The 50947-nt window shown below is 39.1% G+C and carries 47 protein-coding genes; 26 read left to right on the top strand and 21 right to left on the bottom strand.

Going from position 1 to position 50947, the window contains the following annotated elements:
- From AC106S_RS20755 to amaB, 11 genes are all read right to left on the bottom strand, one after another.
- Positions 1-1226 (bottom strand): T9SS type A sorting domain-containing protein (locus AC106S_RS20755; protein ID WP_482441624.1); only part of this gene is annotated, 1226 nt, incomplete at its 3' end.
- A 264-nt stretch (positions 1227-1490) separates the two neighbouring features.
- Positions 1491-1970: a MarR family winged helix-turn-helix transcriptional regulator gene (locus AC106S_RS20750; protein WP_482441623.1), complete on the bottom strand. Its 480-nt coding sequence runs from the start codon at positions 1968-1970 to the stop codon at positions 1491-1493.
- Positions 1967-2461, bottom strand: coding sequence for a GNAT family N-acetyltransferase (locus AC106S_RS20745; protein ID WP_482441622.1), 495 nt, complete (start codon positions 2459-2461; stop codon positions 1967-1969). Before AC106S_RS20745 ends, AC106S_RS20750 begins: the two co-directional genes overlap by 4 nt.
- A gap of 325 nt (positions 2462-2786) precedes the next feature.
- Positions 2787-4202, bottom strand: coding sequence for a TolC family protein (locus AC106S_RS20740; protein ID WP_482441621.1), 1416 nt, complete (start codon positions 4200-4202; stop codon positions 2787-2789).
- A gap of 85 nt (positions 4203-4287) precedes the next feature.
- Positions 4288-7434 (bottom strand): efflux RND transporter permease subunit, encoded by a 3147-nt coding sequence (locus AC106S_RS20735; RefSeq protein ID WP_482441619.1) that lies wholly within the window; start codon positions 7432-7434, stop codon positions 4288-4290.
- Positions 7434-8618, bottom strand: coding sequence for an efflux RND transporter periplasmic adaptor subunit (locus AC106S_RS20730; protein WP_482441618.1), 1185 nt, complete (start codon positions 8616-8618; stop codon positions 7434-7436). Before AC106S_RS20730 ends, AC106S_RS20735 begins: the two co-directional genes overlap by 1 nt.
- A 1-nt stretch (position 8619) precedes the next feature.
- Positions 8620-9075 carry a transcriptional regulator gene (locus tag AC106S_RS20725; RefSeq protein WP_482441617.1) on the bottom strand — a complete coding sequence of 152 codons (456 nt, stop codon included), beginning with the start codon at positions 9073-9075 and terminating at the stop codon, positions 8620-8622.
- 116 nt (positions 9076-9191) lie between these two features.
- A complete protein-coding gene (locus AC106S_RS20720) occupies positions 9192-9704 on the bottom strand; it encodes a GNAT family N-acetyltransferase (protein WP_482441615.1) in 513 nt (170 codons plus the stop codon).
- Between the two features lie 324 nt (positions 9705-10028).
- A complete protein-coding gene (locus AC106S_RS20715; RefSeq protein WP_482441614.1) occupies positions 10029-10259 on the bottom strand; it encodes a DUF2007 domain-containing protein in 231 nt (76 codons plus the stop codon).
- Between the two features lie 62 nt (positions 10260-10321).
- Entirely contained in the window at positions 10322-11647 is a 1326-nt protein-coding gene (gene lat, locus AC106S_RS20710; RefSeq protein ID WP_482441613.1) for an L-lysine 6-transaminase, read from the bottom strand.
- A gap of 169 nt (positions 11648-11816) precedes the next feature.
- Positions 11817-13367, bottom strand: a complete 1551-nt coding sequence (gene amaB / locus AC106S_RS20705) for an L-piperidine-6-carboxylate dehydrogenase (RefSeq protein WP_482441611.1) — start codon at positions 13365-13367, stop codon at positions 11817-11819.
- A gap of 128 nt (positions 13368-13495) precedes the next feature.
- Here amaB and AC106S_RS20700 point away from each other — a divergent pair, with 128 nt between their 5' ends.
- Positions 13496-13651, top strand: coding sequence for a histidine kinase (locus AC106S_RS20700; protein WP_482441610.1), 156 nt, complete (start codon positions 13496-13498; stop codon positions 13649-13651).
- Positions 13652-13738: 87 nt separating this feature from the next.
- On the opposite strand, the gene AC106S_RS20695 is transcribed toward AC106S_RS20700, so the two are convergent.
- The 3 genes from AC106S_RS20695 to AC106S_RS20685 form a co-directional block, all read right to left on the bottom strand.
- Positions 13739-13930, bottom strand: coding sequence for a type II toxin-antitoxin system antitoxin (locus tag AC106S_RS20695; protein ID WP_482441609.1), 192 nt, complete (start codon positions 13928-13930; stop codon positions 13739-13741).
- 85 nt (positions 13931-14015) lie between these two features.
- Positions 14016-14882: an SPFH domain-containing protein gene (locus AC106S_RS20690; protein ID WP_482441608.1), complete on the bottom strand. Its 867-nt coding sequence runs from the start codon at positions 14880-14882 to the stop codon at positions 14016-14018.
- Positions 14883-15204: 322 nt separating this feature from the next.
- Positions 15205-18456, bottom strand: a complete 3252-nt coding sequence (locus AC106S_RS20685; RefSeq protein WP_482441607.1) for a cytochrome c biogenesis protein — start codon at positions 18454-18456, stop codon at positions 15205-15207.
- 699 nt (positions 18457-19155) lie between these two features.
- Here AC106S_RS20685 and AC106S_RS20680 point away from each other — a divergent pair.
- From AC106S_RS20680 to AC106S_RS20660, 5 genes are all read left to right on the top strand, one after another.
- Complete coding sequence (locus tag AC106S_RS20680; protein WP_482441605.1) at positions 19156-21720, top strand: FtsK/SpoIIIE family DNA translocase; 2565 nt, start codon at positions 19156-19158, stop codon at positions 21718-21720.
- Positions 21721-21783: 63 nt separating this feature from the next.
- The gene (gene lolA1 / locus AC106S_RS20675; protein WP_482441604.1) at positions 21784-22431 is read left to right on the top strand and encodes an outer membrane lipoprotein periplasmic chaperone LolA1; all 648 of its coding nucleotides are present in this window, start codon (positions 21784-21786) and stop codon (positions 22429-22431) included.
- 112 nt (positions 22432-22543) lie between these two features.
- Positions 22544-24001 carry an LptF/LptG family permease gene (locus AC106S_RS20670; RefSeq protein ID WP_482441602.1) on the top strand — a complete coding sequence of 486 codons (1458 nt, stop codon included), beginning with the start codon at positions 22544-22546 and terminating at the stop codon, positions 23999-24001.
- A 137-nt stretch (positions 24002-24138) separates the two neighbouring features.
- Positions 24139-24933, top strand: a complete 795-nt coding sequence (locus AC106S_RS20665) for a hypothetical protein (protein ID WP_482441601.1) — start codon at positions 24139-24141, stop codon at positions 24931-24933.
- Positions 24934-24989: 56 nt separating this feature from the next.
- A complete protein-coding gene (locus tag AC106S_RS20660; RefSeq protein ID WP_482441600.1) occupies positions 24990-25634 on the top strand; it encodes a hypothetical protein in 645 nt (214 codons plus the stop codon).
- 54 nt (positions 25635-25688) lie between these two features.
- Here the strand turns inward: AC106S_RS20660 and frr are convergent, their stop codons facing one another.
- Complete coding sequence (frr, locus tag AC106S_RS20655; RefSeq protein ID WP_482441599.1) at positions 25689-26243, bottom strand: ribosome recycling factor; 555 nt, start codon at positions 26241-26243, stop codon at positions 25689-25691.
- A 96-nt stretch (positions 26244-26339) separates the two neighbouring features.
- The gene (pyrH, locus tag AC106S_RS20650; RefSeq protein ID WP_482441597.1) at positions 26340-27047 is read right to left on the bottom strand and encodes a UMP kinase; all 708 of its coding nucleotides are present in this window, start codon (positions 27045-27047) and stop codon (positions 26340-26342) included.
- 165 nt (positions 27048-27212) lie between these two features.
- Here pyrH and porQ point away from each other — a divergent pair, with 165 nt between their 5' ends.
- From porQ to AC106S_RS20625, 5 genes are all read left to right on the top strand, one after another.
- A complete protein-coding gene (gene porQ, locus AC106S_RS20645; protein WP_482441595.1) occupies positions 27213-28205 on the top strand; it encodes a type IX secretion system protein PorQ in 993 nt (330 codons plus the stop codon).
- Positions 28206-28288: 83 nt separating this feature from the next.
- Positions 28289-28963 (top strand): (d)CMP kinase, encoded by a 675-nt coding sequence (gene cmk, locus AC106S_RS20640; RefSeq protein WP_482441594.1) that lies wholly within the window; start codon positions 28289-28291, stop codon positions 28961-28963.
- Between the two features lie 95 nt (positions 28964-29058).
- Entirely contained in the window at positions 29059-29409 is a 351-nt protein-coding gene (locus AC106S_RS20635; protein ID WP_062699275.1) for a YtxH domain-containing protein, read from the top strand.
- A 79-nt stretch (positions 29410-29488) separates the two neighbouring features.
- The gene (locus AC106S_RS20630) at positions 29489-29797 is read left to right on the top strand and encodes a phage holin family protein (protein ID WP_482441592.1); all 309 of its coding nucleotides are present in this window, start codon (positions 29489-29491) and stop codon (positions 29795-29797) included.
- Between the two features lie 3 nt (positions 29798-29800).
- Positions 29801-30298, top strand: coding sequence for a phosphoribosyl-ATP pyrophosphatase (locus AC106S_RS20625; protein WP_482441590.1), 498 nt, complete (start codon positions 29801-29803; stop codon positions 30296-30298).
- 79 nt (positions 30299-30377) lie between these two features.
- Here the strand turns inward: AC106S_RS20625 and AC106S_RS20620 are convergent, their stop codons facing one another.
- Positions 30378-31103 carry a TrmH family RNA methyltransferase gene (locus AC106S_RS20620; RefSeq protein WP_482441589.1) on the bottom strand — a complete coding sequence of 242 codons (726 nt, stop codon included), beginning with the start codon at positions 31101-31103 and terminating at the stop codon, positions 30378-30380.
- Here AC106S_RS20620 and tamL point away from each other — a divergent pair.
- On the top strand, positions 31089-33713 hold the full coding sequence (gene tamL, locus AC106S_RS20615; RefSeq protein ID WP_482441587.1) for a translocation and assembly module lipoprotein TamL: 2625 nt from the start codon (positions 31089-31091) through the stop codon (positions 33711-33713). The genes AC106S_RS20620 and tamL overlap by 15 nt on opposite strands.
- Here tamL and AC106S_RS20610 read toward each other — a convergent pair.
- Together AC106S_RS20610 and AC106S_RS20605 are read right to left on the bottom strand one after the other, a co-directional pair.
- Complete coding sequence (locus tag AC106S_RS20610; RefSeq protein ID WP_482441630.1) at positions 33710-34279, bottom strand: SanA/YdcF family protein; 570 nt, start codon at positions 34277-34279, stop codon at positions 33710-33712. The two genes, tamL and AC106S_RS20610, sit on opposite strands and share 4 nt — an antisense overlap.
- Before the next feature lie 44 nt (positions 34280-34323).
- The gene (locus tag AC106S_RS20605) at positions 34324-35448 is read right to left on the bottom strand and encodes a 2Fe-2S iron-sulfur cluster-binding protein (RefSeq protein WP_482441586.1); all 1125 of its coding nucleotides are present in this window, start codon (positions 35446-35448) and stop codon (positions 34324-34326) included.
- A 32-nt stretch (positions 35449-35480) separates the two neighbouring features.
- Between AC106S_RS20605 and AC106S_RS20600 the strand changes: the two genes are divergently transcribed.
- The 14 genes from AC106S_RS20600 to AC106S_RS20535 all read left to right on the top strand — a co-directional run bounded on the left by AC106S_RS20600 (position 35481) and on the right by AC106S_RS20535 (position 47927).
- Complete coding sequence (locus AC106S_RS20600; RefSeq protein ID WP_482441585.1) at positions 35481-36041, top strand: TlpA family protein disulfide reductase; 561 nt, start codon at positions 35481-35483, stop codon at positions 36039-36041.
- A gap of 24 nt (positions 36042-36065) precedes the next feature.
- Positions 36066-37037 carry an iron chelate uptake ABC transporter family permease subunit gene (locus tag AC106S_RS20595; protein WP_482441584.1) on the top strand — a complete coding sequence of 324 codons (972 nt, stop codon included), beginning with the start codon at positions 36066-36068 and terminating at the stop codon, positions 37035-37037.
- A 457-nt stretch (positions 37038-37494) separates the two neighbouring features.
- Complete coding sequence (locus AC106S_RS20590) at positions 37495-37872, top strand: GxxExxY protein (RefSeq protein ID WP_482441583.1); 378 nt, start codon at positions 37495-37497, stop codon at positions 37870-37872.
- A gap of 95 nt (positions 37873-37967) precedes the next feature.
- Positions 37968-38891 (top strand): ABC transporter ATP-binding protein, encoded by a 924-nt coding sequence (locus AC106S_RS20585; protein WP_482441582.1) that lies wholly within the window; start codon positions 37968-37970, stop codon positions 38889-38891.
- Positions 38892-39054: 163 nt separating this feature from the next.
- The gene (locus tag AC106S_RS20580; RefSeq protein WP_153391988.1) at positions 39055-39507 is read left to right on the top strand and encodes a MarR family winged helix-turn-helix transcriptional regulator; all 453 of its coding nucleotides are present in this window, start codon (positions 39055-39057) and stop codon (positions 39505-39507) included.
- Positions 39508-39563: 56 nt separating this feature from the next.
- On the top strand, positions 39564-41957 hold the full coding sequence (locus AC106S_RS20575; RefSeq protein ID WP_482441581.1) for a 3-hydroxyacyl-CoA dehydrogenase/enoyl-CoA hydratase family protein: 2394 nt from the start codon (positions 39564-39566) through the stop codon (positions 41955-41957).
- 85 nt (positions 41958-42042) lie between these two features.
- Positions 42043-42507 carry an IS200/IS605 family transposase gene (gene tnpA, locus AC106S_RS20570; RefSeq protein ID WP_482441580.1) on the top strand — a complete coding sequence of 155 codons (465 nt, stop codon included), beginning with the start codon at positions 42043-42045 and terminating at the stop codon, positions 42505-42507.
- 105 nt (positions 42508-42612) lie between these two features.
- Positions 42613-43791 (top strand): acetyl-CoA C-acyltransferase, encoded by a 1179-nt coding sequence (locus tag AC106S_RS20565; RefSeq protein ID WP_482441578.1) that lies wholly within the window; start codon positions 42613-42615, stop codon positions 43789-43791.
- Between the two features lie 31 nt (positions 43792-43822).
- Positions 43823-44179, top strand: a complete 357-nt coding sequence (locus AC106S_RS20560) for a four helix bundle protein (RefSeq protein WP_482441577.1) — start codon at positions 43823-43825, stop codon at positions 44177-44179.
- A 50-nt stretch (positions 44180-44229) separates the two neighbouring features.
- On the top strand, positions 44230-46008 hold the full coding sequence (locus AC106S_RS20555) for an acyl-CoA dehydrogenase family protein (RefSeq protein WP_482441576.1): 1779 nt from the start codon (positions 44230-44232) through the stop codon (positions 46006-46008).
- A 103-nt stretch (positions 46009-46111) separates the two neighbouring features.
- Positions 46112-46570 carry a hypothetical protein gene (locus tag AC106S_RS20550; RefSeq protein ID WP_482441574.1) on the top strand — a complete coding sequence of 153 codons (459 nt, stop codon included), beginning with the start codon at positions 46112-46114 and terminating at the stop codon, positions 46568-46570.
- A 214-nt stretch (positions 46571-46784) separates the two neighbouring features.
- Positions 46785-47036, top strand: a complete 252-nt coding sequence (locus tag AC106S_RS20545) for a hypothetical protein (RefSeq protein WP_482441573.1) — start codon at positions 46785-46787, stop codon at positions 47034-47036.
- A 29-nt stretch (positions 47037-47065) separates the two neighbouring features.
- The gene (locus AC106S_RS20540) at positions 47066-47404 is read left to right on the top strand and encodes a YegP family protein (RefSeq protein WP_482441572.1); all 339 of its coding nucleotides are present in this window, start codon (positions 47066-47068) and stop codon (positions 47402-47404) included.
- A gap of 76 nt (positions 47405-47480) precedes the next feature.
- Complete coding sequence (locus AC106S_RS20535) at positions 47481-47927, top strand: phosphohydrolase (RefSeq protein WP_062699225.1); 447 nt, start codon at positions 47481-47483, stop codon at positions 47925-47927.
- Here the strand turns inward: AC106S_RS20535 and AC106S_RS20530 are convergent.
- Positions 47924-48640, bottom strand: a complete 717-nt coding sequence (locus tag AC106S_RS20530) for a DUF2490 domain-containing protein (protein ID WP_482441571.1) — start codon at positions 48638-48640, stop codon at positions 47924-47926. The genes AC106S_RS20535 and AC106S_RS20530 overlap by 4 nt on opposite strands.
- A gap of 71 nt (positions 48641-48711) precedes the next feature.
- Positions 48712-50523, bottom strand: a complete 1812-nt coding sequence (locus AC106S_RS20525; RefSeq protein ID WP_482441570.1) for a TonB-dependent receptor plug domain-containing protein — start codon at positions 50521-50523, stop codon at positions 48712-48714.
- Positions 50524-50947: the final 424 nt, after the last annotated feature.

Below are 50947 nucleotides of genomic sequence, written 5' to 3'. Positions count from 1 at the left end.
TTTCTCCACTGCTCATTGCCATTCTGATCCAGGTACAGCATCCAGAAGGTTTCATCATCTTTTTCTATTCTTCCTTCGGCCTGAGTGTAACCGCCCAGTAAAATGCCTTTGGAGGTTTTATCATCCGTGGAATGGATCACACTCATCCCCATCAGGATATCACGGTTCCCGAAATTGTAGGATTTCTGCCACTGTTCTTCCCCTCTTTCGTTTAAAGCAACGAGCCACAGATCAGTTCCTTCTTCTATGCCCTCCGTTTTGTTGCCTGATCTTTCGGACCGGGATTCTCCACCGATAAGGTAGCCAGTAGAAGTTAAAGCCAGTGTTCTCAGATGGTCATCTCCTTTTCCTCCGTAGTTCTTTTCCCATTCCACTTTGCCGTTTTTATCCAGCTTTACGATCCAGTAATCGCCTTCACCGAAATTTTCGGTCTGCTTTGAAACAGCTGATAATGAATTATCTATAACTGAAGTCCCTGTTGAAACTCCATTACTCATTACCGATTGCTGATTACCCATATTAACCTTATCACTTCTTGAATATATCCCTAGTAATACACCACCATCACGGGTGGGAATCATTTTCTCCACTTCATCTAATCCTTTTCCACCTAAAATCAACTGCGAAAGTTCTTTTCCGTTTTTATCCAGCCGGATGATCCAGGCATCTTTGGAGCCATAGCCTTTGGAGGAATTCTGCACATTTCCGGCGACAAAGAATCCCAGGTCGGTGGTCTGAACGACTGCTCTGGCTTCTTCATCGGAAGCACTTCCCAATGTTTTCTGCCATAATTCATCTCCGAATTCATTCAGCCTTACCAGCCAGATATCAGATCCTCCTCTGGAATCGTCTTTTTTATCCAGTCCTTTCCCTGAATAAGAAGTTCCTGCTATTAGGAAACCACCTTCCTGGGTGGAAACGGAAGCGGAAAGATAGTCGTGATTCTGTCCTGAAAGATATTTTTCCCAGACCTGTTCACCCTGCTGGTTAAGTTTGACCAGATGGAAATCGTAGCCGTTGTTTTGCTTCTGGCTGTTAGCAGCTTGTGATTGGCTTTTGGTCTGGATAGAACTCCCGGTGATCAGATATTGCTGATCGATGGTGGTGGTAATCTGGCTTAAGAAATCCTGGGTAGTGGATCTGAGGTCTTTCTGCCATACTATTTCCTGAGCAGGAAAAGTAAGGACAGCACATACAGCCAGAACGCCTGCATATTTTTTTCTCATGTATTGATGTTTTTTTAAGTTAATATTAATATTTGTAATACCTGTATAAATTTAACGCTTTTTAAGACGGCGATAACAATTGAACGGGGATTTAATGTTATTTATTTTATCAATTTTATGCTTTTTTTGGCACAGAAATAAAGATCCTCATCTTCAGACAAAGCTATGGCTTCAAAGCGACAGAACGTGTCGTGTTTTTTTGAAATTATATTTCTCTGAAAATTATCCGCTAGGTACAATAATGAAAAAACTGCAACCTGAAGGTTACAGTTCTTTTTTATTATACATTGCCCTCTGATAAAAGGACTGTTCTGCTATTTTCTCTTCCGCTTCATTAATTGCCGTGAGCAGATTATTCCTGTTATCCGCAATTTCGCCTAAAACCTTCGACATCAGTTCCCATACCGGCTTCATTTTTTCAATCAGCTCACTACCTTTCGGGGCCAGTTCAATCAGTCTTCTGCGTTCGTCCTGTTTATCTTTTTTTGAAAGGATAAGCTTCTGTTTTTCGAGTTCTTTGAGCAGACTGATGGTAGAAGGATGGGTATACCCTATTTCATTGGCAATCTCTACTACCCCAAGTGTTTTTTTATGATGCAGAGTGAATATCACAGGAAACCATTTGGGTTCAAAGTCAATGCCAAAGGCCTTATAGATTTGGGCACCATCTTTTCTCAACTGTTCACTGAGCCGCTGAAGCCTTGTAGATATGGCCAAAATGCCTGATTCGTCAATTATATTCATACGCCTGTGATGTTTAAATGATAAAATGCATTATCTGCATTCATTAAAGGGAAACGCACCGGAAGTTTTTCCTTTTCAACCTTATTGAAATGATTACGTTCATAGAAACGCATAGCCGCTTTTAAAACATCAACGGTTCCCAAATAAATGTCATCAATTTGCTTTTCAGCACAGAATTGAATAAGAGTTTCCAGTAAATGCTGTGCAATATTCAGCTCTTTTCCTCTGAATTCTTTTTTCACAAACATTTTTCTCACAGCTCCCGCCCTTTCATCAAATTTAACCAAAGCTATCGAACCTACCAATTCTCCATTTGCAAAAGCTCCCCAAAAGTTTCCGCCACATTCCATATAAAAGTTATCAATCTGCATGAGATCAGGCTGATCTTCTATGGTAATCGGTATATTAAACTCATTCTGCTGGATATTCAGAATCAGATCTATAACCTGTGGTGAATATGAATTTCCTATCTGCCGGATTTCTATTGCCATAATATTTTATTTTAATAATCAAAACTACGTAGTTAACTACATATATACAAACAAAATCATATTTTTATAAAATTTTTAACTCAGCTTAAATACTTGAAGCTATTGCAAACTACTGTATCTGTGCGATATATTTAAATGTTTATATTAACTTCAATTCGGAATAAGATTAACCATTAAATGTATATCGTATTATAGAAATCTATAACATTTGTAAGATGCTTCAGTTATTTTTCGAATAAAGCCTTCAAAGTCGGGACAATCTGTGAGAAACAAAAAACGTATGCCATTTCTGACATACGTTTTAATTTATCTGAAGCGAAATTATTTATTTCCAACCGCCTCCAAGAGCCTGATAAAGCTCTATACCGGCTTTCATTTTACTGTATTCTGCATTTGAAATATTCAACTCTGCATTCAGTGAATTTACACTGGCATTCAATACTTCAAGATAGTTGGCCATACCGTAGTTTACCAGCTCCTGGGAATAATCTACCGATTTTTTGTAAGCTTCCAGTTCTTTCTGTTTCAATTCTATGAAAGAATCCTGTACTGAAAATACCCTGATGGCATCAGAAACTTCTTTGCCGGCTGTAAGCACTGTTTTTCTGAAGTTCAGATAAGCTGTTTCCTGATTGGCCAGGCTTACATCATAATTGGTTTTGATCTGTCTTTTATTGAGAATAGGCTGTGCCAGACCTGCTACCACGTTGGCAAAAAGTGAATTTACACTGAACAGGTGGTCAAGGTCTACCGATTGCAGTCCTCCGCTTCCCGTAAGTTTTAAGGTAGGATAAAACTGTGCTTTTGCAGCATTGGTCAGTTCGAAGGCATTCATCAGGTTATACTCTGCTCTCATCACATCCGGGCGGTTTGCCAGGAGCTGGGCAGGATATCCCAGTTTCACATCAATCGGAAGTGTCTGGCTTTCCAGTGTAGATCTTTCGATAGTGTGTGAAGGTTCGCCCATCAGAAGACTCATGGTATTTTCAAGAAGCTGGATCTGGGTATCCATATCAATCAACAGGGATTTTGCATTTAATACCAGTGCCTCACTCTGCTGTACCGCTACTTCCGTAAGGTTTCCGGAAGCCTTTAATGCTTTGGTGGTTTCCAGGTTTCTTTCTCTTACGGCAATGGTTTCTGTAATGATCCGTTTCTGAGAATCAAAGGTAAGCAGCTGATAATAGGCCGATGCAATAGATGCTACAAGATCACTTTTAACAGCTTTATGTGCTGCTACTGTTCCTAAATAAGTGGCAAGCTGAGCCTTTTCCTGTGCTTTCAGTTTTCCCCAGAGATCGGCTTCCCAGCCAATGCTGGCGGTAATGTCAAACTGGTTGATATAACGTCTTTCTCCAATGATCTGTCCAAACTGGGTATTGATAGACTGAGTCTGGAACGTATAGTTCGGACCTACTGAAAGCGTTGGCTGATAGGCTGCTTTACTCTGTTTTAAATAAGCTTCCGCAGAACCAATGCTCTGAAGGGCTATTCTGATATCCAGATTGTTTTCTAAAGCTTTGGAAATATGCCCCTGAAGTATAGGATCTGTAAAAATTTCTTTCCATGAAACATTCGCAATCGTAGTACTGTCTGAAGGAAGCATATCTGTACGGAAAAGCTTTTCGTCCACAACATTCTTCGGTCTCTCATACTCTTTCCTGGCCATACAGGAAGTAATGGCTCCCAGTATGACAGCTGAAAAAGTTATTCCTTTTATAATGTTTAATAAACTCTTCATTATATAAAATTAGAAGTTAGAAATCGGAGGCCGGAAGTTAGATTTTTAATAAAGATCTAACTCTACTGCCTCAAATTTTTAATTTTTATTCTGCTAAATTGATGTCTTCTCTCTTGATCGGTTTGATTTTTTCCTGAAGGGTCTCAAAGATCACATACAGTACCGGGATCACAAATAATCCTAAAATAGTACCGATCAATAATCCGATTGCTGCTCCTGTTGCAATGGATCTGTTCCCCACCGCACCAATACCGCTTGCCAGTACCAGCGGCAATAATCCGAAGATAAAGGCAAATGATGTCATCAGGATTGGTCTTAATCTGGCTTTTGCCGCATTGATGGCCGACATAACGATGGTTTCCCCGTGATGTCTTCTCTGAACGGCAAATTCTACAATAAGGATCGCATTTTTCGCCAATAATCCAACAAGCATAATCAGAGCGATCTGGAAATAGATATTGTTCTCCAGCCCCATGATCTTCTGTCCGAAGTAGGCTCCCATTACCCCTAAAGGAAGGGAGATCACAACAATTAATGGAAGAATATAACTTTCATACTGAGCAGAAAGAATAAAGTAAACGAAGATCAGACTTAATGCAAAGATCAGAAGGGTCTGTGAACCGGAAGCCAATTCTTCTCTGGACAGTCCCGTAAATTCTACCCCATAGTTTTGGTTCAGTGTTTCTCCGGCCACCTGCTGTACGGCAGCAATGGCATCCCCGGAACTGTATCCTGCGGAGTTGGCTCCTGTAATTTTCACCGAAGTAAAGAGGTTGTAACGGCTTACAGACTGTGGCCCGTATGCTTTTTTAAGGGTTACAAACTGTGAGATCGGGGACATTACACCGGAACCTGTTCTTACATAAAGCTCATTCAGGTTTTCAATGTTCTTTCTGTTTTCAGGAAGCGCCTGAACCATTACTCTGAACTGTTTTCCGTATTTTGTAAAGTCAGCGGTATAAACTCCTCCGATGTATCCCTGCATCGTTGCCAGGATATCACTTACAGAAACTCCCAGCTGTTTGGTAAGAGGAACATTGATCTCCATCTGATACTGTGGATATTTTGTATTGAATGAAGTCTGGGCGAATTCAATTTCCGGTCTTTCCATCAGTTTACCGATGAATTCATTGGTTTTGTTGTCAAGATCAACATATTCACCACCGGATTTGTCAAGAAGCACCATCTCAAACCCTGCACTGCTTCCGAATCCGGGCACACTCGGCGGCTGGAAGAATACGACTTTGGCATCCGGTACAGCTCCTGAAATTCCGAATAATTTTTTGGTTATATCTTCGGAGGTCTGCCCATCTTTTTTCCTTTCATCAAAAGGTTTAAGTTTAATGAAAGCAAGACCGTTATTACTACCGTTTCCTGATAAGAATCCTCTACCGGTAGAAATGGTTACATTCTGAACTCCCGGTACTTTCATTGCATTAGCCTGAAGTGTTTTCAGTGCATTATAGGTTCTTTCCATGGAGGCCCCCGGAGGAAGCTGTACATCGGTAAAGATGATTCCTCTGTCTTCCGTAGGCACGAAACCTTTCTTCATTGTACTGCTTGCCCAGAATAAAATTCCACCTGTAACGGCAAAAATAATCAGGGTTACCCATTTATGTCTCAGCAGGAATACAAATCCTCTTCCATAACGTTCGGTAGCTGTTCTGAAGGCAATATTGAATTTATAGAAAAATTTCTGAAGAAAATTCATACTTTGATACTTCTCATGATGTTCTGCGTGAGGTTTTAAGAATAGAGAGCATAAAACCGGGCTTAACGTTAACGCGTTAACCGCAGAAATAATGATGGCTACGATAAGTGTAACCCCAAACTGCTGGTAGAAAACCCCCGTAGGTCCTGTAATAAAGGTTACCGGGATAAATACGGCTGCCATTACAAGGGTAATTGAAATGATCGCGCCTGTAATTTCATCCATAGCTTCTACCGTAGCTTTTTTGGCATCGGAAATACCGTGTTCCATTTTCGCATGGACGGCCTCGACGACTACAATGGCGTCATCCACCACAATACCGATCGCCAGTACCAGTGCGAATAAGGTTAAAAGGTTTAATGAATATCCGAATAAATTCAGGAAGAAGAAGGCTCCCACGATAGATACCGGAACGGCAATGGCCGGAATCAGGGTTGACCTGAAGTCCTGAAGGAAAATATATACTACGATAAACACCAGGATAAAAGCCTCGATCAGGGTATGTACCACCTTTTCAATAGAAGCTTCAAGGAATTCATTGGTATCAAAGTTAAAGGTATATTTAATTCCCTGTGGAAAAGTACTTTCCGCAGATTTCAGATAGGTTTTGATATTTTTGATGATCTCCTGGGCATTGGATCCCGGTGTCTGGAAGATCCCCATACTGATGGAAGGATAATTTCCGTTTTCCCCGATCCCGCTGTACGACTGGCCGGCAAGCTCTACTTTGGCCACATCTTTCAGCATCAGATTCTGTCCGTCATTCAGTGCTTTAATGATGATATTATCATACTGTTCCTTATCATTGAATTTTCCGACATATTTGATGATATATTCAAATGAGCTACCGCTGTTTTGCCCGATAGAACCGGCAGCCGCTTCTCTACTCTGCTCGTTGATCGCATTGGTTACATCCGTGGGTGTTACTCCATAGGCAGCCATTTTTGCCGGATCCAGCCAGATTCTCATCGAGTAGTTTTTACCTCCGAAAACGTTGGCATCCCCTACACCATTAACCCTTTTAAGGTTTGGAATAACATTGATATTCAAAAAGTTCTGAAGATACACATCATCCAGGTCTTTATTTTCAGAGTAGAATGACATATACATCAGGGCACTGGTCTGCTGTTTCTGGGTTACCACCCCTGAACGGGTTACTTCAGAAGGGAGCAAAGGTGTTGCTCTGGCTACACGGTTCTGCACGTTTACCGCTGCAATATCCGGATCGATTCCCTGTTTGAAGAAAACCTGAATGTTGGCAGACCCGTCGTTTCCGGCAGAAGAAGTAATATAATCCATTCCTTCCACCCCGTTGATCTGTTCCTCCAGGGGAACAACCACGCTTTTCATTACCGTTTCTGCGTTGGCTCCTGTATAGTTTGCGGTAACACTTACCGTAGGCGGTGCAATATCCGGGTACTGGGTAACCGGTAACGAGACGAGTCCTAAAATACCGAGAATCACAATCAAAATTGAGATTACGGTAGATAAAACCGGTCTGTTAATAAAGTTTTTTATCATTAGAATTTCGGTTTTATAGATTGAACAAGACTATCCATTTTTACAGGTTTACGGATCACCGGTGTACCTGGCTTCAGACCTCCGATGCCGGCAGCAACTACGGTTTCCCCTTTATTGACTCCTGATTTGATAAGAGCCATATTGTCGATTCTGTCGATCACATTCACGACGACATTTTTAGCGGTATCTTTTTCCACTTTGTATACGTAAACGATTCCCTGCTGTTCGTAAGTAGCACTTTCCGGCACTACCAGAACATTATCGTAATGCTGAGGGAATCTGATGGTTCCGCTGTTTCCGTTGCTCAGGAGTTTCTGGGCATTGCTGAAGGCAACCCTGAACTGAATGGTACCTGTACCCGGATCGATCTGACCTGTAATGGCTTCAATCTTTCCTTTTTCGGGGTAAAGGCTTCCGTTTGCCAACTGCAGTTCCACCATAGGAAGGTTTTTGATTTTTTCGGGCATAGAGGCTCCCGGTGCTTTTTCAAGGAAGTCGAAGTATTCTTTTTCGTTCATTGAAAAGTAGGCAAAGATTTCAGAGGTATCGGAAATCGTAGTCAAAGGGGTCTGATCGCTCGGTCCTACCAAACTTCCCACTTTTAACGGCAGTTTTCCGATAACTCCCGAGATAGGCGCACGGATAATAGAGTATTCAATATTGGCTTCTACACCTTTGTAATTGGCAACAGCCTGTCTTTTGGCAGCATTAGCCTGCTGAAGCTGGGCCTGGGCCTGGGCTAAATTGGCCTGAGCCGTCTGTAACTGAACGCTGCTGATAATGTTTTTCTGAACCAGTGGTTTCAGCTTATTCACTTCCACCTGGGCCGCATTTACTGAAGCCTGAGCCGCAGCAATAGTAGATTCGGCAGCACCGATTCCGGCTTTGGAAGCTGCTGCATTTTCGTTCAGAATATTGGTTTCGAGACGGAATAGAGGCTGCCCTTTGGTAACGTACTGCCCTTCATCTACCAATACCTGAGTAATATATCCCTGGATTTTTGCACGGACATCATTGTTTACCCTCCCCTGAATGGTAGCCGGGAATGTCTGATAACCCACTATATTTTTTGCCTCCACGGAAACCACCGGATACGGTTTGGCACCGCCCTGTTTCGGAGCTTCTTTTTTGCAGGCGGTCAGTGAGAGCGCTGCAATAGAAAGTATAACTAGCTTATTATTCATTTTATAGTTTATTAAGAGATTCCTGAATATTTTTTATGTTTTTATTTAAAAGTGCTTTGTAAGCTTCTATTCTTTCATTGTATCCATCGTCCTGATTTTTTTTAAAATTGTTTAAGTCATCTAGTAGTTTTAATTCGTCTTCCATTTTCTGAACTATTTTTTCAAACCGTATCCGTTTATAATCTTCATTGATGAAAAAATACCGTTTCCTTTCGTCCATCTTATTGTGATCTACGATCAGCTGTGCATTCAGCAAGAGAGATATACTGGTGGAAACAGAACTTTTGCTCGCAGAGAGCACTTCAACAAACTCGTCAAAAGTAATTCCTACTTTCTCATAATCGAAAAGAAGGTAGGAATAAATTTTTGAGGCTAAAGGGGGTAAGTTGAAGATAGTGCCATAAAATTTTACGGCATCCTGAAAAATTTTTTCATCAATTTCTATACTTTGATGCATAAAATAAAAATTTTAACAAAAGTAGAAATTAGTTCAGAACCAAACGAACAAAGATGATAGAGTTTATAAATAGGGGGTCTTTTAAAAATTCAATGAAAATAGATTTAACTTTTTCCTCAAATTATAATCTTCTCATAAGCTTTCCTCATTCCGTCTGCCAAAAGAACTTCGCCACAGTAGGAATATCCTTTGCTTTCAAGAATCTTCAGCATAGCAATATTGTCATAATTGGTGTCTACTTTTACACTCTGAATTCCATGGGATCTGGTAAAATCTTCAATATGATCAAAAAGTTTTTTTACCATACCCTGGCCGGCAAATTTCCCGTCTACCGCGACTCTGTGTACGACCACAAATTCTCCGTTACTCAGCCAAGCTCCTTCAATTTTGCTGTAAGCAGGCTCGTCATTCAGAATTAAAGCGGCATATACCGCAATTTCATTATCTACTGTCATAACATATCCGAGTCCTTTTGCAATGTCACTTTCTACGGTTCCGAGGTTGGGATAGCCATTCTGCCATTGTGCGCTTCCGTCCTGCTTTCTTCTTTCAATAGACTGCTGAATGATCTCCCAAATGAGATCTCTGTCTTCAATTTCCGCTTTTCTTAGTTTTGTTTCTGAATTCATTGTTGGTTGTTTATATAAAATGAAGAGATTAATCTGTATTTCAGGTTTTGGCTAAAGCCGTCGGATGATTTTTTCAGGCGGTCTGAAGCCCTCCTCTGTTGAATAATGGTTCATCATTACAAAATTCAATGCAGGAATACTTAATCTCCTCTTTTTTATTTTCTAATTATTATAAATGCGTTGTTTTTTTAATTACGGCGGATTAGAAATTTTATATTCCTTCCAATTAAAATATTGCTTCGGTTTGAATTAAAAAAACCGAAAACTAATTAAAAAATTAATTTTCGGTCCGAAGTAGTAAAATTTAAAATTATGAAATTGTTTTTATTGATTTTCAGCTTGTTGAAGATAAGCATCAATAATCTGAAATGCTTTCTTCTCGTCTTCTAAATCTACCATAATTTTCAGCGACGTTGCGGTAGGCGTTGTCGTAAAGGTGAGGTAATTATTTTCGACGGTATTTGTAATTTGGGCATCATCCAATTTAGACTTAATTAGCTGGATTTCTGAAGGTTTATCACTTTCAAAAACCGATACTCTCGTACTTCTTTCCATATTCTATATCGTTTGAGTATCTAAATTTACGATGTTTTTTTTAAAATTACAAATCTTTGGTTTTAAATTTTATTAATATTATTTTCAATTTTGTCTAAAGCCATCTGAATTTCTTCTTTGGTAACATTCAGATGAGGTCTGAAACGAAGGGACTGATCACCACATGGAAGTATGATCAAACCGTCTCTGAACAGCTCGTTCATCATCTGATTTCTCTGTTCTCCTGAAGGCAGATCAATGGCACACATCAATCCTCTTCCTCTTGCATTGGAAATTTTTTCAGGATATTTCTGAGCCAGTTCTTTTAATCTTTCCAACAGGTAGTCTCCTACTACTCTTGCGTTTTCAACCAGGTTTTCTTTTTCAATCACTTCCATTACCAGCTGGAAACGAAGCATGTCGATAAAGTTCCCTCCGAAAGTGGAGTTAATTCTTGAGCTTTCTCTGAAAACATTGTTTGGTACTTCATCAAATTTTTCTTTGTTGGCCAAAACTCCGCATACCTGGGCTTTTTTACCGAAAGAAATAATATCCGGCTTAGCGGTGAAATGCTGGAATGCCCACATTTTCCCTGTAATTCCGATACCGGTCTGCACTTCGTCAAAGATCAGAAGAATGTCGTTCTGGTCGCACAGGTTTCTTAATCCCATCAGGAATTCATCTCTGAAATGGTTGTCTCCACCTTCTGCCTGGATAGGCTCAATAATGATGCAGGCTACCTTATCAGGGTTCATCAGGATTGCTTCTTCAATCTGAAGAAGGGCCAGTTTTTCATTTTTAATGGTTTCTTCCAGATTTTCTTCTGTGATTGGGAAAGTCAATTTCGGGTTTAAGATCCTCGGCCACTCAAACATTGGGAAATATTGGTATTTTCTTGGATCTGAAGTATTGGTTAAACTTAAAGTATATCCGCTTCTTCCGTGGAAGGCCTGTCTGAAGTGGATGCAGATTCCGGCTTCTGTCTGAAGACCTTTTTCAAAATTTTTACGGGTCTTCCAGTCAAAGCAGGCTTTCATGGCATTTTCAACGCCTAAAGTTCCTCCTTCGATAAAAAATGCGTACTGTAATTCTTCAGGGATCACTACTCTTTCGAAAACATCCAGGAATTGGGCATATTCTTCGGAGTAAACGTCTGCCAGAGTGGGTTTGTTTACAGCCATTCTGCCTAGCCATTCTGATCTTTCAACAAGATACGGGTGATTGTAACCAATGGAAGCGGATGCAAACATGGAGAACATATCCAGATATTCTCTGTCTGTTAATTTATCATATAACCATGATCCGTGAGATCTTTCGATGTCCATCACGAAATCAAAACCGTCTGCCAAAACGTGTTTTCCTACTGTTTCTTTTACTTTATTTGCTTTTATATCTAATGTTTGTTCCATAATAAATTGATGTGTGATTTAATAAGTGGGTAACTAGAAGATCAAAAAATGAGGTTCATTATTATCCCGGTTATTAATTTTTAAATGTGGGAATTGGATTAAAGAATTGAGAGACCGAATGATTTTTCAAATCTCTCAATTTTAAATTTTCATAGTTAAATTAAAACTTTTACAAATCAAACTTAATCCCTTGTGCTAAAGGAAGTTGAGCTGTATAATTTATAGTATTGGTTTGTCTTCTCATGTAGTATTTCCAAACATCAGAACCGGATTCTCTTCCGCCTCCTGTTTCTTTTTCACCACCGAAAGCACCACCGATTTCCGCACCGGAAGTTCCGATGTTCACGTTAGCAATACCACAGTCTGAACCTGCGTGAGAAAGGAATAATTCCGCTTCTCTTAAATTCTGGGTCATGATAGCCGAAGATAATCCCTGCGGAACATCATTCTGAATAGCAATAGCTTCTTCTAATGTTTTGTATTTGATTAAGTATAAAATCGGTGCAAATGTTTCGTGCTGAACGATTTCATAAGAGTTTTTCACTTCTGCGATACACGGTTTAACGTAGCATCCTGATTCGTATTCTTTTCCGCTCAGTACGCCACCTTCAACGATGAATTTACCACCTTCTTTTTTACATTTTTTGATGGCTTCCTCGTACTGATTAACAGCATCAACATCGATAAGCGGTCCTACATGGTTTTTTTCGTCCAGAGGATTTCCGATTTTTAACTGTCCGTATGCTTTTACCAGTCTGTTTTTCACTTCATCGTATACACTTTCGTGGATGATCAGTCTTCTGGTTGTGGTACATCTCTGTCCTGCTGTTCCTACCGCTCCGAAGACAGCTCCGATGATAGACATATCGATATCTGCATCTTTAGAGATGATGATCGCGTTATTTCCTCCCAATTCAAGGATTGATTTTCCGAATCTTTCTGCTACTTTAGAAGAAACCATTCTTCCTACTCTTGTAGAACCGGTGAAAGATACCAGTGAAACCCTCTTGTCATCCACTAATCTCTGTCCGATTTCGTGATCTGCCACCAATACGCTTGAAATACCTTCAGGAAGGTTGTTCTCCTTCAATACTTCGGCCATAATGTTCTGGCATGCAATAGCACACATCGGTGTTTTTTCGGAAGGTTTCCAGATGGTAACGTTCCCACAGATCCACGCTAAAGCAGTATTCCATGACCATACGGCTACCGGGAAGTTGAACGCGGTAATAATTCCCACTACGCCAAGCGGGTGGTACTGTTCGTACATTCTGTGACCTGGTCTTTCCGAATGCATGGTATATCCGTGAAGCTGTCTGGAAACACCTACTGCAAAGTCGCAGATATCAATCATTTCCTGAACTTCACCAAGACCTTCCTGCAAAGATTTTCCCATTTCATAAGAAACAAGTTTTCCAAGATCGTCTTTATATTCTCTTAATTTCTGGCCTAGCTGCCTTACGATTTCCCCTCTCTTAGGAGCCGGGATCATTCTGAATTCCTGAAACGCCTTCTGAGCGGTTTCAATTACTTTGTCATAATCACTTTGTCCGGAAGTCTTTACTTTGGCAATCAGTCTGCCATCTACGGGAGAAAAGCTTTCTATTGTTTTTCCTGAAGCAAAATATTTCCCTCCTGTTGAAGTTCCCTTATTTTCTTCTTTGATCCCAAGATTTTTGAGTGTTTTTTCGATTCCGAAATCCTTTACTTTTTTAGACATAAAATGTTACTTTTCGTTCCTCTAAAGATAAAAATATTATGCGAACCTCAAAATTTTAATTTTTAACTGACTTTTTATTTGGACTAATTATAAACATGCTTATCTTTGTAAGGTAATTTTTAACAGAAATGGAAAATTCTCAGGATAACAACAACAACTCAAAATTCATGAAGTGGTTCAAACGTGTGGGATGGGCAGGATTTGCCTTTTTTACCATTAAAGGTCTGATCTGGCTTGTGATATTCTATTTCGGAGCCGATACGCTTCAGAGTTGTATAAAATAAGAAAGCAGAGAATTGATCTCTGCTTTTCTTTTGGTTGTAAGGTTAACTGAATTGATATTTTCCGGAAGTATAAAGGATTTTCACCTGTTATTCTTCTTTCTTTTTCCGTCCTGAATTTACCAGACTCTGATGCAGCAGATACTCAATCTGTCCGTTTACGCTCCTGAACTCATCATTGGCCCATTTCTCCAGAAGTTTATAGGTAGAGTCATCAATCCTTATAACAAAGGATTTCTTGCTTTTATTTTCTGAAGAATTCTGAGTTTTTTCTGATTTCATTTTCTAAGTTTCTCTAAGATGATGATCTGAATTATTTTAAAAAAGGAAAAATCTGTTTTTAAAATATAATAATTAGTTATTTACATTAATTGTAAAGTGTACCTGCATTCAGAATGGGAGTTGCAGCTTTTTCACCGCATAAAACCACCATTAAGTTGCTTACCATCGCTGCTTTTCTTTCATCGTCTAATTCTACGATATTTTCTTCAGAAAGCTTTTTCAGTGCCAGATCCACCATACCTACCGCACCTTCTACAATCTTGGTTCTTGCGGCTACGATGGCAGTTGCCTGCTGTCTCTGAAGCATAGCTCCTGCAATTTCCGATGCATAGGCCAGATGGGATATTCTCGCTTCCTGAATAATAATTCCAGCTTTAGAAAGACGGTCTGTAAGCTCCTGCTCCAAAATAGAGTTGATCTTGTCACCGCCTTCTCTTAAAGTGATCGGTGCATGATCATCCTCCAGATTGTCATAAGGGAAGCTCATCGCCAGGTGACGTACAGCAGCTTCACTCTGCATTTTCACAAAGTCGGAATACCGTTCCACATCAAATGCAGCTTTATATGTGTCTCCCACTTTCCAAACCATTACTACTGCAATTTCAATAGGGTTCCCCATTTTGTCATTCACTTTCAGAGTCTGCCCCTGAAGGTTTTCCGAACGCAGGGAAATTTTCTGGGACGAATACAGCGGATTGATAAAAAACAATCCGTTATCCTTCACTGTTCCCACATAACGGCCAAAGAAGTTTAACACTCTTGAATGGTTCGGCTGAATAATCATCAGACCTTTCAGGAAAAAACAGGATAAAAGAAAACACAGCATTGCCACTGCTACAAGCGTAATGCTCTGATCAACTCCGGAAATAAAAAGGTAAACAGATGCTACAAACAGGATCAGACAGATCACTAAAGTCAGATAGCCGGACATCGGTTTTAAAACTTTTTCCATAACAGTAAATTTTAATTTGATATTATTTTGATATCATAAAGATACAAATTAATCACTAATAAAAACTATGGATGCTGATTTTTTTAGAATGGATTTCTGAAACATTTTAAAATAACCTGAGAGTTTGGATTAAAGAATTCAGGGATAAAAAGACTTGAAGGAGGAAGAGAGAGGCTGGAAGCTACTTCCGGTTATAATATTCAAATGTATATCACCCGAATGAAGTTAAAATATTGCAATACTGGAAAAAAAGTTCTGAAATAAAGGCATAAAAAATCCCGGAACAAGCATTCCGGGATCTTAATTTTATTGTTTTATAAGTCTATTTCTTTGTCAGTCCTTTGAACTTGAAATAAGAAACTACTGCCAGTAAAGTCATCGTTGCCAATCCTATGTACACCCAGGCCGGAACCGGAACCGGATCTCCTGCCGCATAAGAGTGAAGCCCGCTCAGGTAATAGTTTACCCCAAAATAGGTCATTACCATCGAACAGAATGCAAACATTGTGGCTACGTGGAATGCCCATCTGCTTCTCAGTCCCGGCACCAGTCTCATATGCAGTACAAATGCATACACCATAATGGAGATGAAAGCCCATGTTTCCTTCGGATCCCAGCTCCAGTATCTTCCCCATGATTCGTTGGCCCAGATCCCTCCAAGGAAGTTTCCTACGGTTAAGGCAAAAAGACCAATTGTAAGGGACATTTCAGATACAATAACCAGTTCTTTCAATGTTGTATCATGGTGTATTTTATAGGTAGGTTTATCTGAAATAATATAGAACACCAGACTGATCACTGCAATAATCATAGACAGTGCAAAGAATCCGTAACTGGATACAATAATGGCCACGTGAACGATCAGCCAGTACGATTTCAATACCGGAACCAGCGGCGTGATCTGTGGATCAAGTGCTGATCCGCCATGAGCAAACCCCATCATAATAACCGCCACCATAAATCCGGCTGCCGGAATCAGGGCATTGGCATTTCTGTACAGAAGGAATCCTGCCGTGATACCTACCCACGAAATGAAAATAATCGCTTCATATCCGTTACTCCACGGTGCGTGTCCTGAAATATACCATCGTGCAACAAGCCCGAGGAAATGGAATACATATCCTGCTGCACCTACTATAATGATCGCTTTAATTACTTTATTTAAGATCCTGTTGGGTTTAAACAGGTCGAAAAATCCTAAAATCATCAGTAATCCTCCGATAAGGGTATAGAAAATCAACAACTTAAAGTTGATGTTCACCTTATTCATGAACACTTCAAGATCTACTTTAGATTTTGAAGGAACAACAGCTTTCCCCCATTTCTGCTGATAATCTGAAAGTTTCGCCAGTTCAGCATCCGCTTTACTCCAGTCTCCTGATTTCTGCGCCTGCAGAATTTCGGCAAAATAAGGTCCCATTACCTGCTGAGATTCCATATCCGGTTCCAATTTCTGGTCAAGCCACGAATGCCATGTATGGTTGGCATCATTTTTCACAGGAACAATTCTCATGAACTGGCCACTGAAAAACTCATTGAAGATCTGAACCCTTTCGTTAAGTTTAATCAGCTGCTTATCATATTCTGTCTGTTCTGCCGGTTTTTTGGCAAATGCAATATTATAGTCTCTTTCCAGAACATAGGTCATCATCCCTGTTTTTTTATCAACCGGGAAAAGGTTAAGCAGAGAAGTATATCCGTCTTCATTAGCTTTGGCTTTTTCCAGAAGTGGTTTTACAGCTCCAACACTGATCAAAGGGACAGCTGTCCAGCTTTCTGTATCAGTATTGATAGATAGAAACCATTGATTAGCATCCAGGGATTTCCCGTCGGTTCCTTTAAAGCGGTCGTGTTTGTACAGTTTTCTCAGAACTTCCAGTGCCTGAGTATTCATCGGAACAATTCTTCCTTCAATATTCTGAACCAGAAGATATCCGAATTTATCTGCATGCTCTTTACTGATCTTGTTTCTGGCAATAATCTCATCCGGAGAAATCAGTCTCATTTTATTGATCGGCGATGCAGCAGAATTCTGTGCAGATGCAGTTGCTTCCGGAGCCAGAGCGTGATTATGTCCGTCTGCTTCCGTATGAACGTGTTCTCTGCTTCCGTCAGTTGTGCCGTGGGTTTCAATTTTCTGAGCGTTCAGCCCTAAGCTTAAGAAGATCAGAAGTACAGCTGCCGCTTTCTTTTTATTAACATCAGAAAGCATTTTATTCAGTTTCCAGAAATGAGTTCCTTTCCAGAAGAAAATAATGAACATTCCTAAAAATAAAAGAGCATATCCGATATAAGAGATCAAAGTCCCCCAGTAATCGTGGTTTACGGAAAGAACCGTACCCATTCTGTCCGGATCAAAGCTTGCCTGGAAGAAACGGTATCCGCCGTGGTTAAGAACATGGTTCATATAGATTTTATAAGGCGTTTCTTTGCCTTCATCAATGATTTTAACATGGCTTTCATAGGCGCTCGGAGATGAACTTCCCGGATAAGTCTCCATAACGAAATCATCCAGTTTCAGGGCAAATGGTGTATTGTAAACTTTAGGTCCGAAACCAACCATAATATTCAGCCCGTCCATTGTGATCTGTTTGTAGGCATTCGGGTTTCCTTTTTCAACCGAAAGTTCAACCAGTTGTTTTGTTTTTGGCCCCTGCAGCTCAATTTTAAGCATATCAGGAACATTCATGTCTTTCTTTTTATCTCCTTCAAAAGCGATCAGTTTTCCTTTTTTAAGACCTTCTGGAACAACAAGTTTAAGTTCATTAATGCTATAAAGGCTTCTCAGCGCCAAAGGCTGGAATTCATCCTTTTTGGTATTTCCGGTAGCCTGAGTTGCCATCGTCATGAAACTGGCATCAACCGGAGTTTTGATAAAGAGTTTTCCGCCTTCACTTTTAAATTCTACGGCCCCTTCAATCGCTCTGTTAAATGTTACCAAAGTTCCGTTGATGGATTTCGTTTCTCCCGGTTTGATGTAGATATTCTGTCTTCCTGTGTTTCCGGTAGAAACCAGGTGCAGATATTCCGCTCCGTTAGGTTCAGCAACTAAGCTGTCTTTTTTTCTCTGTACGTATTCCTTAGCGATAACTTTCACTTCTTTTCCGTGGAAGTCATAAGTGGCTTTAAGGTCTTTATGCAAAGGTGACATCAGATAAGGAATATCCTGATAATTAAGAACATCTCCTTTTTCTTCGATCTGAATTTTCAAGAAATTTTTATCCGTTATGATCTCATTGGAAGTTTCTCCTTCCCGGATGTGCATGGTTCCTTCAAAACTGATGTACCTTGTGATGGCACCACCAATAAAGATGAATACGAAGGCAAGGTGAAACATCAGAACCGGCCATTTTTCTCTTTTCCACAGTCTGTATCTTCCGATATTTCCTATGAAATTGAGAATGAGCAGAACCATAATCAGTTCGAACCATTTTGCTTCATAAATTAATGCTTTTGCTGCTGGCGTTCCATAATCGTTTTCAAGGAACGTCGCATAAGCCATCGAGCCTGCGTACACCAGTAACAACACAGCCATTGTTCTGGTTGAGATAAGAATATCTTGGAGCTTCTTCATGATTTATTATACTTGACATGCAAAAATAAGGATGAAAAACTACAAAGAGGTTAAAAAAAGCTGTTTTTTGTCACTTTAGAGCCGTTTTCGCTTATTTTGAACCGTTCTTAATAACATGGGAAACATTGAGGAAAATTCAATTTTGAAAATCATAATTAGCTGGATTTATAATACCTATCCGGGCTATTGAAATCTTCTATATCTTACTCTTTATTTTACAAAGCTGTTCAGTCTTTTAATCTCCTGCAGAAAAGATTAAACAAGTTTATTTTATAAGCTTTAAGGGCATAAAGTTACGACAGCAGAAATCCAAAACGTTTGAATGAGTTCAGAAACGGATCTCCATTTCAGTATTACAACTGAAATTTCAGAACGTGTAAATAAAAATTTGGGTGAAAGTCCCTGCGCCTTTATCCGTAAACATTTCAAATTATTAATGAAACAGAAGGTCTTCAGGATATTAAGCCAGGTTTCGTTCTGAGGTATGATGCTTATGAAAAATGTTTGATTTTTTCCTTAATTCATCTTAACACTCAAAGGGTCTTAATGTTTTAAATAAATTTTAACAGGTTTTTAGCTTAAATTATCCCCGATAAGCACCGTAAATTCAAAAAAATAACCATAAATTACGCTTTCTTTTTGAGTAAAAAAAGATTCTTTTAATGTTGAAAAAACATTAAATTTGCCCACATTGATATTATGGATAAAAAGACACAGACAAAACCAACAGAAACGCCTGATACAGGCAAAATCTTATCAAAGCCACGTATATTTTTCGGGCTTACTTTCATTCTTTTTTCTGTGGTTCTGGCATTCTCGTTCATCTCCTATTTAATGAACTGGAAAGCAGATCAGAGCCAGGCAGGAACCATGCTTGACAAAAGCATAAAATCCTCCAATATTTTCGGAAAGGCCGGTGACTGGCTGGGAAATATTTTCATTTTTGAAAGCATAGGGATCGCTTCATTTATTATCGCTTTTTTATTTATGGTGGTAGGTACCCTGATCCTCAAGAAAAAAATATTCAAACCGTGGAAAACGATCGGCCATTCTCTGTTTTTTATCTGCTGGTTACCTATTTTTATGGGAGCCATCACCAAAGGCCAGGGCGTTATGGGTGGTGTTTACGGATATCAGATCATGGATTATCTCAATGCCATCATCGGAACCGTTGGGCTGTGGGTGGTGCTGGCGGCAAGTATTCTTTTATATTTCATTCTGGAATTCAATCTCCGTCCAAGCTCAATTAAAGCCAAACTGGATACCATCAATGAAAATACCATCGGAAAAGTAAAATCGATGATGCCTAGTTCTGATGATAATTTCGAAGCAGATGACGAACTGGAAGAAGAAGCTGAGAATAAGATGCCCAATGTTACGGTAACTGACGTGTCCGGTCAGCCAGAACAGGTAAAAAACAAACAACCGGAACCGGTACAGGTTCCGAAAGGATTCCCTGAAGCGGAGCCGGTAGCAGAGGTAGAAACTATTGTAACCCCCAACCATACTTCTTTTGAAGATCACAGAAAAGATCAGTCTCAGCCTTTGAACCTGAATCTCAACACAAAACCCTCTGTTCCTGTTTCAACTCCGGAGCAGGCATTTGATATGAGCCCGGTTTCTGAGGTTAAGCTTCCGGTTCCGCCCTTAAACCCGGTTCAGGAAGATATTAAATTCAATGTGGAAGTAGCCCCTGTCATAGATATTCTCGACGATTCAGACAGAAAATCCCAGGAGCTTGTTGAAAAGCATGGCCTGTATGATCACAAACTCGATCTTGCCGGATTCCAGATGCCGACCATTGATCTTCTGAAAGATTACGGAAATGAAGAAATCTCCATCAACAAAGAAGAGCTTGAAGAGAATAAAAATAAAATCGTAGGTCTTTTAAAGAATTTCAATGTAGGGATTGCTGAAATCAAAGCTACCATCGGACCTACCGTTACATTATACGAAATCGTACCGGAAGCGGGAATCCGTGTGGCAGCCATTAAAAAACTGCAGGATGATATTGCCCTGAACCTTTCCGCTCTTGGAATCAGGATTATTGCCCCAATGCCGGGAAAAGGAACCATTGGAATTGAAGTCCCGAGAAAGAACCCAACTATGGTATCTATGCGGTCTGTGATCGCCTCTCATAAATTCCAGAATACGGATATGGATCTGCCTGTTGTTTTCGGAAAAACCATTTCCAATGAAGTTTTTATGGCCGATCTCGCAAAAATGCCCCACCTGCTGATGGCTGGAGCTACCGGACAGGGTAAATCGGTGGGTATCAATGCCATTCTCACCTCTCTCCTTTACAAAAAACATCCGAGTGAACTGAAGTTTGTAATGGTAGATCCTAAGAAAGTAGAACTTTCCCTGTATTCAAAAATTGAAAGGCATTATCTGGCTAAACTTCCGGATGCAGAAGAAGCCATTATTACAGATACCAATAAAGTAATCAATACCCTGAACTCTCTCTGTATTGAGATGGATACAAGGTATGACCTTCTTAAGAATGCTTTCTGTAAAAACCTGAAAGAATACAACAAAAAGTTTACGGAAAGAAAGCTTAACCCTGAGAACGGACACCGCTTTCTCCCTTACATTGTACTGGTAGTAGATGAGTTTGCGGATCTGATCATGACCGCAGGAAAAGAAGTTGAATCACCGATTGCCAGACTGGCCCAGCTTGCCAGAGCAGTAGGAATCCACCTGATCGTGGCTACACAGAGACCTTCCGTAAACGTAATTACAGGGATGATTAAAGCCAACTTCCCTGCAAGAGCAGCCTTCAGGGTAATTTCCAGCGTAGACTCAAGAACTATCCTGGATTCTCCGGGTGCCGACCAGCTGATCGGTAAAGGAGACATGCTTTATTTTAACGGAAATGAAATTCTAAGACTTCAGTGCGCCTTTGTTGATACTCCGGAAGTCGAAAGGCTGGCAGAATACATTGGTGAACAGAAAGGATACGCTTCTGCATTCCTTCTTCCTGAATATGTTTCTGAAGATTCATCCGGCTCAGTAAGTACTTTCGATCCGAATGAAAAAGATGCTTTATTTGAAGAGGCGGCAAGAATCATTGTTTCTACCCAGCAGGGATCTACTTCTATGCTTCAGCGACAGCTGAAACTGGGGTATAACAGAGCTGGAAGAATCATGGACCAGCTGGAAGCAAGCGGCATTGTGGGAGGTTTCAACGGAGCCAAAGCCAGAGAAGTTCTCATTACCGATCTTCACTCTTTGGAACAGTTTTTGGAAGATCTGCGTAGTTAAAGGAAAAAACAAATTGTTTTCAGCCTTAGGAATAAAAAATCTAAAGATTATTAAATAAAGAAAATGAAAAATATTATTTCAAAAGTGATATTGGGAAGTTTTGTTGCAGGTGCAGTTGGATTTGCTCAGGCACAGAAAATTGATGCAAAGGCAAAAAAGATATTGGATGATATTACCGCCAACTATAATTCTAAAAAGAATTCCTACTTCAAATTTTCTTTTGGAAGCGGAGTAAACGGACAGGTAAACAAAACCGAACCGGGAATCTATTATGCCGCAGGAGAAAAATATAAGCTCAAAATCATGGACACAGAACAGATCTATGACGGGAACAAGATCTACAACATCAATGCAGATGATATGGAAGTAACGATTGCCAAACCTAACGGAAGCAGCTCTATGTTCTCCCCTATCAACTATCTTACAACCTACAGAAATGATTATAATGTAACTTATAACGGCAAAAAGACAGTAAACGGTGTAAATGCGGATTTCATTAAACTTACCCCTGTAAAATCAAACGGAATAAAATACGTTTATCTTTTTGTAGATTCTGCAAAGAAACAGATGGTAAAACTTGAACAGCACGGAAACAACCAGGACGTAGCGGTAATTGCCATTAAAGAATATAAGGAAAACCAGGAACTGGACCCTAATATGTTCGTTTTCGACAAGAATAAGTTCAAAAATTACGTGATCACAGAACTTTAAAACCGAAAGACCAATCTGCACATCTGCAGTTTTACTTTTCGGTAGTAAAGAAAAATATAAAAATTATAAGAGCCACAAGTAAACTTTGTGGCTTTTTGATTAATTTTGGCGCATGTTAAAAATACTAGACCGATATATCATAAAAACCTTCTTTGGACCGTTTTTCTTTATATTCAGCGTATTGTTTTTCATTTTTATTGTAAACATTATCTGGGTTCAGTTGGGGCAGTTTATGGGTAAAGGATTAAGCTACTGGCAGATCCTAAAACTTCTTTTTTATCTTGGGGTAAGCGTTATCAGTATGGTACTCCCGCTTACCATTCTTCTGGCAAGCATTATGTCTTTTGGAGAATTTGGAGAACGGTATGAGCTTGCGGCCATGAAAGCTGCCGGAATTTCTCTTACAAGGGTGATGGCTCCGCTATTTGGGGTATCAGTCATCTTGGCAGTGATGCTTTTTTTCTTCTCCAATAATATTATTCCGGATTTCCAGAAAAAGGCAAAGAATATGCTCTTCAATATTGCACAGACCAAACCTGCCCTTAACTTTACACCGGGCCAGTTCATTGATCAGCTTCCCGGATATATGGTAAAGTTTGATAAACTATATGGAGATAACGGTGAAAATATTGAAGGCGTTTTTGTTCACAAAAAAGCCAGCACTTATGAAAACCAACAAACCATTGTTGCCAAAAAGGGGCGATTTGTGCCTGCACCTACCAGAAACTATCTAAAACTGGAGCTATACGACGGCTATGTATTTGAGGATAATTTCGCCGGAAAAGGTGAAAATGTACGAAGTAAACAGCCCGATCAGGCCATCAAATTTGATACATTGGTTTCTCTTTTTGATGTAAGTGACCTTATCAATAAAGCCATTGAAAAGGAACAGATCACAGACGATTACCGTTTCCAGACTTACGGACAACTGAATGAAACAGTAACCAAAAACAAGAAAGATAATGCCGCCTTTTTTACCAATGTCGGAACTGATGTCTTAAGCCGTACCAATTCACTGGTAAGCTATATGGATAAAAATGTGAAGTCCAAAGCAACTCCCAAGCCCCAGATCAAAATGGATTCTTTAAAGGGAGACAAAAAGCTGGAGCTTCTTTACAATTCCTATAATAACCTGGAAAGCCTGAAAACAACAGCCGCTGATAAAAAGAATGAATTCAGCTCCAATATAAAATATTTCAGTAAGGTTGTGATTTATCAGCAGAGAATTATTTCCTATTCTGTAACCTGTATCATCTTCTTCCTGATCGGAGCCAGTCTGGGATCGATCATCAGAAAAGGAGGAATGGGACTTCCCGTGATCATAGCAATTATTATTTTCATTATTTTCTATGTGATGAATCTCGGGATTGAAAACGTATCCTGGGGAGGAAAAATGAGCCCTTATCTGGCTGCCTGGCTGCCGAACCTGATCCTTCTTCCTTTCGGAGTATGGATGACGTATAAGGCCCTTACCGATTCGCAGCTGTTTGATGCAGAGAAATACAAAGCCTTCTTTAAACCGGTTACAAAGCTATTTGTAAAAACGAAAGAACATACAAGGTATCAGTAATTGATAAAAGTAGAATTAATAATACAGGCCCGGCGAGATCCGGGTCTTTTTTATTCATGGAATTGTGGTATTTCATCCTGTTTTTTCATACCCCATAAAAGATTATATTTACAAAAATTGTTAAAAATAATAATTACATGAAAAAAGCACTACTATTTAGCTTATTTACAATCGTCTCTATCAACGCATATGCACAGGAAGACGGCAATACGGATTATGAACTGAGAAATGATGAGAAACCGGGTTATATCATTGATAAAAGCGGTAAAAAGATTGAAGGAATTGTCAGACTGAACGGAGACGAAAGAAATCCGTGGGATAACCAGAAGAAAGTAAAATTCATTGCGACAGCAGATATTGACAAGACCAAAAAGAAACAGAAGTTCAAAGGTTTTGATGCGGACGATATTAAGGGGTACACCGCTATTGATGCAGACAACAATGAAAGACATTTTGAAACCATTAAATATACCAATACAAAAGAAGGGTTCAATACCGCAACCGGCGGACTGAGCGGAAACCTGAAAGCATTCAACAATCTCACCAAAAGTACACAGTTCGCAGAAGTAGTTACAGACGGAAAGATCAAAGTATACAAGCTTTACGGCTACCCTACCACGTTCTCTGCAGGCGGACAAATCGCAGCCGCTGACAAAGAAAATGAAAGAATGAGAAATTTCCCTTCCTATATTTATACCAAAAAAGGGGGCAAACTGGAAGAGCTTACGTTCGCCAAAGCCAAAACCATCATTGCAGACTGCAGTTATGCCAAAGGGAAATTAACCGCCGGTTCTTACGCTTCTCTTAAAAATGATGAGAAAAAAAGATCAGGACTTGGGAAGCTGATCAAAAGCCAGATTGATGATGTCATGTCAAACGTTCCTGAAATTGTGGAAGAAGTGATTGCAGATTATAACGAAAACTGTAAATAAACAGATACGGAGATTTCTCACAGGAATCTCCGTTTTTAATACCATTCTTACAAAATATGAAAACAATACTATTCATTACAGCATTCCTGGCGGTCTTTATGTCCTGTAAAAAAGCAGATACCGGAGAAACTCACCTGCCATCTTCCGGGGCAGACAGTTCTGCCGTTAAAAAAACTTCCGGACAGGCAGATTCATCAGACCCGACTGATGATATTAAAAAAGAATATACCAGGCTGCACACACTGTTGGAAACAAATAAGCTTACTTCAAAAGGATTTACCTACAATTGCAACGAAGAACCTGCCGGAGAGGTTACCTTTTATTCAGAAAAAGACGGCATTAAAGTGATCCGGCATTCTTACACGGAACACAGCCATTTTTCGGCTACCGAACAGTATTTCATCAGGAATGGGGAACCGTTCTTCATCTTCAGGGAAGAAACCGTATGGAATTTCGATGGCGGAACCCCGGAAAAACCTGTTACCAAAGATGATATTACAGAAACCAGGATCTATATCCTGAACGGAAAACCTATCAGATGTCTCGAAAAGAAATACAGCATAAGATCCAACGGCTCAGAAAAACCGGATCCTTCTAAAATTGCGGGCAAAGAAGTACCGTGTAAGACCGATGATCTTATGAAAACATACAGATTGCTCATGAAAAATAAAGATCAGAAAGAAAACAGAGAATGTCTGTAAAAAACAAAAAGAGGTCCCCCGGGAAACCTCTTTTTTATTTTCAAAAACTGAAAATTACACTTTCATAATTTCAGCTTCTTTTGTTTTAAGATGCTCATCACAAAGCTTTACATATTTGTCGGTATAAGCCTGAATTTCTTCTTCCACTCCTTTTACTACATCTTCAGAAACTCCTTCCAGTTTTTTCAGTTCTTTCAACCCGTCCTGTCTTGCATTTCTTACCGTTACTTTAGTCTGCTCAGCTTCTACTTTAGCCTGTTTTGCCAGCTCCTTTCTTCTTTCCTCCGTTAAAGGCGGAACATTAAGGATAATATTCTCTCCGTTATTAGAAGGGGCAAAGCCTAAGTTTGAATTGATGATTGCCTTCTCAATCGCGTTGATAGCCGTTCTGTCCCAAGGTTGAATAGAAATTGTCATGGCATCCGGAACAGATACGTTGGCAACCTGGTTGATAGGAGTCATTGCTCCATAATATTCCACCATTACATCCTGAACCATAGCCGTAGAAGCACGTCCTGCTCTGATTCTTTGAAATGCGTGATCCAGGTGCTTTACAGCTGCATCCATATCCTGCTTTACAGATTCTAATATAAGATCTAATTCTTCCATTATTATATTATAGTTTGATAAATTGCACATTAATTATGAAATGATAAGTAATCAGTAATGAGTACTGTTAAAAATCTTTACTCTGCGTACTACGTTCTATAAATCTACCAGAGTCCCTACATTTTCCCCTTCCACGATCTTTTCCAGGTTACCGTCTTTATTCATATCGAATACAATGATCGGAAGCTTGTTTTCGTGGCTTAAAGTAAAGGCCGTCATGTCCATTACCTTGAGGTTTTTCTCAAATACTTCGTCGAAAGATAATGAATTATATTTTACGGCATCAGCATTCTTTTCAGGATCGCTGTCATAAATTCCGTCTACTCTGGTTCCTTTCAGGATTACATCTGCCCCTATTTCAATTGCTCTTAACGTTGCAGCGGTATCTGTGGTAAAATACGGGTTTCCTGTTCCGGCTCCGAAGATCACGACTCTGCCTTTTTCAAGGTGTCTCACCGCTCTTCTTTTGATAAAAGGTTCTGCTACCTTGTCCATTTCAATAGCAGACTGAAGTCTTGTTTTGATTCCCGCATCCTCCAGTGCTCCCTGAAGTGCCATTCCGTTGATAACCGTTGCCAGCATTCCCATGTAATCTCCCTGCACTCTGTCCATCCCTTTCGCTGCACCTGCTACTCCACGGAAAATGTTTCCTCCTCCAATAACGATCGCTACTTCGCATCCTTTATCCACTACTTTTTTGATCTCCGCCGCATACTCCTGCAGTCTTTCATTGTCAATACCGTATTGTCTGTTTCCCATTAAGGCCTCACCACTCAGTTTTAGAAGGATTCTTTTATATTTCATCTTTAATTTTAATAAATTTTATTGGAGCTGATTTCCCCGAAATTTGATTTTGCAAATATAATCATTAAAAATATTGGTAAAAGAAAAATATTTACACACAAATAATGTCAGAAATATTTTGATAAGTACGAAAAAGGATTATTTTTGCATTAATTATAAATTGAATTGAAGAAAATTGTCATTTTTTCATTATTTCTATCAGGAATTGTTTCTTATGCACAAACAGGAACAAATGTTTATCCTTTCTTAAACATCCCTGTATCTGCCAGACAGGCTGCCTTAGGCGGCGATGCAATTTCCGTCAGAGATCATGATGTTTCCTTTGCCATTGCAAACCCGTCCCTTCTTAATAAAGATTCAGATAAACAGTTATCTGTAAACGGTGCTGCCTACCTTGCCGATTCCAAATACGGAACCGTGGCCTATGCCAGGGATTTCGATAACGGACATATGGCCACCATCAATGCAAGATATATGAGCTATGGCAGCATTCCCAGAACCGATGAAAGCGGTTATGAAAACGGAAACTTCAAAGCTTCCGATGTAGCCATTGGTGCAGGGTATGCCTATCAGTTTGAAGAAGACTGGACTATTGGAGGAGGAATCAATTTTATCACTTCAAAAATAGACAATTATACTTCTTCTGCTATTTCAGGAACGGCGGGAGTTACTTATCACAATAAGAAAAACAAGGAAACCCTTTCATTGGTATTAAGGAATTTCGGATTTCAGCTGAAATCATTCAACGGAACAAGAGAAAATCTTCCGTTCAGAGTGGATCTGGGGTATACCAAAATCCTGAAAATGATTCCGCTTGCCATCACCATTACGGCGCATGATCTTCAGCAGTTTGATATTTCAGATCAATATAATGTGAACGGGCAGGAAGTAGGTTTCGGCAGAAAGCTGGCAGACCATTTTTCCGTAGGAGCAGAACTTTTCCCTGAAAAAGGGTTTAATATCAGACTTGGATACAATGTAAAAAGAGGTAATGAGCTGGCCGTGGCAGATCAGAGAAACTTTTCGGGGCTTTCCGGAGGTTTCGGAATCAAATTAAGAAAGTTCCGTATCGATTACGCTCATGTACGTTACCATAACTCTTCCAATGTGAACCAGATAGGTGTTTCCATAGACCTTAGCAGCCACGCAGGAGAATAATTTCACCCTATAAATCTGCATTCTTATGTAGATTTTTTTCTTTACAGACTTGGTTTTTTAAAAAAAATCTTGAAATTTGCGGTATGAAAAAACCTGTAATAGCTATCGATGGGTACTCGTCTACCGGAAAAAGTTCAATATCTAAAGTCATTGCCGATAAACTGGATATTATACATCTGGATACCGGTGCGCTTTACAGAGGCATTACATGGTTTGCCATACAGAACTGTATGAATGAAGACGGCTCTGTTGATCTCCCGAAGCTCTTCTCATCCTTAGACCAGATCGAACTTGAGTTCAGAAACAATGATAATGAGCTGGTTCTTTACCTCAATCATATTGATATTTCCAAGCAGATCCGTACCACTGAAGTTTCAGACAATGTAAGTATTGTAGCCAAACAGAAAGAAGTAAGAGACTTTCTTCTCCAATCCCAGCGAAATCTGGCAGAAAAAGGAGGTATTATTATGGACGGACGTGACATAGGGACAGTAGTTCTGCCAAATGCAGACTATAAATTCTTCCTTACTGCCAGTATTGATGAAAGAACCAACAGAAGATATTTTGAATTGGCAGGTTTGGGAATAAAAACAGACAGAGAACAGGTAAAACAGAACCTTATTGAACGCGACAAGATCGACAGTGAGAGGGAAATTGCCCCATTGAAACAGGCAGAAGATGCTATTGTAATCGACAATACTTCGCTTACAAAAGAAGAAACCATAGACCTGATTTTATCCCATATCAATAAGATTTAACACTTTTTAATAGGCTGCCACTCTCCTTTGGTATGCAAATTGTACATTTTGACACAGTAAAAAACTAATTTTATTAACTATTAAAAAAGCTTAAAATGTCTAGAAAAGGAAAAAATACAGCAGGTATATTGGCAGGACTTCTTGCAGGTGCTGCAGCAGGTGTAATCTTAGGAATGCTTTATGCCCCTGAAGAAGGTAAAGAAACAAGAAAAAAAATCAAAAATAAAGCAAACGACCTAAAAGACCAGGCTAAAAACAAATACGGTGAGGTTTCTGAAAAAGTAAAGGACCAGTACAGCAATATTTCTTCTACTTTCAAAGAAACAGCCAATAATGTAGCCCATACGGTAAAAGACGGATATGATAAATACAAGGATCAGATCGTTTCTAAAACTGCAGACGTAGTAAAGGATGTAGAAGCTGAATTGAATGATCTTAAAAAATAAGTAATTTATTTTTTGAGTAAATTATGGGAAGGAACTTTTTGTGCGAAAGTTCCTTTTTTTGTAACTTTAAAAAAAAACAATGATAGAGACTATTAAAGAATATGCCTCGAAGAGAATAGATCTTCTGAAAATTGAAGCCACCGAAAAATCTTCTCTTTCCGCAGGGCTCATTACCTACTTTGTAGTGCTGCTTGTTGCTTTTGCTTTTTTTATTATCCTTTTCAATTTCGGAATTGCCTTTCTTATCGGCAAAGCTCTGGATAATACTTCTTACGGTTTTCTGATTGTTGCTGCGTTCTATGCTCTTATCATGGCATTTGTGGTTGCTTTCAAGAATAAAATTGTCAATACGGTTGCAGACCAGGTTATTAAATTTTTAAATCATTAAGCTATGGGCAGAAAATATGAAAGCATCGAAGAATTAAGGAGAAAGAAAAAACTGCTTCAAGGCGAAATAAATGATCTGGAAAATCTTCTTACCTTTAAGAATACAAAGGAAAGTTTAAGTGCCTTTACCAACGGACTGAGCGATCAGTACCTTCAGGAAAAAGTAGATGATGACGGCGATGAAAAGGTGGTTCTCCGTAAAGACGTTATTGCAAGACAGCTTACTTCTGAGGTGAAAGATCTGCTGATCAATAAAAATACGGCAGTAGGTATTGCCAGCACTGCATTGGGAGGAAATGTTACTGACGGGCTTATTAAACTTGGGGTAACAGCGCTCGTTGGCAATTATGCAAAAAAGAACATGAAAAGTCCCAACTGGAAAAAGAAACTTCTGGGGGCCGCTATGATCTATCTCGCTCCTATTGCACTGAAGTATGTCAGAAAAAAACTTGAAGAATATCAGAAAAACAAAAGTGTTTCCAGTATGGAACAGCTGATATAAAATAAATATAAGATTTCAGATTTCAGACAGATAAATGAATAATACCCTATCAGGATCTGAAATCTGAAATCTTATAAATTTAACTTCTGAAAAGCTGTCCCAGCACAATTCCTGCTGCCATAGAGACATTCAGGCTTTCCGTAGACTGTGATTTTCCGAATCTCGGAATCGTTACACACCTATGAAGTAATTTTTCTGTTTCAGGACGCATTCCGTTTCCTTCATTGCCGAGAATAAGATTCATTTTCTCCGGCTTCTCAAACGAATAAATACTTTCCCCTTCCATATCTGTTCCGATATTTACGCTTTCCGTTCCGGACAGATAGTCCACAAGATCTGTATAAACAGTATTTACCCGGGTAAAAGATCCCATCGTCGCCTGTATTACTTTTGGATTGTAAACATCTACCGTATCTTCGCTGCAGATGATCTGTTCAATGCCGAACCAGTCTGCCAGGCGGATAATTGTGCCCAGATTTCCGGGATCCTGAATCCCGTCCAGAACGAGTTGTACCTCTCTGTCTTCTTTTATTTCCCCTTCAGCAAGATAGCATACCGCCACGGAATCTTTCGGGGTTTTAAGAAAGCTGATCTTTTTCAGCTCATTTTCAGTGATCTGGATAACAGGTGCATCTGTACGGCCTAATTTTTGCGGATCCGTAGAGAATATTTCCTTAATTTTAATGTTTGAATCGAAAAGTTCACAAATGATTTTATTACCTTCAACCAAAAACAAATTGTATTTTTGTCTGAACTTCTTTTTATCTAAAGACTGTAAAACTTTTATTGTATGAGCTGTAAGCATTATAAGAATTCTCCTCAAAAATATTATAAAATTATCTCATTTGCAACATTTGTTGGCCTACTTTACGCATGCAGCACAACCAAAAAGGTTCCGGATGGCGAATATCTGCTCACCAAAAACAATTTTGAATTCGAAGATAAGAAAGAATCTTTTGATGAAGAGCTGAAAGATTATGTACAGCAGAAGCCCAATAAAAAGCAGCTTCTCTTTATGCCGTTAAGTCTCGGTTTTTATAATATGGCTAATCCCAAATATGATACCCTGCTTAATGAATACATGACGTATCCCAGTGAAATGAGAGATCAGAAACTGAGAGATTCCCTGTTCATCAAATACGGTATGAAAAATAACGTGGGAAAAACGCTCTTTTTAGACCGTCTCCTTCACAATTGGGGAAGCCCGCCTGTTATTCTGGATCAGACAAGAAGTGAAAAAAGTGCTGAATCTATTGAGAAAAGAATGGTTTACAGAGGTTTCTGGAATTCAGAAGTCAACTTTAAGCATGTGCTTGATTCTGCTTCAAAAAAGGCTGCTGTCAATTATTTCATCAGGCACAACGAACCCACTTATATTAAGGACTATTACTATAATATTACAGATCCTACCGTTAAAGGCCTTTACTGGCAGAAACTAGACAAGAGTCTGATAAGATCCGGCCAGATTCTGGACCAGACCGTGCTTGAAAAAGAAGCGGCAAGAATTACCGACCTGATGAGGGAAAAAGGATATTACAGGTTCAACAGCTCCAATGAAGAGGTGTCCTTTGTTGCCGATACCTTAAAAAATAAAAAACAGGTTCCTCTCGTACTTGAGATCCACCGGGATTCCACAGACCGTCCTTATAAAATCTCCACAATCGGGAATATAGATGTGGCCATCATAGAAGAGAATGGTGACTACCCTAAAAATACGGTGAAAGACAGCCTGCGGAGAATAAGATTCCATAGAGTGAACGATAATTATAAAATATCATCACTGTGGAGATCCGTTATCATAGACAACAAACAGGTATATGACCAGAAAAAACTGGATCTTACCAAAAGAAATCTTCTCGCAATGAACAACTTCAGCCTTGTAAAGGCAAGAGATTCCCTGAGAAGAGGTGGCGGTACAGCACCTAATGACAGTATTATCGATGTTCTTTATGTTCTGAAACCTCTGCCTAAATATGAACTGAAGGTAGGAACCGACGTCAATTATTCCCAGATTCTGAATCTCGGGGTGTCCCCTTCCGTAGATCTTACCACAAGGAATGTCTTCCGAGGGGCGGAAAACCTTTCAACGAGTCTTTCCGGAGCTTTCGGGTCCATAAGAAGTACCAAAGATATCAGTAAAAGAGAACTGGCTTATGAAATTTCAGCCCAGGCGTCCCTCAATTTCCCGAGGCTGCTGCTTCCTTTTGATTATTATAAGCTTCTTCCCAAAAGATATACTCCAACTTCCTCTATTCTTTTAGGGGCATCGGTACAGAATAATATCGGCCTGGGAAGGGTAAATTTTAATACGGGACTTAATTATCAGGCCAATGTCAACGATCAGGTTTCACACAGACTTACCCTGTTCAATACGCAGGTCAGTCTTACCAAAAATAAAGATGCCTATTATGATTATTTCACGAACGATGAAAGAATCAAGGATGATATGTTCAGAAATTATTTTGATTACACGGCTAATATTCCGGAACTGGCGGATATTGAGAACAAGTACCTTTCAGGGCAACTCAGTATTGATGATGTTTCAGAAATGATTCTGAAAAACAATGCTTACATAGGTTCACTGGATAAGAAAAACCAGGATCTTCTGCTGGCATTTATGGGATCGCTTGTGAATAAGGACAGACAAACTCAGGATATCCTCATTTCTTCCATGATCTATAATTTTGTTTACAGTGAGATTGGTAAAAAAGATTATCCGAATGCCTTCTATTTTAACGGAAAAGTAGAACTTGCAGGTAATATTTTAAGCATATTCAATCAAAAAAGAGATGCAGGAGGTGTTATCACGAATCCTCAGAGAACAATTTTCGGACTCCCATACGCCCAGTTTGTGAAATTTGATATCGATACCCGAAAATATTTTAAATTCAATGGCAATCAGACTTTAGTATTGAGACAGTTTATCGGTCTCGGTATTCCTTACGGAAACTCTACGGATATGCCGGTTATTAAGTCTTATTTCAACGGTGGATCCAATGATATCAGAGCCTGGGTAGCTTTTGGAGGGCTTGGACCTTCAGATTCCCAGATTGATGAAAGAGTGCGTACCTATATGACGAACAATGTGAAACTCACCACAAACATAGAATACAGGATTCCCTTTAATGAAATGTATGAAGGTGCATTATTTACGGATATAGGAAATACATGGAGCCTTAGAAAACCCGATGGAACCGGAGGTTATGGTGATGAATTCAAATTCAACAAATTCCTGGGACAGGTTGGAATCGGAAGCGGTGTGGGATTAAGACTGAATATTGCCTATATCACTCTGAGACTTGATCTTGCTTACAAAATCTATGATCCGAATAAACCGGATGGAGACCGATGGAGATTTAAGAATTTCCAGCCTTTCAAACCTACACTGAATATTGCATTCGGATACCCTTTCTAATCCGGAGAAATTCCCAATATAAAATATACTACGGCAATCACTCTGGCGAGAATCTCCCGGAACTGATTTCTGTAGTAGCTTTCGGGCTTTGTTACGTCCTGTGCATCAAATCCCAGCGCATTCATATTGTTGTTTCTTGCAAAAAACAGGGCACGGAGATTATGAAACCCTTGTGAAACAATGATCACGTCTGTTTTCTTATATACATCCTTGCAGCGTAAAATACTTTTATAGGTGTTAAATCCTTTCGGATCTTCTACAATAATATCTTCCGGAACCCCTTCCTGATAAATCAAATAATTCTTCATTGCAGCAGGTTCATTATACCCTTTACTTTTTTCACCGCTTACAATAATCTTTCTGATTTTCCCGTGATGGTAAAGAAGTGCGGCAGCATCCATCCTTTTCGTAAAATAAGGGTTGGAAAGTCCTGATCTCATTTTGGGAGAAGTTCCCAGGACCAAAGCAACTTCTCTCGGCGGGATTTTTGAAATTTTGGTATAGGTACGCCCGTTCGTCAGTCCGAAAACCCAGGCATTGCAGAGTATGATCAACAGAACTCCCATTTCTATTGACACAAAGGTTAAATTAAATATGTTCCTAATAATCCTCAACTAAGATCAAAGTTAAGCTTTATTTTTTTACTTTTTGCTATTGACATGCAGGCTAATATTTTCCCCTGTGCTTCTTCTTTCTCTGTAAGGTATTCATTTTCCAGAAGCTCTACTTCTCCTTCCTCCAGATAACACTCACAGCTTCCGCATATCCCGGATTTACAGGAATAAGGAACCGGAAAATCCTGAACCAGCAGCTGCTGCAGGATCTTTTCACGATTATCCGGAAGCTCCACCTGATATTCTTTCCCTAATGCTTTGAATTCCACTTCAACATTTCTGATCAGCGGAAACTCATTTTCTATCGGGTAAATATCATCGTTAAACTCTTCAAACAGTTCAAAATGTATATTTTTTTTGGGAATGCCGTGATGATAGCAGGCATTAGCCAGTGTTTTGATCATTTCTCCCTTTCCGCAGATCAGTACTTCATCTACCGCATCCCAGATCGTAGATTCTTCATCCGTATCATCCAGATGAAGGATCTGATTGATGATCAGGCTTAATTTTTTCCCGTCCAGCCTTCCATAAAAAAACTGATCTGCCGTTTTTTCCTGTGAGAAAAAGTAGAAGATCTGAAGTCTGTCTCCGCACGTTCTGGCCAGGTTATCCAGCTGATCCCTGTATACCACTTCATCTGAACTTTTATTTCCAAAGAACAGGAACAGCCTGGTGCGTGGCTCATTGTGCAGAATATTTTTAAAATGACTGAGAATCGGAGTGATTCCTATGCCGGCAGCAAAAGCAACGATCGTTCTGAACTCACTGGGCTTTGAAACCAGTGTAAATCTTCCGGAAGGTTCACTTACCAGCATTTCATCTCCTTCACGGTAATGTTGAAACAGCTGTGAAGCTTCTCCTTCAGGGGAATTTATCTTTATTCCGAGACATATTCTTTTCTCATAAGGTGCTGAAGTCATTGAATAGTCATTGATGACTTCCTTTCCATGAGCCATAAACTGTATGCTTACAAACTGGCCGGCTTCAAATCTGAAATTCTCCTCAAGTTCTCCAGGAATTTCAAACTCCAGGGAGAAAGTATTTTTGGTCAGTTCTTCCTTTTTCGTTACTTTTAACCGGTGAAACCGGATCAGTTTCCCTTTATAGATTTGTTGTTTCATACTTCAATCCAAAAATAGACAAAAAATAATTTATGAAGAAGATAATTTTATCCACGCTTATTCTTTCCGCGCTTTACAGCTGCAAAAAAGAAGGTGGCAAAACAGATGCCACTACGCCCACGGATTCTCTTTCTACTGTGGAAAAGACCTCTGCCGAAACCGGTGCTTATACACCAAAAGAGTTTACAGCTGAAAATGTAGGAAAATATTTAGCTCAAAATAATGATACACTTTACGTAACGAACTTTTTCGCAACCTGGTGTGGCCCGTGTATGAGAGAAATTCCTCATTTTAAAAATAAAATGCAGGAGCTGAAAAACAAACCTGTTAAATTTACCTTCATCAGTCTGGATGATAAAACGGAATGGGACACTGCCGTAAAAAACTTTGCCCAGCAAAATGATCTGGCCAGACATATTATTCTTCTGGATGGCCAGCAGCTGGATCCTACTTTTTTTACCAATAATTTCAAACAGTGGGACGGAGGTTCAATTCCTTTTACCTATATGAGAAAAGGAGATAAGATTGACGAATATCCGGGAATGATGACGGAAGAAGTACTGAACTCAAAAATCGATGCCCTGCTAAAATAATATATACAGAATTCTTTCTGAATAATGTCAAATAAATTCAAGATCCTGTGTCTGGTTTTAACAGCCGCCATCATTTTGGCCGTGGTAATTAATCTGAACACAGGATTTTTAAACTTAAATCTTCAGGATTTTTTCATAGATTCTGCCAACAGCCAGATTGCAGAGATCAGGGTCAACCGCATTCTGGTCATGCTTCTTGCCGGGATTTCTATTCCCACCTCAGGATTTCTGATGCAGGAGTATTTTCAGAATCCATTGGCAGGACCCGATATTCTGGGAATTACCTCGGTGGCCAGCCTGTCCGTTGCCTTTTATATTTTCTTTTCTCATGATATTCTGATTCCCGAATTTCTGCAGAACAGTTTTCTCAGCTTATCTGCGATTGCCGGAAGTCTGGTACTGATGCTGGTTCTGCTCTCTATGTCGAACAGATTTCAGGATAAATCTTATCTTATTATTTTCGGGTTCCTTGTTTCTGCTTTTGCAGGAGCCATTGTTTCCCTTCTTCAGTTCTATGCGGAAAATCAGAGTCTGAAAAATTATATCTTATGGTCATTCGGAGCCAACAATCTGGTTTCCAGAAACCAGATCTACGTACTTTCCATTCTGGTTTTCACTGGATTATTTTTCTGTTTTAAAACGATAAAACCATTGATAGGAAATTCTCTGGGAACATCCTATGCTCAAAGCTTAGGGGTGAATCTCAGTCAGCTTAAAATCCTGATCATTGCAGCTTCTTCCCTGTTATCGGCATCCATTACCGCATTTTTAGGTCCTATCTTATTTATAGGAATTATTGTACCTCATTTCTGCAGGCTGATCTATAATCCTTCAAAATTATGGCAGCAGTGGATCCTGAATATGTTTCTGGGAATGCTGATCATGCTTGTTTTTTCTGTCATTTCAGAGAAAACCCATATTCCGCTGAATGTAATCAGTTCTGTGTTTGGGATACCTGTTATTCTGATGATGCTTCTGAAGCAGAATAGAGTTTAATCAGGTTGGGAAAAACGCTAAGGCGCTGTTTTTTTTTAATATTATACCGTTTTTAAGGCGCAAGGATTTTATCTCCGATAAAATTTTATAATAACATTGTTTAAACTTTTTGCGATATTAAAAAGTATATAATAAGTCTGTTTAAACACCTTTAATATCTAATTTCTTATCGTGCAATAAAGTTTAAAGATGTTTAGCTATTATTCACAATAACTTTTGTAATCATAAGTATTCTGTACTAAAAAATTTTATTGCCTAGAAAAAGACTATTATCAGCTTATTAATATACACAAAATTATTGTAATTTAGAATGTTGCTAGGCTGGAAAAATCATATTATAACAAATTAATAAATAACACTTGCTGAAAATCTTTGATTTTCTTGCGCCTTAAAAACAGCATAATATTTAAAATCTTGCACCCTTGCGCAATCCAACAAAAAACAAAACAAAAACACAATGACAGAAAATGAATTATCAAAAATTGTTTTTGATACAGGACTAAAAATTCACAAAAAGCTTGGAGCAGGTCTATTTGAACACGTCTATGAAGAATGTCTGTTTTATGAACTGAACAAAACAGGATTAATCGTAGAAAAACAAAAAATTCTGCCTATTATTTATGAAGATTTGAAAATTGAAAATGCATTCAGGCTTGACATAATCATAGAAAACAAACTGATACTGGAAATAAAAACAGTTGATTACATTACTAATATCCACAAAGCCCAACTTTTAACTTACCTAAAGATGACCGGCTGTAAACTGGGATTATTACTTAATTTTCAATCCGATCTTTTTAAAACCGGAGTAACAAGAGTCGTTAATTATTTATAGGGTGTGTCTAATAAAATTAGGGTTCATAAAATTCTTTGCAGCATAAAAACAGTATTTTTGCAATAAAATAGACATTTTGTATTAACAAAGCCAATATGCACTTACAGATCAGAAAAGCCAACATTGGATACCAAAAAACTTTAATTTCAAATGCAGATGCCGAGTTGAAGCTGGGTGAGGTGTGTCTTCTGATCGGAAATAACGGGGCTGGAAAAACAACACTGATTAAATCTATTCTTCACCAACAGTCTCTTTTAGGTGGAGAAATCCTGATTGACCATAAAAATGTAAGAAACCTTTCGGTAAAAGAAATCGCGGAAAATATTGCAGTGGTTTTTTCAAAATCGAATATTCCTCAGCATTATACCGTTGAAGATCTCATCTCGTTGGGCAAATACATCTACTACCCTTTTTATTTCGAACTGAAAAAAGAAGACCGTGAAGAAGTTAGCCATATCATAGAGGAGCTTAACCTTGTTCAGTATAAGCATACCCCTCTTAAAAATCTTTCAGACGGAAATCTTCAGAAAGCATTCATCGGCCGGGCTATTACGCAGAATTCCCCGGTGATTATCCTCGACGAACCCACTACCCATCTGGATGAAAAAAATAAAATAATTATTTTAAAAACTCTCCGTAAACTGGCTAAAGAGCAGAACAAAATCATCCTGTTCTCTTCCCACGACTGGCGGCTGGCCAAAGAATTTGCCGATAAAATATGGTACGTAAAGGATCAGCAGCTTTTTTCAGGAATTGTAGAAGACCTCCTTCTGCAGCATGATGAGCTTACCAATGTATCTTTATTTCAGGTCAGTGACCGGTTTGTTCCTCCTTCCATATCTGCACCGCAGGTTTATAAAGAAATGCTGTACTCTTTACTTCAGAAAAACTTTGAAAAAGATCTTTCTCCCCTTCATTTTGATTTTCAGAACCCCATTTGGGAGGTTCACAACAACAACTCCACACATCAATGCGAATCTTTTGAAGAAATTATAAATTTCATTAAAAACATTCATTAATAGCTGGTTTTCTTTAATTAATTCACATACTATGCATGCATAGTATTATGCTTGTCATACAATTTAACCATCTTATTATCAGATTATTAACAAAATTTAACGTTAATAAATACTATGCATGCATAATATTCACTAAATTTGGGTAACACCATTAGTACGAAAGATGGATAATAACAAGGAAAAAATAGAAAACGTAGATCTCATTTTGAAACAGACCTGGTTAGCTGTTTCTAAAATGTACACAGAACTTGCACAGGAGCATGATTCTACGGCCGTACAGGCCCTGACTCTTCTTAAAATTGATCCGAAAGAAGGAACAAGAAGCACCAACCTTGGCCCCAAGATGGCCATTGAGCCTACTTCCCTCACCCGGATCATTAAACTCCTGGAGGATAACGGCTATATCTATAAGGAAAAGACGACAACTGATAAAAGGGAGGTCATCATCAAACTTACGGATAAGGGGCTGAACTCAAGAAACATGTCTAAAGAGGTAGTAGTGAACTTTAATAAGAAAGTGATGGAGAAAATTGCTCCTGAAAAGCTGGAAACCTTTAAGGAAGTCATGTCTGAAGTGATGAAAATTGCCAATGAATTATTAAACAACAGAAAATAAGTGATCATAAAACCGTAAGGTTATTTATGGCTTTTAGAAATAATAAAAATTTACATATGAAAAGAAGAATCAAACATGTAACGGTTCTTGGTTCAGGAATTATGGGGAGTGGTATTGCAGCACACTTTGCCAATATCGGCGTGGAAGTGTCACTTTTGGATATCGTTCCTTTTGAACTGACTGAAGCTGAGCAGAAGAAAGGTTTGACCAAAGATGACAAAGCGGTAAGAAACAGAATTGCCTCTGAAAACTTTGAAAAACTGAAAAAAGCAAGTCCGGCACTCCTCTATTCGCCTAAATTTGCAGACAGAATAAAGGTAGGAAACTTTGACGACGATCTTCAGAAAATCAAAAACACAGACTGGATTATTGAAGTAGTTGTAGAAAGATTGGACATTAAAAAGTCTGTTTATGAAAAAATAGAACAATTCAGAAAACCGGGAACATTAATTTCTTCTAATACATCCGGAATTCCAATTCATCTGCTAACGGAAGGAAGAAGCGATGATTTCAAAAAATATTTTGCAGGAACCCACTTCTTTAATCCTGTAAGATACCTTCCTCTACTGGAAATTATCCCAACTCAGGATACCGATCCTGAAATTGTGGATTTCTATATGAATTACGGAGCCAAGTTCTTAGGTAAGACAACCGTTTTAGCCAAAGATACTCCGGCATTCATCGCCAACAGAATCGGGGTTTTCTCTATGATGGATCTTCTTCATAATGTACAGAAGCTGGGGCTTACCGTTTCTGAGGTAGATAAATTAACAGGTCCGGTAATCGGCCGCCCAAAATCCGCAACATTCAGAACAGCTGATGTAGTAGGTCTTGACACTCTTGTCATGGTGGCCAACGGTGTTCGCCAGAGCGGTGCTGAAGCCAACGATTTCAACGATGTTTTTGCCCTTCCCGATTATATCCAGAAAATGATGGATAACAAATGGCTGGGCTCTAAAACAGAACAGGGATTCTATAAAAAAGTAAAGAATGCGGAAGGCAAATCTGAAATTCACGGATTAAACCTTGACACTCTTGAATATGAACTTCAGGGCAAATCTTCATTCCCTACCCTGGAACTTACAAAAAATATTGATAAACCGATTGACAGATTCAAAGTCCTGATCGGAGGAAAAGATAAAGCAGGAGAACTGTACAGAAAATCTTTAGGTGCTCTTTTCGCTTATGTTTCGCATAAAGTTCCTGAAATCTCTGATGAAGTCTATAAAATTGACGATGCCATGAGAGCCGGTTTCGGCTGGGAAAACGGACCTTTCGAGATCTGGGATGCCGTAGGTGTTCAAAAAGGTATTGAACTGGCTAAAGATGCAGGGTATGAAGTTTCAGACTGGGTAAAAAATGTGGAAACTTTTTATAAAGTAAATGACGAAGGACAAAGCATTTATGTTGATAAAAACTCTGGAGAATATAACAAAATTCCTGGACAGGATGCTTTCATTATCCTTGACAATATCAGAAAAAACAAAACCCTTTGGAGCAACTCAGGAGCTGCTATCGAAGATCTGGGTGACGGAATCATCAACTTTGAGATCCGTTCTAAAATGAATTCCTTAGGTGGTGAAGTACTTGACGGACTTAACCGCGCCATCGATTTAGCCGAAAAAGAATACGACGGATTGGTGATCGGAAACCAGGGAGCGAACTTCTCCGTAGGAGCCAATCTTGCCATGATCCTGATGATGGCCATCGAACAGGACTGGGATGATCTGAATATGGCCATCGCCTACTTCCAGAAATCAATGATGAGAGTACGATATTCATCTATCCCGGTAGTTGTTGCCCCTCACGGAATGACTTTAGGAGGCGGATGTGAAATGACCATGCATGCAGACCGAGTGGTTGCAGCAGCAGAAACATACATCGGGCTTGTAGAAACAGGTGTTGGTGTAATTCCTGGCGGTGGAGGTACCAAAGAACTTACTTTAAGAACTTCAAGAGAATTCCACAACGATGACGTTAAAAATAACAGACTCCGTGATGCCTTCATGAATATCGCTATGGGTAAAGTAGCTACATCAGCCTATGAAGCTTACGATATGGGAATCCTTGAGAAAGGTAAAGACATTGTTTCCGTAAGCAAAAACAGACAGATCGCCGAAGCTAAAAAAGTAGCCAAACTATTGGCAGAACAGGGATATACTCAACCGATCGAACAAAAAGTAAAAGTTCTTGGTAAAGATGCATTGGGAATGTTCTACGTAGGAACCGACCAGATGCTTACCGGAAACTATATCTCCGCACACGACAAGAAAATTGCCGATAAACTGGCCAACGTAATGGTGGGAGGAAATCTTTCCGAACCAACTGTCGTAACGGAACAGTACTTACTGAACCTTGAAAGAGAAACATTCCTTCAACTTTGCGGCGAAAGAAAAACTCTTGAAAGAATTCAGTATATGTTACAAAATGGTAAACCGTTGAGAAATTAATGAGGAGCTCCGTAGGAGCGAACTGTTAATAGCTATGAATAATCTACAATTTTGAAGAGCCTCGTAGAGGCGACCTGTTAGTTTTATGGCCAATACCTATACACAGATTTATATTCAAATTGTTTTCGCAGTAAAAGGAAAACAAAATCTGATTTCAAAAGAGAACAGAGAAGAATTACATAAATACATCACAGGTATCGTTAGCAACAGAAATCAAAAATTATTCGCAGTTTTTGCAATGCCAGACCATGTTCATATTCTTGTAAGCATGAATCCGACATTATCAGTTTCAGATTTAGTAAGAGATATTAAAGCAGGTTCTTCAAAATTCATAAATGAAAGTGGATGGATCAATGGAAAATTCAATTGGCAGGAAGGGTACGGAGCTTTTTCTTATTCTAAAAGCAGCGCTGATTCTGTTGTAAAATATATTTTAAATCAGGAAGAACATCATAAAAACAAAACTTTTAGAGAAGAATATCTGGATTTCATGTCAAAATTTGAAATTGAATATGATCCGAAATACTTATTTGAATGGGTTGAAGACTAACAGGTCGCTCCTACGGAGCTCCCTGAATTGCAAAACAATACAAACTATAAACAGTTTACCTCACGAGGCAAAATCTCTCAAAAACAAATTAATTAAACAAAAAATATGAAAACAGCATATATAGTAAAGGGGTTCAGAACGGCCGTTGGAAAAGCTCCAAAGGGAAGTTTAAGATTTACAAGACCCGATGTAATGGCGGCAACCGTTATTGAAAAATTAATGGCGGAGCTTCCGCAATTAGATAAAAACAGAATTGACGACCTTATTGTAGGAAATGCGATGCCGGAAGCTGAGCAGGGACTTAACGTTGCCCGTCTGATTTCCTTAATGGGACTGAATACAGATAAAGTTCCGGGAGTTACTGTAAACAGATACTGTGCATCGGGAAGCGAGGCTATTGCTATTGCTTCGGCAAAAATCCAGGCTGGAATGGCAGACTGCATTATTGCAGGAGGAACAGAGTCTATGTCTTATATTCCGATGGGTGGTTATAAGCCGGTTCCAGAAACGGATATTGCAAAAACCAACCCGGACTATTACTGGGGAATGGGTTATACTGCGGAAGAAGTAGCCAAACAATATAATATATCAAGAGAAGAACAGGATCAGTTTGCTTTTGAATCTCATATGAAGGCTTTGAAAGCCAATCAGGAAGGAAAATTTACCAACCAGATCGTTCCCGTTCCTGTAGAATACAATTTCCTGGACGAGAATCAGAAAATGCAGACTAAAAAGTTCGATTTCTCTGTGGATGAAGGACCAAGAGCTGATACTTCACTGGCAGGTTTAGCCAAATTAAGACCTGTATTTGCCAACGGAGGAAGCGTTACAGCCGGAAACTCTTCACAAATGAGCGACGGAGCGGCTTTCGTAATGGTAATGAGTGAAGAAATGGTAAAAGAATTGGGATTACAGCCGGAAGCCAGATTAGTGGCTTACGCTGCTGCAGGTCTTGAGCCAAGAATTATGGGAATGGGACCTATCTATGCTATTCCAAAAGCGTTGAAACAGGCAGGTCTGGAATTAAAAGATATCGAACTGATTGAGCTTAACGAAGCTTTTGCCTCTCAATCGGTAGCCATAAAAAAAGAACTGGGATTAAACCCGGATATCCTGAACGTCAACGGAGGAGCCATCGCTTTAGGCCACCCGCTTGGATGTACCGGAACCAAACTTACCGTTCAGCTTCTTGATGAAATGAGAAGACGAGGCAACAAATACGGAATGGTATCCATGTGTGTGGGAACGGGCCAGGGAGCGGCTTCTATTTTTGAACTACTTTAATTAATTATAGATTTTAAATTATAAATTTTAGATGAGTTTCAAAGAAGATAATTTGATTCAAATAAAAACATTTGATTTTGCTTTAGGAATAATAAAATTTTACACTGAATGCAAATCTCAAAATGAGTTTATTTTATCGAAACAAATTCTTCGATCCGGAACTTCTATCGGAGCAAACGTAGAAGAAGCTATTGCGGCACAGTCTAAAAAAGATTTTATATCAAAACTTTCTATTGCCAATAAAGAAGCCAGAGAAACAAGATACTGGCTGAGGCTTTATCATTCTTCAAATCTTGTTCAAATTGATATCGATCCTTATTTAAAAGAAATAGAAATGATTATTAATATTTTGACTAAAATCATTAAAACATCATCTGAAAATTTATAACGACAAAATCTAATTTAAAATTTATAATCTAAAATTTAAAATAATAGCAAATGAGCAATATACTTAAGGGTGGAGAATTCCTAATCAAAGAAATTCCTGCAAATGAAATCTTCAGCATTGAAGAACTTAATGAAGAACAAAAAATGCTTCGTGATTCTGCGAAAGAATTTATCGACAGAGAAGTTGTTCCTCAGAAAGAACGTTTTGAGAAAAAAGATTATGCATTCACAGAAGAAACGATGCGTAAACTGGGAGAAATGGGACTGTTGGGAATTGCTGTTCCTGAAGAATACGGAGGCCTGGGAATGGGGTTTGTAACCACAATGCTTGCCTGCGATTATATTTCAGGAGTTACGGGTTCATTGGCCACAGCCTACGGAGCACACACCGGAATCGGAACCCTTCCGATCGTTCTTTACGGAACCGAAGAGCAGAAAAACAAATACCTTCCGGACCTGGCAACAGGAGCAAAATTCGGAGCTTACTGCTTAACTGAACCGGATGCAGGTTCTGATGCGAACTCTGGAAAAACAAGAGCTAAACTTTCTGAGGATGGAAAACATTATATCATCAACGGACAGAAAATGTGGATCTCCAATGCAGGTTTCGCTGATACATTCACTCTGTTCGCTAAGATTGATGATGACAAAAACATCACTGGTTTCGTTATCAACAGATCTGAACTTGAAAATCCTGAAAGTCTTACCTTCGGAGAAGAAGAACATAAACTAGGTATCCGTGCCTCTTCTACCCGTCAGGTTTTCTTCAACGATATGAAAATTCCTGTTGAAAACTTACTGGGAGAAAGGAACAACGGGTTCAAAATTGCTTTAAACGCACTGAATGTTGGCCGTATCAAGCTGGCGGCGGCATGTCTTGATGCACAGAGAAGAATTTTAAACCACTCTATCCAGTATTCTAACGAAAGAAAGCAGTTTGGCGTTTCTATTTCCACTTTCGGAGCTATCAGAAAGAAACTTGCTGAAATGGCAACCGGAGTTTTCGTAAGTGAAGCAGGGTCTTACAGAGCAGCAAAAAATATCCAGGATAAAATTGATGAGCTGGTAGCAGGAGGAATGGATCATCAGGCAGCAGAGCTTAAAGGTGTTGAAGAATTCGCAGTGGAATGTTCCATTCTTAAAGTTTTCGTTTCAGATCTTGCCCAGCATACGGCAGACGAAGGAATCCAGGTGTACGGAGGAATGGGATTCTCTGAAGATACCCCGATGGAAGCGGCATGGAGAGATTCAAGAATTTCCAGAATCTATGAAGGAACCAACGAAATCAACAGATTACTGGCTGTTGGAATGCTGATTAAGAGAGCGATGAAAGGAGAACTGGATCTGTTATCACCGGCAATGGCTATCAGCAAAGAATTAATGGGAATCCCTTCATTTGAAGTTCCTGATTATTCTGAATTTATGAGCGAGGAAAAATCGATTATTGCCAACCTTAAAAAAGTATTCCTTATGGTTTCCGGAGCAGCCCTTCAGAAATATATGATGGATATTGAAAAACAGCAGCACCTATTGCTGAATGCGTCTGAGATCCTTAACCAGATCTATATGGCAGAATCTGCCGTATTAAGAGCTGAAAAGCATTTTGCCCCTGATTCAGTAGAAGCAGCAATGGCCCAGCTTAACCTTTACAAAGCTGTTGAGAAGACCATCGTTGCAGCTAAAGAAGGAATTGTTTCTTTTGCAGAAGGAGATGAACAGAGAATGATGCTTTCGGGATTAAGAAGATTCACGAAATACACCAACCATCCAAATGTGGTGGCACTTACTGAAAAAGTGGCTGCTCATTATATTGAAAAAGGAGCTTATTAGTCTTTTATACATAAATTTGATTAAAGCGTCTCATCTTTTGAGGCGCTTTTTTTTACCCCGTATAATAGAAAAACCTGTATCTTGTTATACCATTGAAAGAAACATGAAAATAATAACATCTGCAATACTGATATTAGCGCTTTCTGCCTGCAGCAAGGAATCCGGTAAAAATAATACTGACCCAATTTCCCGGACAGCATCCTGTACCTGTAATGAAGATATAAAAGCAGATACTGCCGTTTTTGCCACAAATGTCCGTTTAAAAAAAGAAGCTGAAAATTACGTACTGATCTTTCGTTGTGCCTCTGTCCTGACAGGAACAGCCTCAGTAAGTGATGTCAATGGAAACAATGAACATTGTGAAGCGATATACGAGGTCGGCTGTATTTCATCAAATAATACCCGGCTGCAGCTATCCGAAGATTTTACATATTTCACAGATCAGATTCAGCCTCAGCCTCAGTTCTTTGAAGAAGTAAAAGCTGATGAAAATTATTATTTTGAATTTACACTGGGCCAGGATAAAAAAATTAAATCCATTGCAAAACTGAATATAAGATAATCCTATTCATCAGTTTCATTCTGCATATATCTGATGAGGAATGTAATATTTCCGGCTCATGAATTGTCTTATAATATCAGGAACTTCTGAATAACAGAAGACTCCGGTATTTTTCTTTATCTTTAATTTAAAATTACAACACATGAAAGCTTTATTATTTCCTTTATTTATAATTTCAGCTGCAGTTTCCGCCCAAAAAAACGATCACCTGCCAATGATACCGAAAACAGATACTCTCAGGATTTTAAAACCGGGAAAGCCCGAAATCATTCCTGTTGAAAAACTCAATACTTCCACCAGAAAAGACTATAAAGAACTGTATAAAATCCTTACCGTAAAACCGGACACTACACTTTATATGGCATTAAAAGAGCCTAAAAAAGATCTTTCAAAATACAAAATCCCCAATCCTGTCACTCCTGAAATACCTAAAACCGAAATAAAAAAGACAGAACCCTCCAAATAGCAAAAAAACAAATTAAAAAAACTAATACTATGGGAAAATTTATAATTTCAAAGATAGCCAATAATGATTTTCAGTTCAGTTTAAAAGCCGGAAACGGACAGGTTATTTTAACCGGTCAGGGGTACACCTCCAGAGTCTCCTGTGAAAACGGAATAGAATCTGTAAAGACCAATTCCCAGGATGACACAAAATTTGAAAGAAATACAGCAAAAGACGGCCGGTTTTATTTTAATCTTAAAGCCGCAAACGGGCAGATCATCGGAACCAGCCAGATGTATGAGTCCGGAAACGGACTGGAAAACGGCATCGGATCCGTAAAAAACAATGCTCCGGCTGCTTTTGTGGAAGATGAAAGCAGCCAATCATAAGATATAAAATAATCTTTATAAAAATGCCTTGTTTTTTTAAGGCATTTTTTATTTTTGTACTCTATTTTTACATAGAATGACAAAAGAAGAACTGCTGCACAGAGCAATCAAAATAGCTGATAAAGCACATAAAGGACAGACTGACAAATACCACGCCCCTTACATTGCCCACGTCATGCGGGTAATGGAATACGGAAAAACCATGGATGAAAAAATCGTTGGAGTACTCCACGATGTAGTGGAAGATCATCCCGCAGAATTCAGCTTCGATTATTTAAGAAGTGAAGGCTTTCCGGAATACATTATTTTTGCGGTAAGCTGCCTGACTAAATTCGATCCGGAAGAAGACTACGACGAGTTCATCAAAAGAACCGAAAGATCTCCTCTTGCCGTAGCAGTAAAGCTGAATGATCTCCGTGATAATATGGACCTCAGAAGGGTAAACAGAGAACTTACTCCCAAAGACATCAAAAGATTCAACAAATACCTGAAAGCCTATCGCTATCTGATCGAGAAATATTAATCCGCTCCCGGGAAATCGTATGTTTTTGTAGGATGGTCTGTACCGTCAATGTTAATATTTAAAGCAAGATAAATAAAATGAAGATTTTTATTTCCTTTTGCTTCAAATTCACGTTGCCACAGGTAACCTGTCAGAATTCCGAAATAATCGTCGATCTGGTACCCGAATCCTCCATACACCCTGTTTCTGGCAAAGGTTGGCTTCATTGGACTTACCAGGAATATTTCGTCATAAGCATTGGCAAAAACAGTTCCTTTTTTGATGCTTTTTGAATTCAGGGGAACACTTACATTCAGGCGGTATCTGTAACGCATTCTTTGAGATGCTTTATCAGTAGCAGGTTCATAAAACCAGCTTTTCTCTGCTCGGAAACGGTTTTCGAACTTCACAACACCTTTTTTGAAGTCGATTACATCCTGAAGCCATACCCTGAACTCTTCCCTGCTTAATGTATGATCTTTGTAGTTCACGTATCTTCCAAGCCCCACAAATGGCTTATGATTCTTGGTAAGGTTATACCCTATTCCTCCTTTGATTTCGTAATAATCAGGATACGTATAATCTTCATTTCCCCTGAGCTGGCCTTCCGCATAGAGGAAAAATTTGGGATGAAACTTATACGTTAGAGTCACTGCATTGAAGCTGGAAATATGTTCCTGTGCTTTGAAAAAGGCCAAACTGAAAAGTAAACTCAGGCTTAAAAAAAGTTTCATAAAAATTTTTTGCAAAAATAATAGATTTAACAATTTATTAATATTAACTTTCATTAATATCATATTAATATTTACTTAATATCAATTGTATAGGAAAAGCCTATATGAAACCATCTTCGGGGCATTTCCACTCCAAAAGCTTCGGTATATTTTGTATTGGTCAGGTTGTTGATCAGAACATACACGGAAAAATCTTTTTTGGCAAAACTCAGCTTTTCATCTACAAGATTATAAGTCCCCAATCCAAGACGTTCGTTATATCTGTATACCACTTCGTTGGTGAAACTTTTCAGGAATTTCGTTTCCAGTTTTGCGATAAACTGATGCTTCAGATTATCGAGAATATATCTTGAAACAAATTCATTGGACTCTTCAATTTTGCTGTCTATGTAAGTGTAGCCTACCGTATATTTCAGCCAGTCGAATACTCTGTGGCTCACCTCTGCCTCAACCCCTTTTGTATCAATTTTTCCTACATTCTGAGCATACCATACCGGATCTTTCAGTGTTTTTTTAACCCAGTCTATGGAATTGTCAGAATTCCTCATAAATCCACTCACTTTGGCCAGAATCCTGTTATTCTGGAACTGGTAACCGACTTCTGAAGAAACGGCATTTTCAGGAAGCAGATCAGGATTTCCCTGCTCCGTCTTACTTACATAATACAGGTCGGTAAATGTAGGAACCCGGTGTACTTTGGCAATATTTCCGTAAACCTTGTGGTTAGGATTGAAATTATACCCTACGTCCAGCCCCGGATAAAAGAAGTTTCCTTCTTTAGAATAATTCGCCCACGAGATCCCCGGGCTGATGTTCAGTTTTTTATCCAGGAATGAAAAATGATGTTCAAAGAATACCTGGGATACGAAACGGTTTCTTTCCCCAAGATTATTACTGGCCAGAAGCTCTTTTCTCAACTCTACCCCGATACCGGTTGTCCCCAGCCCCCATTGGTAACTGCTGTTTACCTCTCCGCCTACATTATTTCCGATATGCATATTCCGGTAGCCATCCGGCTTGTTCCTGTCATAGAGGTACATATCCTGCCCCCTTCTCCAATATACATTTGAACTGAGCTTTAAATTCCCGAACTTCTGCTGATGGGCAAGGCTTACAACAGATGCCTGGGTTTCCTCATACTGTTCCGTTGCCGCTTTGGAAGCGTAGAACCCGTTAGCCCCGAATTTCTTTTCAGAAAAACCGGCCTGCAGTTTAAGATCTCCGTTTTTAATCCCCAGTCTGCTCTGATAAAAAACATTTCTGATCTCGTAATCGGTATTGTACATATAGCCCTGCGAGGTTGCCGAATTGGCCTGAAGTGAGTTGGAAAACTTTTCATTTCCCATCTGCGCATTGAATCCGAAACCGTAAGTTTCATAATCACCACCCTCCGCACTTATTTTCACCCGTTTTCCGGGATGGATTTTTGTAATAATATTGATCACTCCGGCATAAGCGTTCTGGCCAAACCTTCTGGCAGCCGGCCCTTTGATAATCTCGATTTTTTCTACATCTTCCAGATCCACTGGAATATTCATGGAATTATGCCCCGTCTGCGAATCATTCATCCTGATCCCGTTCAGAAGCAAAAGAACCTGTTCAAAAGAGCTTCCCCTGAAACCGATATCACTCTGTACCCCATTGGCTCCTCTTCTTCTGACATCCATCCCCGGAACCTGCTGAAGAATCTCATCAATACTTTTTGCCGGAGAACTGATAATATCTTCCCGGGTAATTACTGTGATATTCTGGTTGGCACTTTTATAGGGAGTGGAAATGAATTTTCCCTGAAATTCAATATTTTCAATATCCGTGGTTTTTTCCTGTGCACCCGCCCAAAACACCGATCCCAGTAAAAATAGGCTTCCAATCTTTTTGATCATAACTCTGTCCGTTTTTATCCTTAAAGTCAGTTTCTTTAATAACGGCATCAAAAGTAAGGGAGATCACCAAGACAGCCAAATGATACTTGTCATAAAAACCGCTGCCTAAACCTATGCCTTCAACGGCTTTTAATTCTTAAAAAGAATTGATTATCTTAAAAACCTGCTGAGAATCTTTGATTTTTCTACGCCTTAAAAACAACAGAATACTTTAAATTCTTTGCACCTCTTGCGTTTTCCCAACAAAATACATTAAAAAAATCTGCATTATCTGCTATATCTGCGAGACAAAAAATTCCACACAGATCTGTGCAATCCGAGGCATCTGGGGGAAATTAAATTTGTATAAATAGGATAATATATTTTTTGTAACGCAAAGTCTGACTTCTTTGCATATATTTTAGGGTGTAAAGTGTAGAATCAA

Source organism: Chryseobacterium sp. FR054, assembly GCF_056844565.1.
The sequence above is the reverse complement of the archived record's forward strand: the minus strand, read 5'-3'. Positions and strand labels throughout refer to the sequence as shown.

Bases quoted from the DNA above. Each gene is read 5' to 3' on its own strand.
- AC106S_RS20750 (WP_482441623.1), bottom strand. From the start codon at position 1,970: ATGAATATAATTGACGAATCAGGCATTTTGGCCATATCTACAAGGCTT.
- AC106S_RS20745 (WP_482441622.1), bottom strand. From the start codon at position 2,461: ATGGCAATAGAAATCCGGCAGATAGGAAATTCATATTCACCACAGGTT.
- AC106S_RS20740 (WP_482441621.1), bottom strand. From the start codon at position 4,202: ATGAAGAGTTTATTAAACATTATAAAAGGAATAACTTTTTCAGCTGTC.
- AC106S_RS20735 (WP_482441619.1), bottom strand. From the start codon at position 7,434: ATGATAAAAAACTTTATTAACAGACCGGTTTTATCTACCGTAATCTCA.
- AC106S_RS20730 (WP_482441618.1), bottom strand. From the start codon at position 8,618: ATGAATAATAAGCTAGTTATACTTTCTATTGCAGCGCTCTCACTGACC.
- AC106S_RS20725 (WP_482441617.1), bottom strand. From the start codon at position 9,075: ATGCATCAAAGTATAGAAATTGATGAAAAAATTTTTCAGGATGCCGTA.
- AC106S_RS20720 (WP_482441615.1), bottom strand. From the start codon at position 9,704: ATGAATTCAGAAACAAAACTAAGAAAAGCGGAAATTGAAGACAGAGAT.
- AC106S_RS20715 (WP_482441614.1), bottom strand. From the start codon at position 10,259: ATGGAAAGAAGTACGAGAGTATCGGTTTTTGAAAGTGATAAACCTTCA.
- lat (WP_482441613.1), bottom strand. From the start codon at position 11,647: ATGGAACAAACATTAGATATAAAAGCAAATAAAGTAAAAGAAACAGTA.
- amaB (WP_482441611.1), bottom strand. From the start codon at position 13,367: ATGTCTAAAAAAGTAAAGGATTTCGGAATCGAAAAAACACTCAAAAAT.
- AC106S_RS20700 (WP_482441610.1), top strand. From the start codon at position 13,496: ATGGAAAATTCTCAGGATAACAACAACAACTCAAAATTCATGAAGTGG.
- AC106S_RS20695 (WP_482441609.1), bottom strand. From the start codon at position 13,930: ATGAAATCAGAAAAAACTCAGAATTCTTCAGAAAATAAAAGCAAGAAA.
- AC106S_RS20690 (WP_482441608.1), bottom strand. From the start codon at position 14,882: ATGGAAAAAGTTTTAAAACCGATGTCCGGCTATCTGACTTTAGTGATC.
- AC106S_RS20685 (WP_482441607.1), bottom strand. From the start codon at position 18,456: ATGAAGAAGCTCCAAGATATTCTTATCTCAACCAGAACAATGGCTGTG.
- AC106S_RS20680 (WP_482441605.1), top strand. From the start codon at position 19,156: ATGGATAAAAAGACACAGACAAAACCAACAGAAACGCCTGATACAGGC.
- lolA1 (WP_482441604.1), top strand. From the start codon at position 21,784: ATGAAAAATATTATTTCAAAAGTGATATTGGGAAGTTTTGTTGCAGGT.
- AC106S_RS20670 (WP_482441602.1), top strand. From the start codon at position 22,544: ATGTTAAAAATACTAGACCGATATATCATAAAAACCTTCTTTGGACCG.
- AC106S_RS20665 (WP_482441601.1), top strand. From the start codon at position 24,139: ATGAAAAAAGCACTACTATTTAGCTTATTTACAATCGTCTCTATCAAC.
- AC106S_RS20660 (WP_482441600.1), top strand. From the start codon at position 24,990: ATGAAAACAATACTATTCATTACAGCATTCCTGGCGGTCTTTATGTCC.
- frr (WP_482441599.1), bottom strand. From the start codon at position 26,243: ATGGAAGAATTAGATCTTATATTAGAATCTGTAAAGCAGGATATGGAT.
- pyrH (WP_482441597.1), bottom strand. From the start codon at position 27,047: ATGAAATATAAAAGAATCCTTCTAAAACTGAGTGGTGAGGCCTTAATG.
- cmk (WP_482441594.1), top strand. From the start codon at position 28,289: ATGAAAAAACCTGTAATAGCTATCGATGGGTACTCGTCTACCGGAAAA.
- AC106S_RS20635 (WP_062699275.1), top strand. From the start codon at position 29,059: ATGTCTAGAAAAGGAAAAAATACAGCAGGTATATTGGCAGGACTTCTT.
- AC106S_RS20630 (WP_482441592.1), top strand. From the start codon at position 29,489: ATGATAGAGACTATTAAAGAATATGCCTCGAAGAGAATAGATCTTCTG.
- AC106S_RS20625 (WP_482441590.1), top strand. From the start codon at position 29,801: ATGGGCAGAAAATATGAAAGCATCGAAGAATTAAGGAGAAAGAAAAAA.
- tamL (WP_482441587.1), top strand. From the start codon at position 31,089: ATGAGCTGTAAGCATTATAAGAATTCTCCTCAAAAATATTATAAAATT.
- AC106S_RS20620 (WP_482441589.1), bottom strand. From the start codon at position 31,103: ATGCTTACAGCTCATACAATAAAAGTTTTACAGTCTTTAGATAAAAAG.
- AC106S_RS20610 (WP_482441630.1), bottom strand. From the start codon at position 34,279: ATGGGAGTTCTGTTGATCATACTCTGCAATGCCTGGGTTTTCGGACTG.
- AC106S_RS20605 (WP_482441586.1), bottom strand. From the start codon at position 35,448: ATGAAACAACAAATCTATAAAGGGAAACTGATCCGGTTTCACCGGTTA.
- AC106S_RS20600 (WP_482441585.1), top strand. From the start codon at position 35,481: ATGAAGAAGATAATTTTATCCACGCTTATTCTTTCCGCGCTTTACAGC.
- AC106S_RS20595 (WP_482441584.1), top strand. From the start codon at position 36,066: ATGTCAAATAAATTCAAGATCCTGTGTCTGGTTTTAACAGCCGCCATC.
- AC106S_RS20590 (WP_482441583.1), top strand. From the start codon at position 37,495: ATGACAGAAAATGAATTATCAAAAATTGTTTTTGATACAGGACTAAAA.
- AC106S_RS20585 (WP_482441582.1), top strand. From the start codon at position 37,968: ATGCACTTACAGATCAGAAAAGCCAACATTGGATACCAAAAAACTTTA.
- AC106S_RS20580 (WP_153391988.1), top strand. From the start codon at position 39,055: ATGGATAATAACAAGGAAAAAATAGAAAACGTAGATCTCATTTTGAAA.
- AC106S_RS20575 (WP_482441581.1), top strand. From the start codon at position 39,564: ATGAAAAGAAGAATCAAACATGTAACGGTTCTTGGTTCAGGAATTATG.
- tnpA (WP_482441580.1), top strand. From the start codon at position 42,043: ATGGCCAATACCTATACACAGATTTATATTCAAATTGTTTTCGCAGTA.
- AC106S_RS20565 (WP_482441578.1), top strand. From the start codon at position 42,613: ATGAAAACAGCATATATAGTAAAGGGGTTCAGAACGGCCGTTGGAAAA.
- AC106S_RS20560 (WP_482441577.1), top strand. From the start codon at position 43,823: ATGAGTTTCAAAGAAGATAATTTGATTCAAATAAAAACATTTGATTTT.
- AC106S_RS20555 (WP_482441576.1), top strand. From the start codon at position 44,230: ATGAGCAATATACTTAAGGGTGGAGAATTCCTAATCAAAGAAATTCCT.
- AC106S_RS20550 (WP_482441574.1), top strand. From the start codon at position 46,112: ATGAAAATAATAACATCTGCAATACTGATATTAGCGCTTTCTGCCTGC.
- AC106S_RS20545 (WP_482441573.1), top strand. From the start codon at position 46,785: ATGATACCGAAAACAGATACTCTCAGGATTTTAAAACCGGGAAAGCCC.
- AC106S_RS20540 (WP_482441572.1), top strand. From the start codon at position 47,066: ATGGGAAAATTTATAATTTCAAAGATAGCCAATAATGATTTTCAGTTC.
- AC106S_RS20535 (WP_062699225.1), top strand. From the start codon at position 47,481: ATGACAAAAGAAGAACTGCTGCACAGAGCAATCAAAATAGCTGATAAA.
- AC106S_RS20530 (WP_482441571.1), bottom strand. From the start codon at position 48,640: ATGAAACTTTTTTTAAGCCTGAGTTTACTTTTCAGTTTGGCCTTTTTC.
- AC106S_RS20525 (WP_482441570.1), bottom strand. From the start codon at position 50,523: ATGATCAAAAAGATTGGAAGCCTATTTTTACTGGGATCGGTGTTTTGG.